Source organism: Pollutimonas nitritireducens (assembly GCF_002849615.1).
GTDB lineage: Bacteria > Pseudomonadota > Gammaproteobacteria > Burkholderiales > Burkholderiaceae_B > Pollutimonas > Pollutimonas nitritireducens.
This window is the reverse complement of sequence record NZ_PDNV01000003.1, coordinates 1-57,138: the sequence shown is the minus strand read 5'-3', so window position 1 is coordinate 57,138 and position 57,138 is coordinate 1. Positions and strand designations below refer to the sequence as shown.

At 57.2% G+C, this 57,138-nt stretch carries 57 protein-coding genes, 1 pseudogene and 2 riboswitches (1 of these 60 only partly in view); of the genes and pseudogenes, 27 read left to right on the top strand and 31 right to left on the bottom strand.

The genetic code is table 11. The annotated features are described in order from the left end of the window. The 4 genes in view from CR155_RS04745 to CR155_RS04730 are tightly spaced (at most 49 nt apart) and all read right to left on the bottom strand, a layout consistent with a single transcriptional unit that may run on beyond the window. Positions 1 to 606, bottom strand: the 5' portion of a protein-coding gene (locus CR155_RS04745) for a lysophospholipid acyltransferase family protein (RefSeq protein WP_102068858.1). It extends 144 nt beyond the left edge of the window; only the first 606 of its 750 coding nucleotides appear in the window; its start codon is at positions 604 to 606; its stop codon lies beyond the left edge, outside the window. Between the two features lie 28 nt (positions 607 to 634). Continuing rightward, positions 635 to 1,039, bottom strand: a complete 405-nt coding sequence (gene ruvX, locus CR155_RS04740) for a Holliday junction resolvase RuvX (RefSeq protein ID WP_102069141.1) — start codon at positions 1,037 to 1,039, stop codon at positions 635 to 637. Continuing rightward, positions 1,032 to 1,625, bottom strand: a complete 594-nt coding sequence (locus CR155_RS04735) for a YqgE/AlgH family protein (RefSeq protein ID WP_102068857.1) — start codon at positions 1,623 to 1,625, stop codon at positions 1,032 to 1,034. The genes ruvX and CR155_RS04735 overlap by 8 nt, the downstream gene beginning before the upstream one ends. A 49-nt stretch (positions 1,626 to 1,674) precedes the next feature. Further along, positions 1,675 to 1,845, bottom strand: coding sequence for a rubredoxin (locus tag CR155_RS04730; protein ID WP_199171692.1), 171 nt, complete (start codon positions 1,843 to 1,845; stop codon positions 1,675 to 1,677). A 121-nt stretch (positions 1,846 to 1,966) separates the two neighbouring features. Here CR155_RS04730 and thiD point away from each other — a divergent pair, with 121 nt between their 5' ends. The 3 genes from thiD to hemL all read left to right on the top strand — a co-directional run bounded on the left by thiD (position 1,967) and on the right by hemL (position 4,777). Then, positions 1,967 to 2,782, top strand: a complete 816-nt coding sequence (gene thiD, locus CR155_RS04725) for a bifunctional hydroxymethylpyrimidine kinase/phosphomethylpyrimidine kinase (RefSeq protein ID WP_233213910.1) — start codon at positions 1,967 to 1,969, stop codon at positions 2,780 to 2,782. Further along, the gene (thiE, locus tag CR155_RS04720) at positions 2,779 to 3,429 is read left to right on the top strand and encodes a thiamine phosphate synthase (RefSeq protein ID WP_102068855.1); all 651 of its coding nucleotides are present in this window, start codon (positions 2,779 to 2,781) and stop codon (positions 3,427 to 3,429) included. The genes thiD and thiE overlap by 4 nt, the downstream gene beginning before the upstream one ends. Before the next feature lie 70 nt (positions 3,430 to 3,499). Next, positions 3,500 to 4,777 carry a glutamate-1-semialdehyde 2,1-aminomutase gene (hemL, locus tag CR155_RS04715; RefSeq protein ID WP_102069139.1) on the top strand — a complete coding sequence of 426 codons (1,278 nt, stop codon included), beginning with the start codon at positions 3,500 to 3,502 and terminating at the stop codon, positions 4,775 to 4,777. 55 nt (positions 4,778 to 4,832) lie between these two features. Here hemL and CR155_RS04710 read toward each other — a convergent pair whose 3' ends face one another. From CR155_RS04710 to CR155_RS04685, 6 genes are all read right to left on the bottom strand, one after another. Further along, a complete protein-coding gene (locus CR155_RS04710; RefSeq protein WP_102068854.1) occupies positions 4,833 to 5,246 on the bottom strand; it encodes a RidA family protein in 414 nt (137 codons plus the stop codon). Beyond that, positions 5,243 to 6,907 (bottom strand): AMP-binding protein, encoded by a 1,665-nt coding sequence (locus CR155_RS04705; protein WP_102068853.1) that lies wholly within the window; start codon positions 6,905 to 6,907, stop codon positions 5,243 to 5,245. The genes CR155_RS04710 and CR155_RS04705 overlap by 4 nt, the downstream gene beginning before the upstream one ends. A gap of 2 nt (positions 6,908 to 6,909) precedes the next feature. Further along, positions 6,910 to 7,761 (bottom strand): enoyl-CoA hydratase family protein, encoded by an 852-nt coding sequence (locus tag CR155_RS04700; RefSeq protein WP_102068852.1) that lies wholly within the window; start codon positions 7,759 to 7,761, stop codon positions 6,910 to 6,912. 26 nt (positions 7,762 to 7,787) lie between these two features. After that, positions 7,788 to 8,576, bottom strand: a complete 789-nt coding sequence (locus tag CR155_RS04695; RefSeq protein WP_102068851.1) for an SDR family NAD(P)-dependent oxidoreductase — start codon at positions 8,574 to 8,576, stop codon at positions 7,788 to 7,790. Further along, the gene (locus CR155_RS04690) at positions 8,573 to 10,912 is read right to left on the bottom strand and encodes a bifunctional salicylyl-CoA 5-hydroxylase/oxidoreductase (protein ID WP_102068850.1); all 2,340 of its coding nucleotides are present in this window, start codon (positions 10,910 to 10,912) and stop codon (positions 8,573 to 8,575) included. The genes CR155_RS04695 and CR155_RS04690 overlap by 4 nt, the downstream gene beginning before the upstream one ends. Before the next feature lie 142 nt (positions 10,913 to 11,054). Beyond that, a complete protein-coding gene (locus tag CR155_RS04685) occupies positions 11,055 to 12,140 on the bottom strand; it encodes a M14 family metallopeptidase (RefSeq protein WP_102068849.1) in 1,086 nt (361 codons plus the stop codon). 191 nt (positions 12,141 to 12,331) lie between these two features. On the opposite strand from CR155_RS04685, the gene CR155_RS04680 reads away from it, so the two are divergent. The 7 genes from CR155_RS04680 (at position 12,332) to proB (ending at position 18,941) form a co-directional block, all read left to right on the top strand. Further along, positions 12,332 to 12,820, top strand: a complete 489-nt coding sequence (locus CR155_RS04680) for a MarR family winged helix-turn-helix transcriptional regulator (RefSeq protein ID WP_102069138.1) — start codon at positions 12,332 to 12,334, stop codon at positions 12,818 to 12,820. A gap of 63 nt (positions 12,821 to 12,883) precedes the next feature. Next, complete coding sequence (gene argJ / locus CR155_RS04675) at positions 12,884 to 14,110, top strand: bifunctional glutamate N-acetyltransferase/amino-acid acetyltransferase ArgJ (protein ID WP_102068848.1); 1,227 nt, start codon at positions 12,884 to 12,886, stop codon at positions 14,108 to 14,110. A 556-nt stretch (positions 14,111 to 14,666) separates the two neighbouring features. Next, positions 14,667 to 15,356, top strand: a complete 690-nt coding sequence (locus tag CR155_RS04665; protein WP_102068847.1) for a dihydrofolate reductase family protein — start codon at positions 14,667 to 14,669, stop codon at positions 15,354 to 15,356. Between the two features lie 509 nt (positions 15,357 to 15,865). Next, positions 15,866 to 16,177: a 50S ribosomal protein L21 gene (gene rplU / locus CR155_RS04660; protein WP_102068846.1), complete on the top strand. Its 312-nt coding sequence runs from the start codon at positions 15,866 to 15,868 to the stop codon at positions 16,175 to 16,177. Between the two features lie 37 nt (positions 16,178 to 16,214). Then, entirely contained in the window at positions 16,215 to 16,475 is a 261-nt protein-coding gene (gene rpmA, locus CR155_RS04655; RefSeq protein WP_102068845.1) for a 50S ribosomal protein L27, read from the top strand. Positions 16,476 to 16,608: 133 nt separating this feature from the next. Continuing rightward, on the top strand, positions 16,609 to 17,730 hold the full coding sequence (obgE, locus tag CR155_RS04650) for a GTPase ObgE (RefSeq protein ID WP_102068844.1): 1,122 nt from the start codon (positions 16,609 to 16,611) through the stop codon (positions 17,728 to 17,730). A 17-nt stretch (positions 17,731 to 17,747) separates the two neighbouring features. Continuing rightward, a complete protein-coding gene (gene proB / locus CR155_RS04645) occupies positions 17,748 to 18,941 on the top strand; it encodes a glutamate 5-kinase (protein ID WP_102068843.1) in 1,194 nt (397 codons plus the stop codon). Here proB and CR155_RS04640 read toward each other — a convergent pair. Then, entirely contained in the window at positions 18,922 to 19,410 is a 489-nt protein-coding gene (locus tag CR155_RS04640) for an Lrp/AsnC ligand binding domain-containing protein (RefSeq protein WP_102068842.1), read from the bottom strand. The genes proB and CR155_RS04640 overlap by 20 nt on opposite strands. A 194-nt stretch (positions 19,411 to 19,604) precedes the next feature. Here CR155_RS04640 and CR155_RS04635 point away from each other — a divergent pair, with 194 nt between their 5' ends. Then, positions 19,605 to 20,858 carry a D-amino acid dehydrogenase gene (locus CR155_RS04635; protein WP_102068841.1) on the top strand — a complete coding sequence of 418 codons (1,254 nt, stop codon included), beginning with the start codon at positions 19,605 to 19,607 and terminating at the stop codon, positions 20,856 to 20,858. Positions 20,859 to 20,867: 9 nt separating this feature from the next. On the opposite strand, the gene CR155_RS04630 is transcribed toward CR155_RS04635, so the two are convergent. Beyond that, the gene (locus tag CR155_RS04630; RefSeq protein ID WP_158238236.1) at positions 20,868 to 21,623 is read right to left on the bottom strand and encodes a winged helix-turn-helix domain-containing protein; all 756 of its coding nucleotides are present in this window, start codon (positions 21,621 to 21,623) and stop codon (positions 20,868 to 20,870) included. A gap of 13 nt (positions 21,624 to 21,636) precedes the next feature. On the opposite strand from CR155_RS04630, the gene CR155_RS04625 reads away from it, so the two are divergent. Both CR155_RS04625 and thiC read left to right on the top strand, forming a co-directional pair. Then, positions 21,637 to 22,146 carry a helix-turn-helix domain-containing protein gene (locus CR155_RS04625; protein WP_369406168.1) on the top strand — a complete coding sequence of 170 codons (510 nt, stop codon included), beginning with the start codon at positions 21,637 to 21,639 and terminating at the stop codon, positions 22,144 to 22,146. 23 nt (positions 22,147 to 22,169) lie between these two features. Further along, positions 22,170 to 22,267, top strand: a riboswitch (TPP riboswitch). A 56-nt stretch (positions 22,268 to 22,323) separates the two neighbouring features. Further along, complete coding sequence (gene thiC / locus CR155_RS04620; protein ID WP_102068838.1) at positions 22,324 to 24,237, top strand: phosphomethylpyrimidine synthase ThiC; 1,914 nt, start codon at positions 22,324 to 22,326, stop codon at positions 24,235 to 24,237. A gap of 46 nt (positions 24,238 to 24,283) precedes the next feature. On the opposite strand, the gene CR155_RS04615 is transcribed toward thiC, so the two are convergent. The 6 genes from CR155_RS04615 to CR155_RS04590 form a co-directional block, all read right to left on the bottom strand. Beyond that, positions 24,284 to 24,946, bottom strand: coding sequence for a YiaD family glycine zipper/OmpA-like lipoprotein (locus CR155_RS04615; protein WP_102068837.1), 663 nt, complete (start codon positions 24,944 to 24,946; stop codon positions 24,284 to 24,286). Between the two features lie 216 nt (positions 24,947 to 25,162). After that, the gene (locus CR155_RS04610) at positions 25,163 to 26,152 is read right to left on the bottom strand and encodes a Bug family tripartite tricarboxylate transporter substrate binding protein (protein ID WP_233213909.1); all 990 of its coding nucleotides are present in this window, start codon (positions 26,150 to 26,152) and stop codon (positions 25,163 to 25,165) included. A 110-nt stretch (positions 26,153 to 26,262) separates the two neighbouring features. After that, a complete protein-coding gene (locus CR155_RS04605) occupies positions 26,263 to 27,003 on the bottom strand; it encodes an amino acid ABC transporter ATP-binding protein (RefSeq protein ID WP_102068835.1) in 741 nt (246 codons plus the stop codon). A gap of 54 nt (positions 27,004 to 27,057) precedes the next feature. After that, positions 27,058 to 28,155 carry an amino acid ABC transporter permease gene (locus CR155_RS04600; RefSeq protein WP_102068834.1) on the bottom strand — a complete coding sequence of 366 codons (1,098 nt, stop codon included), beginning with the start codon at positions 28,153 to 28,155 and terminating at the stop codon, positions 27,058 to 27,060. After that, positions 28,156 to 29,340, bottom strand: a complete 1,185-nt coding sequence (locus tag CR155_RS04595) for an amino acid ABC transporter permease (RefSeq protein ID WP_102068833.1) — start codon at positions 29,338 to 29,340, stop codon at positions 28,156 to 28,158. Between the two features lie 89 nt (positions 29,341 to 29,429). Beyond that, positions 29,430 to 30,446 (bottom strand): amino acid ABC transporter substrate-binding protein, encoded by a 1,017-nt coding sequence (locus CR155_RS04590; RefSeq protein WP_102068832.1) that lies wholly within the window; start codon positions 30,444 to 30,446, stop codon positions 29,430 to 29,432. 137 nt (positions 30,447 to 30,583) lie between these two features. Between CR155_RS04590 and CR155_RS04585 the strand changes: the two genes are divergently transcribed. The 3 genes from CR155_RS04585 to mutY are packed head-to-tail and all read left to right on the top strand — an operon-like array spanning position 30,584 to position 33,278. Then, entirely contained in the window at positions 30,584 to 31,255 is a 672-nt protein-coding gene (locus CR155_RS04585; protein ID WP_102068831.1) for a cell division ATP-binding protein FtsE, read from the top strand. Beyond that, positions 31,252 to 32,160 carry a cell division protein FtsX gene (locus CR155_RS04580; protein ID WP_102068830.1) on the top strand — a complete coding sequence of 303 codons (909 nt, stop codon included), beginning with the start codon at positions 31,252 to 31,254 and terminating at the stop codon, positions 32,158 to 32,160. The genes CR155_RS04585 and CR155_RS04580 overlap by 4 nt, the downstream gene beginning before the upstream one ends. After that, positions 32,160 to 33,278, top strand: coding sequence for an A/G-specific adenine glycosylase (mutY, locus tag CR155_RS04575; RefSeq protein WP_102068829.1), 1,119 nt, complete (start codon positions 32,160 to 32,162; stop codon positions 33,276 to 33,278). The genes CR155_RS04580 and mutY overlap by 1 nt, the downstream gene beginning before the upstream one ends. Here mutY and rodA read toward each other — a convergent pair. From rodA to CR155_RS04550, 5 genes are all read right to left on the bottom strand, one after another. Beyond that, positions 33,250 to 34,386 carry a rod shape-determining protein RodA gene (rodA, locus tag CR155_RS04570; RefSeq protein ID WP_102068828.1) on the bottom strand — a complete coding sequence of 379 codons (1,137 nt, stop codon included), beginning with the start codon at positions 34,384 to 34,386 and terminating at the stop codon, positions 33,250 to 33,252. The genes mutY and rodA overlap by 29 nt on opposite strands. Then, the gene (gene mrdA / locus CR155_RS04565; protein ID WP_102068827.1) at positions 34,383 to 36,443 is read right to left on the bottom strand and encodes a penicillin-binding protein 2; all 2,061 of its coding nucleotides are present in this window, start codon (positions 36,441 to 36,443) and stop codon (positions 34,383 to 34,385) included. The genes rodA and mrdA overlap by 4 nt, the downstream gene beginning before the upstream one ends. 25 nt (positions 36,444 to 36,468) lie before the next feature. Further along, positions 36,469 to 37,047: a rod shape-determining protein MreD gene (gene mreD / locus CR155_RS04560; protein WP_102068826.1), complete on the bottom strand. Its 579-nt coding sequence runs from the start codon at positions 37,045 to 37,047 to the stop codon at positions 36,469 to 36,471. Further along, positions 37,025 to 37,915 carry a rod shape-determining protein MreC gene (mreC, locus tag CR155_RS04555; protein WP_102068825.1) on the bottom strand — a complete coding sequence of 297 codons (891 nt, stop codon included), beginning with the start codon at positions 37,913 to 37,915 and terminating at the stop codon, positions 37,025 to 37,027. The genes mreD and mreC overlap by 23 nt, the downstream gene beginning before the upstream one ends. Before the next feature lie 70 nt (positions 37,916 to 37,985). Further along, positions 37,986 to 39,029 (bottom strand): rod shape-determining protein, encoded by a 1,044-nt coding sequence (locus CR155_RS04550; protein ID WP_102068824.1) that lies wholly within the window; start codon positions 39,027 to 39,029, stop codon positions 37,986 to 37,988. A 225-nt stretch (positions 39,030 to 39,254) separates the two neighbouring features. On the opposite strand from CR155_RS04550, the gene gatC reads away from it, so the two are divergent. The 3 genes from gatC to gatB are packed head-to-tail and all read left to right on the top strand — an operon-like array spanning position 39,255 to position 42,553. Beyond that, a complete protein-coding gene (gatC, locus tag CR155_RS04545; protein WP_102068823.1) occupies positions 39,255 to 39,563 on the top strand; it encodes an Asp-tRNA(Asn)/Glu-tRNA(Gln) amidotransferase subunit GatC in 309 nt (102 codons plus the stop codon). 3 nt (positions 39,564 to 39,566) lie between these two features. Continuing rightward, complete coding sequence (gene gatA, locus CR155_RS04540; RefSeq protein WP_102068822.1) at positions 39,567 to 41,099, top strand: Asp-tRNA(Asn)/Glu-tRNA(Gln) amidotransferase subunit GatA; 1,533 nt, start codon at positions 39,567 to 39,569, stop codon at positions 41,097 to 41,099. Continuing rightward, positions 41,099 to 42,553, top strand: coding sequence for an Asp-tRNA(Asn)/Glu-tRNA(Gln) amidotransferase subunit GatB (gene gatB / locus CR155_RS04535; protein ID WP_102068821.1), 1,455 nt, complete (start codon positions 41,099 to 41,101; stop codon positions 42,551 to 42,553). The genes gatA and gatB overlap by 1 nt, the downstream gene beginning before the upstream one ends. Positions 42,554 to 42,602: 49 nt before the next feature. Here gatB and pyrE read toward each other — a convergent pair whose 3' ends face one another. Then, positions 42,603 to 43,274 carry an orotate phosphoribosyltransferase gene (gene pyrE / locus CR155_RS04530; protein WP_102068820.1) on the bottom strand — a complete coding sequence of 224 codons (672 nt, stop codon included), beginning with the start codon at positions 43,272 to 43,274 and terminating at the stop codon, positions 42,603 to 42,605. Positions 43,275 to 43,308: 34 nt separating this feature from the next. After that, on the bottom strand, positions 43,309 to 44,199 hold the full coding sequence (locus tag CR155_RS04525; protein ID WP_102068819.1) for a LysR family transcriptional regulator: 891 nt from the start codon (positions 44,197 to 44,199) through the stop codon (positions 43,309 to 43,311). A gap of 118 nt (positions 44,200 to 44,317) precedes the next feature. Here CR155_RS04525 and CR155_RS04520 point away from each other — a divergent pair, with 118 nt between their 5' ends. From CR155_RS04520 to CR155_RS04495, 6 genes are all read left to right on the top strand, one after another. Then, entirely contained in the window at positions 44,318 to 44,725 is a 408-nt protein-coding gene (locus CR155_RS04520; protein ID WP_102068818.1) for a DoxX family protein, read from the top strand. A gap of 53 nt (positions 44,726 to 44,778) precedes the next feature. Next, the gene (locus CR155_RS04515) at positions 44,779 to 45,585 is read left to right on the top strand and encodes a DODA-type extradiol aromatic ring-opening family dioxygenase (RefSeq protein WP_102068817.1); all 807 of its coding nucleotides are present in this window, start codon (positions 44,779 to 44,781) and stop codon (positions 45,583 to 45,585) included. Positions 45,586 to 45,675: 90 nt separating this feature from the next. Beyond that, positions 45,676 to 46,458, top strand: a complete 783-nt coding sequence (locus CR155_RS04510; RefSeq protein WP_102068816.1) for an exodeoxyribonuclease III — start codon at positions 45,676 to 45,678, stop codon at positions 46,456 to 46,458. A 79-nt stretch (positions 46,459 to 46,537) separates the two neighbouring features. Beyond that, a complete protein-coding gene (locus CR155_RS04505) occupies positions 46,538 to 48,313 on the top strand; it encodes a sensor domain-containing diguanylate cyclase (protein WP_233213908.1) in 1,776 nt (591 codons plus the stop codon). Between the two features lie 27 nt (positions 48,314 to 48,340). Then, a complete protein-coding gene (locus tag CR155_RS04500) occupies positions 48,341 to 48,937 on the top strand; it encodes a 2-hydroxychromene-2-carboxylate isomerase (RefSeq protein ID WP_102068815.1) in 597 nt (198 codons plus the stop codon). Between the two features lie 226 nt (positions 48,938 to 49,163). Then, positions 49,164 to 49,526 carry a DUF4148 domain-containing protein gene (locus tag CR155_RS04495; protein WP_102068814.1) on the top strand — a complete coding sequence of 121 codons (363 nt, stop codon included), beginning with the start codon at positions 49,164 to 49,166 and terminating at the stop codon, positions 49,524 to 49,526. Positions 49,527 to 49,591: 65 nt separating this feature from the next. Here the strand turns inward: CR155_RS04495 and CR155_RS04490 are convergent, their stop codons facing one another. Genes CR155_RS04490 through metX form a run of 4 tightly spaced genes read right to left on the bottom strand, consistent with a single transcriptional unit; the run spans position 49,592 to position 53,325 of the window. After that, positions 49,592 to 50,206 (bottom strand): trimeric intracellular cation channel family protein, encoded by a 615-nt coding sequence (locus CR155_RS04490; RefSeq protein WP_102068813.1) that lies wholly within the window; start codon positions 50,204 to 50,206, stop codon positions 49,592 to 49,594. Between the two features lies 1 nt (position 50,207). Beyond that, positions 50,208 to 51,449 carry a muropeptide transporter gene (locus CR155_RS04485; protein WP_102068812.1) on the bottom strand — a complete coding sequence of 414 codons (1,242 nt, stop codon included), beginning with the start codon at positions 51,447 to 51,449 and terminating at the stop codon, positions 50,208 to 50,210. A gap of 11 nt (positions 51,450 to 51,460) precedes the next feature. Further along, positions 51,461 to 52,072: a methionine biosynthesis protein MetW gene (gene metW / locus CR155_RS04480; RefSeq protein WP_102068811.1), complete on the bottom strand. Its 612-nt coding sequence runs from the start codon at positions 52,070 to 52,072 to the stop codon at positions 51,461 to 51,463. Continuing rightward, entirely contained in the window at positions 52,069 to 53,325 is a 1,257-nt protein-coding gene (gene metX, locus CR155_RS04475; RefSeq protein WP_102068810.1) for a homoserine O-succinyltransferase MetX, read from the bottom strand. Before metX ends, metW begins: the two co-directional genes overlap by 4 nt. 222 nt (positions 53,326 to 53,547) lie before the next feature. Between metX and CR155_RS20985 the strand changes: the two are divergent. Beyond that, a pseudogene (locus CR155_RS20985) lies at positions 53,548 to 53,661 on the top strand (helix-turn-helix domain-containing protein); the annotation flags it as partial. A 49-nt stretch (positions 53,662 to 53,710) separates the two neighbouring features. Here CR155_RS20985 and CR155_RS20980 read toward each other — a convergent pair. After that, the gene (locus tag CR155_RS20980) at positions 53,711 to 54,256 is read right to left on the bottom strand and encodes a hypothetical protein (protein ID WP_233213965.1); all 546 of its coding nucleotides are present in this window, start codon (positions 54,254 to 54,256) and stop codon (positions 53,711 to 53,713) included. 64 nt (positions 54,257 to 54,320) lie between these two features. Between CR155_RS20980 and gshA the strand changes: the two genes are divergently transcribed. Beyond that, positions 54,321 to 55,898: a glutamate--cysteine ligase gene (gene gshA, locus CR155_RS04465; protein WP_102068808.1), complete on the top strand. Its 1,578-nt coding sequence runs from the start codon at positions 54,321 to 54,323 to the stop codon at positions 55,896 to 55,898. Positions 55,899 to 55,910: 12 nt separating this feature from the next. Here gshA and mntP read toward each other — a convergent pair whose 3' ends face one another. Next, a complete protein-coding gene (mntP, locus tag CR155_RS04460) occupies positions 55,911 to 56,483 on the bottom strand; it encodes a manganese efflux pump MntP (RefSeq protein ID WP_102068807.1) in 573 nt (190 codons plus the stop codon). Positions 56,484 to 56,508: 25 nt separating this feature from the next. Beyond that, a riboswitch (yybP-ykoY riboswitch) is annotated at positions 56,509 to 56,668 on the bottom strand. Positions 56,669 to 57,138: the final 470 nt, after the last annotated feature.

Here is a 57,138-nt window from a genome sequence, read left to right as displayed (position 1 = left end):
ACGCCACATGTTCCGGAGCAAAGTTTGCTCGCCCACGAACGCCACATAGTCGCTGCGCTGACCACGATGAAAAAAGCGCAAGGCGAGAGGCTGGATATCGACATTGACGCGTATTGCCGGATCGAACAAACTGGAATGGAAGGGCGCTACGTCGTAGCCGGGGGAAGTCGTGCCCTCCGGGAACAACCCGACTATTTCCCCCCGTTCGAAACGAGCCTTCATTTGCTGGCCCACTTCGCGTACGGCATGGCGATGACCACGTTCGATGAACACCGTGCCCGAACCGCTCACCAGCCAGCCGATGACAGGCCAATGCCTTATCTCACTTTTGGCAATGAAGGAAGTGGGCCGAACACTGTTGATGACGAAAATGTCGATCCAGGATACGTGATTGGCGACCCATAATGCGGGACCGTGAGGAATGGGTTGTCCGGAGACCTCGACCCGGACACCGCAAAAAAAGAGCAACACCCGCGACCACCGACGCGTAATGGCCGACCGGGCTGCCGGCGTGCAATAAGGAAAAACAGCCGAGACCAGTAGTAGTCCCAGCAGTAGCCAGATAATAAGAAGCACCGCTCGCGGCAAAAATAACAAGACGGTCAAGTCATTCTCTTTGTGGTCTTTTTGCCGGTTAGTTTGGCGGTGTCAACGCATCGAGATAGCGCTGCAGTATAACTGCCGCGGCAACGGCGTCATCAGGGGCATTGGTACCCAGCAACTCTTGGGCTTCCACACTGGATCCGCGCTCGTCGACGAGCTCCACCAAGACCCCAAAGCGGCCGTGCAACTGATTGGCGAATCGACGGCAACGCAAGGTGGCGTATTGCGTTTCGCCATTAAGAGCAAGGGGCAAGCCGACCACCACCCTGTCGGGCTGCCATGTTTCAAGCAGCTGCGCTATGGCCGAGAAGCGTTGCTCGCGCGTGACCGACCTGAGAATCTCCAGAGGTCGGGCCACGCGCGTCAATGTATTGCCGATGGCAACGCCGATTTTCTTCGTTCCGTAATCGAAAGCAAGCAAGGTCTCTTCAGGCATGGCCTGCATCGCCCGCCAACATGAGCGGATCGATACCCAACTGGGCCAAGGCGGCCCCGTAGCGGCCTTCCGCCGGAGTATTGAACAGGATGTCGGGACTGGCCGCCACATTGAGCCATGCATTCTGCGACATTTCGCTTTCGAGCTGCCCCGCTCCCCAGCCCGCATAACCGAGGGTGACCAGGAGCATGGCGGGTCCGCGGCCATTGGCGACGTCCTGCAGAACGTCGCGCGATGTGGTGAGGGCGACATCGCCCAACTGGATACTGGAGCTGTAGCCGCCCGCTGGAGCGTGCAGCACAAAACCGCGGTCTGTCTGCACAGGTCCGCCGAAAAAAACCGGCGCGTCGGCAATCGGCCCTATTTCGAGGGCGAGATCCAGCTCGATGCGTTTTAACAGATCGCCCAGCGTGAGATCGGTCGGCCGATTGATGACGAGCCCCAATGCACCGTGTTCCGTATGCTCACAAACGTAGATGACTGTATTGGCCAGGTTGCCCGCCACCTTGCCTGGCATGGCTACCAAGAGTTGTTGGGACAAGTCGACGCTTGATTCGGCTTCGGGCCGATGGACTGTGGAAACCATGACTCGCCCTCCTGGGTCAATATTCAAATACTGTATTGATCAGACCGTATCAGACCTCGATCAGTTCAAAATCTTCTTTGCGTGCGCCGCATTCGGGGCAGACCCAATTCGGCGGGACGTCCTCCCAACGGGTTCCGGGTGCAATTCCCTCTTCAGGAAGGCCCGCTTCCTCATCATAGATCCAACCGCAAATTAAACACATCCATGTACGCATTTCTATTACTCGCTATAAATTTCATCCCAAACCCGCGGAGTCGGGAAGCTTCTATTAGAATGGGGTTAATGTTACTAAACCCAATAGCAACGTCCCGGGCATTTTCCTGGGATGTTGCAGGAATCTTGTGAATATCGACGCCGTGCAAGCATCAATCCCACCGTTAGTGCTTATTTTCGGCCCTTTCGATCCTAGCGGCTCGAGTAGCCTGCCCGCCGACGCGGTTACCTGTGCGGCCCTGGGCTGTCACGCCCTCAGCACCCTGACTGCACTGCTGGTCCAGGATACCGCCAGCACCGAAGAAATCCAGCCTGTGGCGCCGGAGCTGATCGACGACCAGGCTCGCTGCCTGCTCGAGGATATGACGGTCAATGCCATCAAGGTCGGGTCACTTTATACAACGGAATCAGTAAGTGCGCTCGCTCAAATAGCGGCAGATTATTCCCACGTACCACTGGTTCTGCACCTTACCTCGTTCCCTGACGAGACGCTGATCACAGATTTTGATGCCGAGGACGTCCAGCTCGCACTCTTCGAACTCCTGTTGCCGCAGACCGACATTGTCGTCGTGGATCACAATCTACTATCACGCTGGCAGTCCCAGGGCGTCCTCATGGGACCCGATGTCCACACGCCGGCCGAGGCCCTCCTGCAGTTCGGCGCGAAATGGGTATTGACCAGCGGCGCGCCTTTGCGTCCCGGCCACGGCAGCTACCTATTGCAAGGCCAGAACAACCAGACCTTCAACTGGCCGTGGCAGGCGCCTCCAACTCGCCTGAACGACGCCGACGGTCCCTTAACCTGCGCCATCACAGCACAATTGGCGCGCGGTCTCGATGTACCACAGGCCGTCGATGCCGCCCTGTCGATGCCAGCCTGTCTTGAGTCCCGTTCGTTCCAACCCGGCATGGGTAATCGCCTTATCAACCGATCAATAACATGAATGCATCACTACGTTTTCCCAAGGGACTCTATGGTGTCACGCCCGAATGGGACGACACGGACAGGCTCCTGGATGCCATCAGTGCGGCCGCCGATGGCGGAATGACGGCTTTGCAGTGGCGGCGCAAGACTATCGATGCCGATGCGGGCCTGGCGCAGGCGCGGCGAGTGGCGGAACGCTGCCAAAAAGAGGGCCTGCTGTTCATTGTGAACGACGACTGGCGCCTGGCATCCCTGATTGACGCCGACGGCGTTCATCTTGGCCGTGAAGATGGCGGCGTGGCAGAGGCCAGGCTGGCCCTGGGCCCAGGCAAGATTATCGGTTGTTCCTGCTATAACCAGCCCAAGCTGGCAGTCGAAGCCATCAAGGCCGATGTCGATTATGTCGCTTTCGGCGCCATGTTTGCCTCCAGCGTCAAACCGGATGCCGTGCGCGCAAGCCTCGACGATATCAGGCAGGGTCGAGCGATCGTGGAAACCGACAACGTCGGGCCACGCGCCGCGGTGGTGGCAATCGGCGGCATCACGGCCCACAATGCGGGCGACGTCATCGACGCCGGAGCGGATAGCATTGCAGTGATCAGCGGCCTGTTCGAAAGCCGCGACATACGCGATACTGCGGCCCGGTTCGCAGCCCTTTTTGCCTGAAGACGATGTTTTGCCCCTGTTATGCTATGCCTGCACCTCCTTCATTTTTTCAGCAGTGAGTCTCAACAACATGTCTCGCAATACAGAACTATTTGAACGCGCCTGTCGAACCATTCCTGGTGGCGTGAATTCTCCCGTTAGGGCATTTCGCTCGGTCGGTGGATCGCCACGATTCATTACGCGCGCCCAAGGGCCCTATATGTGGGACGCCGAAGATACTCGTTATATCGATTATGTCGGATCCTGGGGGCCTGCCATCCTGGGTCATGCGCACCCCGAAGTCATCCGGGCTGTTCAGGAAGCTGCCGTCAATGGACTGTCCTTCGGTGCACCGACCGAAGCCGAGATCGAAATTGCCGAAGCAATCGCAGCGCGCCTGCCATCCATCGAAAAAGTCAGGCTGGTCAGTTCAGGCACCGAAGCGACCATGTCCGCCATCCGCTTGGCGCGAGGGGTTACAGGACGCTCCAAAATCATCAAGTTCGAAGGCTGTTATCACGGCCATGCCGACAGCCTGCTCGTCAAAGCCGGCTCCGGCATGCTCACTTTCGGCAACCCCACTTCGGCCGGCGTGCCGCCGGAATTCATCAAGCATACCCTGGTACTGGATTACAACAAGCTGCAAGCCGTCGAAGCCGCATTCCAGGAATACGGTCCCGAGATCGCCTGCATCATCGTTGAGCCGATTGCCGGCAACATGAATCTCATCAAGCCCCTGCCAGGATTCCTGGAAGGTCTGCGGTCACTATGCACGCAGTACGGCGCGTTGCTGATCTTCGATGAAGTCATGACGGGTTTTCGTGCCGGACCGCAAGGCGTCCAAGGACTGACAGGCGTCACTCCGGACATCACCACGCTGGCCAAGGTCATCGGCGGTGGCATGCCGGTCGGGGCCTTTGGCGGCCGCGCCGACATCATGGAGCACATCGCGCCCATCGGCAACGTGTACCAGGCGGGCACGCTTTCGGGCAATCCCGTTGCGGTTGCCGCAGGACTGATCACGTTGAAGTTATTGGCGGAACCGGGATTCTATGAACACCTCGAGGCGCAATCTGCGAAGCTTGCGAACGGCCTTGCCGAACGCGCCAGGGCCGCCGGTATCACGATGTGCACCGACTACGTCGGCGGCATGTTCGGCATTTACTTCCGTTCCACCATTCCGACCACCTTCGAGGAAGTATCAACCTGCGACCTCGAGCTTTTCAAAAGATTCTTCCACGCCATGTTGATCAAAGGCGTGTACTTTGCACCGTCGGCCTACGAGGCGGGTTTCATTTCAGCGGCGCACGACGACGCTGTAATACGGCAGACGCTGGACATCGCCGAAGAAGTATTCGCCAAACTATAAGAATAGACACGCATCGGGCAGCACGCTTGCGTCCTGCCCGCCATGGCACTGCCTGTTATGGCGCTGCTGCCGGAACCACAGCGGTCACCTCGATCTCCACCCGTGCGCGATCCTCGATCAGATCGGCCACTTCAATCGCCGTCATGGCCGGAAAGTGGCGGCCGATGATTTCGCGATAATTCCGGCCGACCTCACGCAAGGCGGCCATGTATTCATTCTTGTCGCGTACATACCAGGTCATGCGCGTGATGTGCTCGGGGCCGGCGCCGGCCTCCCCGAGTATGGCCACAATATTCTGCAACGCCTGGCCCACTTGCTCGGCAAAGTCATCGGTTTCAAATTGCTGCTGACCATTCCAGCCTATCTGTCCTCCCACGAATACCAGGCGACTGCCTACATTCATTTCAGTCATGATGCCGTTCGCATAGCCGCGCGGCTCCAGCCACGTCGGCGGTTGCAAGGTGATCATTCCGTTTTCCCCTGGTTAATGGTTCTCTGGCGCAGCACGAAGCGCTGCAGTTTTCCCGTTTCAGTACGCGGCAGGCTGGCGACAAACTCGATCGCGCGTGGATACTTATAGGGTGCGACGACGGCCTTGACGTGATCCTGCAAGGCTTTGACCATCTCCGGTCCTTCTTGCATTCCCGGCTTGAGGACCACGAACGCCTTGACAATACTGCCGCGTTCGGGATCCGGCTGGCCAACCACTCCACATTCCGCAACGGCGTCGTGAAGCAATAATGCCCCCTCGACCTCCGGTCCGGCAATGTTGTAGCCGGCTGAGACGATCATGTCGTCGTTGCGTGCCTGGTAATAGAGATAGCCATCTTCGTCCATGGCAAAGGTGTCGCCGGGCAAATTCCAGCCATTCTGCACGAACACCATCTGGCGTTCATCGTCCAGATAGCGGCATCCGGTGGGGCCCTTTACCGCCAGCCTGCCCACCACGCCCGGATTTACCGGCTGAAAGTTCTCATCGATCACCTGCGCTACATAGCCGGGTACGACCTTGCCGACTGCGCCGCGGCGCACATCGCTTCCGGCACTGGAGGCGTAGACATGTATCATTTCCGTGCCGCCTATGCCGTCTATCATTTCGATGCCCGTCGCCTGCTTCCATAGCTGCCGCGTCGCATCCGGCAAGGCCTCACCCGCGGAAACGGAATTTTTCAGCGAAGACAGGTCGTGCTGGTCGACCAGGGCGGACATCTGTCGATAGAAGGTCGGCGCAGTGAAGCTCATGGTGGCCCGGAAATCCTGGATCGTGGCCAGCAATTCGCCGGGCGACAGCTTCTCGACCAGAACGGTCGACGCCCCGACCCGTAGCGGAAAGCACAGCAGGCCACCCAAACCGAATGTGAACGCCAGCGGCGGCGTGCCGCAAACGATATCATCCGGATCCATGCGCAGGATATGCCGGGAGAACGTGTCGCACATCGCCAGCACATCCCGATGAAAATGCATGCAGCCCTTGGGCTTCCCTGTGGTGCCACTGGTGAATGCAATGAGGCACACGTCGTCGACAGCAGTCTCGCATGCTTCGAATTCATCCGATTTCACCGCCGCCAACTGGTCGATACTGTCCGCACTGTCGTCATGGAAATAGCGTACGTGCGTCAGCTGTGGGCAGAAACTGGCGTGGTCCGGATCGAGGCAATGCTCAATCTCGGCCGAAAGTCGCTTATCGCACAAGACCGCCTGAATCTTTGCCTTGTCGATAATCTGGCGAAGTTCGAAGGCTCTCAGCAAAGGCATGGTGGGCACGGTTACCAGGCCCGCCTTGACCGCTGCAAGCCATGAGGCGGCCATCATCACGTTGTTCGGTCCGCGCAAAAGCACTCGGTTACCCGGCTGCAGCTGCATATCATCCACCAGCACCCGCGCTATACGATTGACCAATTGAAGCAACGCCCGATAGCTCATGGCTTGCATGCCGGACGCGTCGCGCCAGCGCAGAGCGACCCGTTCGCCCATTCCTTGCCGGACGCGCTCATCCACCAGGGCAACGGCACAGTTCAGGCGCGGGGGGTAGGCGAGATCCGGGTTGCCCTCCAGCAGCAATTCGGGCCACTGGTCCAGAGGCGGTAGATGGTCACGTGCAAAGGTATCACTATGAGCCGACTTCTCCATGTTCAGTCGCCTTCAAAAACGGGTTTTTGCCTGGCCACGAACGCGTCGTACGCGCGCCGGAAGTCCTTGGTCTGCATGCAGATCGCCTGAGCCTGAGCTTCCGCTTCGATGGCCTCATCCACGCCCATATTCCATTCCTGGTGCAGCAACTTCTTGGTCATTCCGTGTGCAAAAGAAGGGCCATCGGCGAGCTGTCGAGCCAGATCCTGTGCTGCGCCAAGGACCGATTCTGAAGACTGCAGACTATTGAAGAACCCCCAGGCCAGGCCTTCGTCAGCGGTCATCGCGCGTCCGGTGTACAACAATTCCGACGCCCTGCCTTGCCCTACCATGCGTGGCAGCAATGTGCAGGCGCCCATGTCAGCGCCCGCCAGCCCTACCCGGGTAAACAGAAAGGCAGTACGAGCCTGAGGCGTACCGATACGCATGTCGGATGCCAGAGCGATCATCGCACCGGCTCCGGCGCAGATTCCGTCAACAGCTGCCAAAATGGGTTGGGGACACGCGCGCATCGCCTTGACCAGGTCCCCCGTCATGCGGGTGAAGTCCAGGAGTTCCAGCATGGACATGCGAGTCAGCGGACCTATAATTTCATGCACGTCGCCGCCCGAGCAGAAGTTGTCTCCCGCTCCGACCACCACAACTGACTTGATATCGCTGGCATATACCAGGCCGCGAAACAAATCACGCAATTCCGCGTAGGAATCGAACGTGAGCGGATTCTTGCGTTCGGGTCGGTTGAGGGTAACGGTGGCGACTTTGCCATCGTCTGACACTGTCCACAGAAAATTACCGGCCTGGTAGCCTGCATAAGGTCGCTTGTGACCGTCCATGGTGTGTGGCGCTATGTTCATCTTTCTTCTCCTGAATAGGGTCGACCCTAGCCGGCCATTACTTCGCCGCCGTCCACCGGAATGGACTGTCCGTTGACGGCGGATGCGCCGGGGCTGCACAGCCAGGCTACTGCCTGCGCCACATCGTCGGGTTGAATCAAGCGGCCCTGCGGATTACGTTCGGCCAATTTCCCCCTGGCCTGATCCGCAGTCATCCCCGTCTTGCGCGAAATATTGGCGACCGCTGCCTGGACGATGTCTGTTTCCGTATACCCCGGACATACCGCATTAACGGTTACCCCTTTCGTGGCCGTTTCCATCGCCACAGACCGCGTCAGGCCTATGACACCGTGCTTGGCGGCACAATAGGCACTGACATAGGCATAACCCACCAAGCCCGCGGTGCTGGCCACATTGACGATGCGGCCCCATTGGCGCTCGAGCATGTCCGGCAATCCTGCCTGCATGCAATGGAAAGTGCCGGTCAAATTCACGGCAATCATCTGCTGCCAGGCGGCCTCATCGACCTTGTCAAAACGCTCGCTCAAGGCCTGGCCGGCGTTGTTCACCAGGATGTCAACCGGACCGAAGCCTTCCTTGGCCTTCAGAAAGATGACATCCACGTCGGCGCGCACCGATATATCCCCGCTGACGAAAGCAACTTCACCCAGATTGACGAGCTGGCGTACCGCCTCTTCCAACGACTTGGCACTGCGACCGGCAAGCGTGACCCGGGCTCCCATGGCGAGAAGCCGCTGCGCAATGGACAGACCTATCCCACGAGAACCGCCGGTCACCAGCGCGTGCCGACCGGTCAGAATACGCGACTCATTCATTTGCCTACCGGCTGCGCATACGCGGCCGCCCGTTCGAAATTGGTTTCCAGTTGCCGCTTGGCGGGGAAGTACTGCCTGGGCCAGGTCACGTCGCTTACCCCTATCTTTGCGGATTCGCGCAAGGTCCAGGAGGCGTCGGCAAGATGCGGGCGAGCCAGCGCGCACAGGTCCGCCCTTCCCGAGGCTATGATGCTGTTGACGTGGTCGGCTTCAAATATCGCGCCGACCGCAATCGTGGGTATCTGCGCCTCGTTTCGTACCCGATCAGAGAAAGGCGTCTGGTACATGCGTCCATATACAGGCTGTTCCGCCTTGCTTACCTGGCCCGAAGAGCAATCCACCATGTCCGTGCCGGCCGCCCGGAAGCGACGGGCGATCTCAACGGCGTCGTCCGCTGTTATTCCCCCCTCGACCCAATCGTGTGCCGAAATGCGGACCGACATCGGCAAATGTTCGGGCCAGACTGCACGCAGGGCCGCAAAAATTTCCAGCGGGTAACGCAGCCTGTTGTCCAACGATCCGCCGTACTCGTCGTGGCGCTGGTTGGTAAGCGGCGAAATAAAGCTGGACAGCAGATAACCGTGGGCGCAATGCAATTCCAGCCAGTCAAAGCCAGCCTCGGCGGCGCGAACGGCGGCAGCCACGAATTCATCTCTTACCGAGTCCATCTGGCCACGCGTCATGGCCTGCGGGACCTGCGATACACCGTCGATGTAGGGTATTGCGGATGCCGACAGCAGCGGCCAGTTACCCTCGGGCAGTGGCATATCCGTGCCTTCCCAACTGACGCGGGTGGATCCCTTGCGCCCCGCATGCCCTAGCTGAATGCCTATCCTGGCATCACTATTGCCATGGACGAAGTCGACGATCCGCTTGAATGCCACCTTCTGCTCACTATTCCACAACCCCGGGCAACCGGGGGTGATGCGTGCCTCGGGCGAGACGCAGGTCATCTCTACCATGACCAATGCCGCTCCGCCCATGGCCCGTGCGCCAAGATGCACAAGGTGGAAATCGCCCGGGATACCATTCACACTGGAATACATCGCCATGGGTGAAACCATAATGCGATTTTTCAAGCGTATGCCGCGTACCGTATAAGGCGTGAGCATCGGCGGGCAGGACCGTGCGCCAGCGACTGGGGCACCGGCCATGTCGGCCATCCAGCGCTCGTAGCCCTCCAGCCAGGCCGCATCGCGCAAACGCAGGTTCTCATGGGAAATGCGCTGCGACCGGGTCAATAAGGAATAGGCGAACTGTTCCGGCTCGAACCTGGCGTACCGGGCCACGTTTTCGAACCATTCGGTGGAGTTGCGCGCGGCATTCTGTATTTTCAGTACCTCGACACTGCGCACTTCCTGATAGCGGACAAGGGCAGCCGTAAGGTTATTGTTGCAAGCACGAATCGAACGATTCAACTCGATCGCGTCCTCGAGGGCAAGCTTGGTTCCCGAGCCGATCGAAAAATGCGCGGTATGCGCGGCGTCGCCCATCAACACGACTGGAACCGTCCGCCCGCTGGGCAATGTCTGTTGGCTCACCCATGCATCGCAGATAACGCGTGGGAAACGGATCCAGATTGCCGAGCCACGCAAGTGACCAGCATTGGAGATCAGCGAATTCCCGTCCAGCCACGGCGCAAAAAGCTTTTCGCAAAACGCGATACCTTCTTGCTGGCTCATCGTCTCAAGCCCCGCCGCTTTCCAGGTCTCGTCGAGCGTCTCGACAATGAACGTGGACATCCCTGGCTCGTATTGATAGGCATGTGCCTGGAACCAGCCATGTTCGGTCTGGACGAAGGCAAATGTGAACGCGTCAAAAGTCTGCCGCGTGCCCAGCCACACAAACCGACACTGGCGGGTATCGATGTCCGGCTTGTAGGTGTCGGCATAGCGTGTACGAATACGACTATTCAGACCATCGGAAGCGATGATCAGGTCGGCGTCGTACTTCTGCGCAATCGCCTGGTCATCGGCGACATCGGTCTCGAACACGAGGTCCACACCAATTTCTTCGCAGCGCGCCTGCAAGATATTCAGCAATTTCTTGCGTCCTATGCCGATGAAGCCGTGGCCGCTGCTGCGCATGCTGCGACCCTTGTAGTGGATGACGATGTCGTCCCAGTGGTTGAATGCGTCGCTGATCTGGGTTGCGGATACCGGATCGGCCTCTTTAAGATTCTCGAGCGTGGCATCCGAAAATACAACGCCCCACCCAAACGTATCGTAAGGGCGGTTGCGTTCGACGACCGTCACGTCATGCCCGGCGTCAGTCAGCTTCATGAGCAGACCAAAATACAGGCCGGCAGGCCCACCACCAATGCAAACGATTTTCATGCGTCGCTCCAATACTTTAAGCCTAAACTATATAGACAAGAAAAACCATTGGCAAGGCATTTACAGGCATCAATACCTGGGAGTTTCCCTCGGCTGCGGGTGCACGAGCACTACGCGGCTGTGCGCCCGCAGCCGGCCGCGCTCATCGATTGGACAGACCGTACAAGGCCTGCAGCAAACTGGTCCGCGATTGCCCTATGACAGCGCCGCGCCAGTCATCGTTGCCCGGATAAAACGCAGCCTTGTGGGCCTCTTTGATTGCGCTGCGCTGGGCATCACTGACCGAACCACGCCCCGCTTGCCAGCGATCGCTACGTAATGCAAGAAACACCTCGTCCATGGGCAGGGTGCCGAACTCCAGCGCCAGAAACGTGAGCTCGGGAACCTGCCGGCATTCTTCCAGCATGGCACGCATGCCCGTGCCGCCGATGTCGACTGTGCTGGATTCGGGATCGACCACCGACACCACATCGTTACCCCACCACATACGCGCCCGCTGGTAGTCTTCCAATGTTTTTTGTACAAAGATTTTCTCGGCATGTCCATAAGGACCTAATCCGGTGTGATAGTCGATCCATGCCATGCGCTCGCGATCCTGGCCGAAACGTCGCAGAATATCGCGCAACGTCCTGTTGCTCCAGGCAGGCTCCTGGCCGCCGTAGAATAGCCCATCGGGATGGCTGTACTGCCCCAGCATCATGCCTTCCCGGTAGGCTTGCTCTCCTTGTGCTTTGATGAAAGACTGGATCGCAGCGGCATTTTCGGGCCCGGGCGGCCAGGTTTCCGGGATCAGCAGGGAGTGTAGTGTCTGATAATGCCGATTATCGGGTAAGGGCTTGCTGAAGTCGCAGAAATTGCGATTCAGATCCACATTGTCTTCATTGCCGCGGTGTCCCCATGAAAAGCCAAAGGGATTAACGGCATGGATAAGCAAAATCCCTATTCCGTTGGCGTGCGCATGATCCAGTAGTTGCTGGTCATTCAGCAAGGCTACCTGGCAGCCGGAGCCGCAATACCCCTCCTCGCCGTGCATGGCCGAGGTCAAGACCAGCAGTGCTCGCGCATCGTCAGAGCCGAAATACGCCACATCGGTCGACAAGACTTCGCCGCTCACGCCTGATCCGGTGGGGTTCACATATGATTGCAAGGCGCATTGCTGCTGAGTGGCAGCGGTGATGAAACGAGTCCTGGCATCGGCATAACTCTGGCCGAAAAACGCTTGAAACATAAATATTGTCTCCAACTGCTATTTTTTTCATGTTCCCTGCATAACATCAAAGATGTTGAGAGGGCTGCTTATTACACTGGTGTTGATGATAGCTACAGAGCAATTTAACATCACGGGGTAATTGAAGATTAAACTATCCTGGTGGTTAATACGGGTCCTACAATATGAACGATATGGCTGACACAGCAATACTGCAACGCACCCCCGACCTTGAAAGTCGCACGGTACCTGAAGACCACCAAGACCTTCGTCTATGGTTGCGGCTACTCACTTGCTGCAACCTGATCGAAGGCGAAATCCGTAGCCGCCTGCGCACGGAGTTCGAAACCACGCTCCCGCGCTTCGACCTTATGGCGCAATTGCTGCGCGTTCCGGGCGGCATGAAGATGAGCGAGCTTTCCCAACACATGATGGTCACCAACGGCAACATCACCGGCATCACCGACCAGCTCGAAAAGGAAGGACTGGTCGAACGGGTCAAGGTAGCTTCCGATCGACGCAGCTCGCTTATCCGTCTCACGACCAAAGGCAAGCGCACCTTCAAAAAAATGGCCAAGCTGCACGAAGAATGGATACGCAGCATGTTTGGCGGGCTGTCCGAGCAAACCCGCAGCGCGCTGTTCGAAGCCCTGGGCGAACTTAAGGCGATGACCCGGCCCAAACTCTCTGGCCGCTCCTGATAAAATTGCCAATCGCGGCCGCGTACAGCGGTCCCTTTTCCTTTTTCATTGTTGAGTCCCGTCATGGCCGTCAATTTGTATATCCCGCCGGAATCACACATCTTTGCCGTGGCTGGTATCGAAATAGGCACCGCCGAAGCCGGCATACGCAAAGCGAATCGGCGTGACCTGACCGTATTTCGCCTGGCCGAGGGCAGCAGCGTGGCTGGCGTATTCACCCAGAATCGTTTCCGCGCCGCGCCCGTACAAATCTGCGAAGCACACCTGGCCACGAACCAGGGCATACGCGCCCTGATCATCAACACAGGCAACGCCAACGCCGGAACCGGCGACAGCGGCCTGCATGCATCCCGGGAAACTTGCAAGGCTCTGGCCGGCCTGCTGAACATCACCCCTTCACAGGTCCTGCCGTTTTCCACCGGCGTCATTCTGGAACCCCTGCCGGTGGACCGTCTGGTTGCCGGGCTGCCTGCCGCTGTCGGAAGCCTGAGCGACAACAACTGGTTCGCCGCGGCCCACAGCATCATGACCACCGACACGCAACCTAAAATCGTGTCGCAGCGTGTTGCACTGGGCAACAAGACAATCACCATTACCGGCATCAGCAAAGGCGCCGGCATGATACGTCCCAACATGGCCACCATGCTGGGCTATCTGGCGACCGACGCAGGCATTGCGCCTGCGCTGCTGAAAGAAATGGCGCCGGGCATTGCCAACCGCTCTTTCAACCGGATTACCGTCGACGGCGACACGTCCACCAACGATTCGTTCATTATCATGGCCACCGGTAAAAGCGGCGTGCAGATCGAATCAAAGTCTGATCCCTTCTATGCACAGGTTTATGCCGCGCTGGCAGATGCCGCAACCGAGCTGGCTCAGAAAATCGTGCGGGATGCCGAAGGCGCCACCAAGTTCATGACGATACAGGTGGAACAGGCAAAAAATACCGAGGAAGCGCTGAAGGTTGCCTATGCCGTCGCGCAATCCCCCTTGGTCAAAACCGCCTTCTTTGCCTCGGACCCCAACCTCGGACGTATCTTGTGCGCCATCGGCTATGCCGGCATCACCGATCTGGACGTTAGCGGCATCAAGCTCTGGCTGGGCGACGTGCTGGTCGCCAGCAAGGGCGAACGCCACTCCGATTACAAGGAGGCGGACGGCCAGCGGGTAATGAAGGAAGCGGAGATCGTGGTGCGCATCGAATTGGGGCGCGGAGATGTGTCGGACACGGTTTACACCTGCGATTTCTCGCACGAGTATGTAAGCATCAACGCGGATTACAGGTCGTAGGGGATGGGAAGTGGCGACTGCGTCGCCATCCGGTACTTCTGACTTGCCGTACTTCGCACTAAAGCGGCGACAGTGGCTGGTGCCGGACTGGCTCAACGCGTCTGCGGTCCCGTGCTTCGCCGGGACTCCCCGGGCTGAACCATTTATCCGGCGCACGCTTACTTCGCCTGCCCGGCACCAGCCACCGTCGCCTTGCCGCTTGGGCTTGCGGAAAAGGTTAAGAGGTGCGGCGTTGGGCGCAGGCGCGAGCCTAATATCCAGCCGTTCTTGCTTCGGTCGGACAAGGGTTTGGTGTTCACTTGCTTTAGCTATACCACGCTGATTCGCCGCTACGATCTGCGCCAGGAACTCATCGACCGCAACTTGATCTGACGTGCACTGGGAGACACGCTAGCAGCGAGCCAGCAATTTCCGCTTTCGGTCGGAAGCAGCTATCCCTCCTGATATATTCCAAGTTACGGCAGGCGGCTTGAAGACTTGCTTTCTCTTTCTAATAGGCATGTCCAAACGCCGGCGCCCGTTGATTACCTTTTAGGTGACTAAACGGAGGCAAACGATGACACGAGTTCGCGTTGAGGGTTTCACCATTTCGCTGGACGGATATGGGGCAGGTCCGAATCAAGACATCGACAACCCACTAGGCATTGGCGGAACGGAGCTACACCAGTGGCTAATTCCCACTCGCACGTTCCAGCGGGCCTTGTTCAATAAGGACGACGGCACTACCAGCGTTGACGATGATTTCGCCGCTCGTGGCTTTCACAATGTTGGGGCTTGGATTCTTGGACGAAACATGTTCAGCCCCATTCGCGGGGACTGGTCAGACACAGACTGGAAAGGCTGGTGGGGAGACAATCCACCGTATCATGTTCCAGTGTTCATCCTGACCCATCATGCTCGTCCTCCCATTGAGATGGACGGCGGCACGACGTTCCACTTCATAACAGGAGGCATTCGCGAAGCGCTCGGTCATGCGCGCGAGGCTGCTGCCGGAATGGACGTGCGGATAGGCGGTGGGCCGAGCACAATCCGGCAATATCTTCGTGAAAGCCTCATTGACGAACTGCACATTGCTATCGCGCCCATCCTGCTCGGTCGGGGAGAATCGCTGTTCGAAGGGCTAGACTTGCGGGCTCTGGGATATGAGTGCGTTGAATTTCTGGCATCGGAAAAGGCCACGCATGTCGTCCTGCGACGCCAAGGCAATACGGACGCCCAACCACTGACTGAAGGTCGACGTCCCTGACCGGCTGAGTCTTAGCTCGGTCGTAAGTGTCAGCGCCTCGTCCAATAACCCCCATCTGAGGTGCAGGGGGCTGGTGTGGGCCGGGCGGAACTTGAGCGCGCCGTGCGGGCGGCCTGGAGCGGGGAGGCAAGGCCGCGCTGTTCGAGCGGGACGGTTACGGACAGCCGGTGGCTGTCCGTTCCGCGAGTTCGCGGACGCCCCGTTTCAGGCCGACCGTGCGGGAAGTCCCGGAACGGGACCGCAGCGAGGTGGAGCCCGGTCCACACCAGCCCCCTGCGCCGGCAGAAATAAATAGGAACGACCAACACGAATAAAAAATAAGAAATAGAAAAGTAACCAGCAAGCCTCCAGCAGAACCAAACAAAGAAGCCGCAAAATCAACGCCAGCATCCCGGTAACTAATTGACTTCACATGCTATTTCAATAGCATCAAGTTGACTTACCCCACCCCTTCACGCTAGAATCCTACGCTTGGCATTCGGCCAAAGCTTTTAATTAGGAACTCCCACATGTACGCGGTCATAAAAACCGGCGGCAAACAGTATCGTGTTGCTGCAGGTCAAAAACTAAAGATAGAACAGATACCGGCAGACATTGGGCAAGAAATCTCGCTAGACCAGGTACTCTCGGTCGGCGAAGGCGAACAATTACAAATTGGTACGCCCTTCGTCACCGGTGCCATCGTCACGGCAACCGTTCTTGCACAAGGCCGCCACGACAAGGTAAAGATTTTCAAGATGCGCCGTCGCAAGCACTACCAAAAGCGTCAAGGCCATCGTCAAAATTACACCGAACTCCAAATCGTCGCCATCACGGCTTAACGATAGACTCAACGGTTTTGTATAGCAGGAGCTAAACATGGCACAGAAAAAAGGCGGCGGCTCAACGCGTAACGGTCGCGACTCAGAATCGAAACGACTAGGTGTAAAAACCTACGGCGGCCAGCTTATCTCGGCTGGTTCGATCATCATTCGTCAGCGCGGCACACAATTCCACCCCGGCACCAACGTCGGTATTGGCAAAGACCATACCTTGTTCTCGCTGGTCGACGGCACCGTTAAATTCGCCATCAAGGGCGCACTTAACAAACGTACCGTTTCGGTAATTGCAGCCGAGTAGTTTTCCGGCAAGCATACTCTGCAAGAGCCCTGCCATAAGGCGGGGCTTTTTGTTTTAGAATAACCTGGCGAGCCTTGCTTGCCAGTGTCCATCCGACACGCCCATTTATTGCTATTTTAGAGTTACCCCAAAAATGAAATTCGTAGACGAAGCAACCATCGAAGTCATCGCCGGCAAGGGCGGCAATGGCGCCGCGAGCTTTCGCCGCGAAAAATTCATACCCAGGGGCGGCCCCGATGGCGGCGATGGCGGGCGTGGCGGCAGCGTGTATGCCATCGCCGACAGAAACATCAACACCCTTATCGACTACCGCTACGCCCGGCTGCATCGCGGAAAGAACGGTGAAAACGGTCGGGGGTCCGACCAATACGGTGCCGCCGCTCCCGACATCATTCTGCGTATGCCGGTAGGTACGACGATCATCGATGCCGAAACCGGTGAACAGCTTTTCGACCTGGATCACCACAACGAACAGGTCACGCTTGCCGCAGGCGGCAATGGGGGCCTGGGCAACCTGCACTTCAAATCCAGCACCAATCGAGCACCCAAGCAATTCACTCCTGGCCAGGAAGGCCAGCAGCGAAAGCTGAAACTCGAGCTCAAGGTCCTGGCCGATGTCGGTCTGCTCGGCATGCCCAACGCCGGCAAATCAACACTGATCAGCAAGGTATCGAATGCGCGTCCCAAAATCGCCGACTACCCGTTCACGACGCTGCATCCGAACCTTGGCGTCGTACGCACTTCGCCGTCGCGCAGTTTTGTCATTGCCGATATCCCCGGCCTTATCGAAGGCGCTTCCGAAGGCGCCGGGCTGGGCCATTTGTTCCTGCGCCATCTGTCGCGCACCCGCGTGCTATTGCATCTGGTGGATGTCTCCTCGCCGGATCCTGACACCGACGGCATCGAGCAAGCGGCGAAAGATGCCCGCGCCATTGTCGAAGAACTCCGTCTCTACGACACTGCACTCTACGAGAAGCCACGCTGGCTGGTACTCAACAAGCTTGACATGATTGATAACCCCGAAGAGGCGCAACAGCGCATCTGCAAGGCGCTCGACTGGACCGGACCTGTCTTCAGCGTCTCCGCACTCACCGGCGACGGTACGCAACAACTGATATGGCGCTTGCAGGACTGGCTCGACGCAGACAAGCAAAAGACCTACCTTGAACAAGACAAAGCCGACGGAAGCTATGTGGCCGAAGATCCTCGCTTCGATGAAACTCGCAGCGACGCGATAAATCCCGATAACACCTGATCATTGCGTTTTCTTTCATGGCAGCTTCCTCCAACACGCCGTCCGCGATTGCGCAGGCCAAACGCCTGGTGGTCAAAGTAGGATCTTCGCTGGTCACCAACGAAGGCAAAGGCATTGACGCCCAGGCGGTTGCACATTGGGCTCGGCAAATAGCGGCTTTGCATGCGCAGGGCAAGCAAATCGTCCTGGTATCCAGCGGCGCCATTGCCGAGGGCATGGCGCGGTTGGGCTGGCCCCGACGCCCCAACGCCATGCACGAGCTGCAGGCGGCCGCGGCAGTGGGACAAATGGGCCTTATCCAGGCCTATGAAGTGGCTTTCGCCCAGCATGGCATACGCACGGCCCAGATCCTGCTTACCCATGAAGACCTGGCCGATCGCCGGCGTTATCTGAATGCCCGCAGCACACTCTATACATTGCTGGCGCTGGGTGTAGTGCCCATAGTCAATGAAAACGACACGGTGGTCACTGACGAGATTCGACTTGGGGACAACGACACACTGGGCGCCCTTGTCACTAACCTGATCGAAGCGGAGGCACTTATCATCCTGACTGATCAATCAGGGTTGTATAGTGCCGACCCACGCAAAGACCCCACTGCCCAATTCATCTCGATCGGCACAGCGGGCGACCCGGCTCTTGAAGCCATGGCCGGGGGTTCAGGCAGCAGTATTGGCACAGGGGGGATGCTGACCAAAGTGCTTGCCGCGAAACGCGCTGCCAACAGCGGTGGTCATACCGTTATCGCTTCCGGCCGCGAAACCGATGTCCTGCTTCGACTATCCGATGGCGAGCAGATAGGAACCGAATTGCGAGCACTGTTGCCGGTTCGCTCTGCCCGTCAACGCTGGCTGGCCAACCATTTACGACTGCGCGGCCGCATCACACTGGATAGCGGCGCCGTCCAGGCCGTGACTCGCGACCACAAAAGCCTCCTTGCCATTGGTGTGAGCGCCGTCGAGGGTGACTTCGAGCGCGGAGACGTCGTGGCGTGCGTGGACCAGCATGGTGTGGAATGCGGACGCGGCCTGATCAATTATTCGTCGGCGGACACTCGTCGCATTATGCGTCAACCCAGCGCCCGCATTGCGGATATTCTGGGCAGCATGTCCGACGCCGAACTTATGCACCGCGATAACATGGTCTTTGTACGCGGCGCCCTTCCGGGCAAAAGCCTGCTCACCGGCAAGACTACTTCTGAGCCGCAATAAACAGCGTCTCCTTGACCTCCTCCATGACCACCAGGCTTTTGGTCTGCGTAACGCCGGGCAGCCGCAAGAGAATATCCCCCAGCAAACTACGATATTGGCTGATTTCTCTGATTCGTGCCTTCACCAGATAGTCGAAATCGCCCGATACCAGATGGCATTCCTGGATTTGGGGAATACAAAGAATCTCGCGCCGGAAGTCGTCGAAACTGCGATCCGATTTGCTTGACATGGATATCTCCACGAATACCAGTAGACCGGCATCCAGCGCTGCAGGGGCGACCCGCGCGTAATAGCCGGTGATGACGCCATCCCGCTCCAACCGTCTGACACGCTCTATACAGGGCGTGACGGTAAGGCCCACTTGTTCGGCGAGTTCCGTCATCGACATGCGACCGTCGCGCTGTAGCAAGTCGAGGATATTCCGATCTAGTTTATCCAGTGTATAGACAGGATTTCGCTGTATGCGCACTCCGTTTCCTCCAGTGTTGCACGGCAAATAACATCCAAATCTCCAGCCATATGACTGGACCAGCAATTATTGCTGAAAATCCGCTTACGTGGCTGTCTGACAATATAAATCGCCAAAAACTTGGATTCTTCAAAAGAAAACACTGGGCAACCTCCCGTACCATCATAAAAAGTTAACTTGGATGGCATTTTGAAATGAAAGTTGTAGTATTGGGCGCGGGCGTAATAGGAGTCACTACGGCCTATTATCTTGCCAGGCAAGGCCACACGGTGCACGTGTACGATCGGCAAGCTGACTCGGCGCTTGAAACGAGTTTTGCCAATGCTGGTCAAATCTCATACGGCTATTCCTCGCCATGGGCCGCTCCGGGTATCCCGATAAAGGCCGTAAAGTGGATGTTCGCCCAGCATCCGCCGTTGTCCATCCGTCCCGACGGCACCCTCTTCCAGCTGCAGTGGATGTATCGCATGTGGCGCAATTGCACCGCCAGCCGTTACGGAGTCAATAAAGAACGGCTCGTCAGGCTGTCAAGCTATAGCGGAGCATGCCTCCAGGAATTGCGGGATGCCATCGGCATCCAATACGAAGGTCGCCAGCGGGGTACGTTGCAGGTTTTTCGCACACAGCAGCAACTCGATGCGGTGGCGCAGGATATTGCGGTATTGAAAGAGGCTGGCATGGACTACCAGCTGCTAGGCCGGGACGACTTGACTACCGCCGAGCCAGGATTGACACAGAGCAAGGGAAAACTTATGGGCGGCTTGCGCCTGCCGGGAGATGAAACTGGCGATTGCCATATCTTCACGACACGCTTGACCGAAGAAGCGAAGAAGCTTGGCGTCGAATTCCACTATGGCGTCACTGTGCAGCAATTGCACCTCACCGCAGGTCAGGTGTCCGGCATACAGTGCGATAACCGGCTGGTCAGCGCGGATGCCTATGTGGTCGCACTTGGGTCTTATTCAGGTGGACTGCTCAAAAAAATAGAACCGGTGCCCGTCTATCCCATGAAGGGATATTCGATCACCGTTCCTATTGCCGATGAACGCCGCGCGCCAGTATCGACCTTGCTCGACGAGACCTACAAGACAGCCATTACTCGCTTCGATAATCGCATAAGGGTTGGCGGCATGGCCGAGATTGCAGGTTTTGACCTGAGCCTGAATCCGGCCCGGCAGAAAACACTTGAAATGGTGGTTGACGACCTGTTTCCTGGCGCCCGGGCCCATGGTGAGGTATCGTTCTGGACCGGCCTGCGGCCCAAGACCCCGGACAGCACGCCTATCGTGGGCGGCACGCGCTATGCCAACCTGTTCCTGAACACCGGACACGGTACGCTGGGGTGGACAATGGCCTGCGGTAGCGGGCAATTGCTGGCCGATATCATGTCGGGCAAACCTACCGACATACGAAGCGACGACCTGTCGATACATCGATATGGCAAGTAATGCCCTGGCTCACGACCGATCATGCACGAGGCTCGTGAGCATATAGCCCCATCGGTGCACAGACTTGAAAGGCGCTTCGCAACCCTGCGCACGTAATTTACGTCGCAGGCGACTGACCAGCAAGGTCAGGCGTGCATGATGATAGGGGCGCCGACTGCCAGGATAGCTGCAGTTGATGGCGTTCAGAAGGCGCCCGTGACTGACCCGCAAGCCTGGCGCCGCAACAAGCGTGGACAGCAACGCGCGTTCGCCCGTCGTAAGGCGAATACGTTGTTGCTGCGGGCCGATAAGCACCCATCCCCGTTCGACCAATGCCCAGTATTCTGGGGCTTCCGGCATGCCTGACACCTGCGCAGCAGGGAAGACAGATAGCCCAGCGGCCGCCGCGCGCGCTAGCAGGGGATGCAGCGTCGCCATAAGCAGAGCCGCCGAAGCGCTGTAGCGACAGTAGTTGTCTGCACCACTACGCAACGCGTGCGTGAGCAAACCTTCCTTGCCTGACGTGACCAGCGCAAGTATGCCCACGGCCGGGAACAAGCCACGCAGGCGCCTTGCCGCACCACAATTATCGACAAACGAACTGGCCAGCATGATGGCCCATGGCGTATTGAACTGCCCCAGATATTGGGCGGCCGACTGGCAAAGCGCCTGCAGGTCGGTGCAGACGTTGACGGTATAGCCATGGCTTTGAAGTTGACTGACATGATGCTGCAGAACCTTGGCCGGCCGCGCATTCAGAACCAATACTGTGGGAGCTGGAATCATATGAGAGCCTGTAGTGTTGTGGCTGGACAGTCCAGCAAAGGCTGGTTCAAATTTAGCGCGCGGTATCACATTTGTAATCGGCATTATTACCAACGTGATTGGATTAAATCGTTCAATCACATTCGTGAACCTGTTTGCTGATCGTCTTCGATATATCCGTGCTGAACGTGGCATGAGCCAGGCGGCTCTGGCCCGCGCTTGCGGGCTTTCGCAAAGCGCAATCGCCAACTACGAGAACGGAAGCCGCAAAGCGGCGAAAGATATTTTCGGACTGGCGGAAGCGCTGGACGTAAGTCCCGTGTGGCTGGCCCTGGGGGATGGTCCGATCGAGGCCCTTCCCAAGGTCATGTCTCCGGTTTACCGCGTCACGGACGCGGCTCCCGGCCACATACTGGCTCCCTGGCCATTCCCTGACACCCCACCCGACGTTTACTGGTCGCTTTCGGACAGGGAACGCGCAGTCGTCCAGACCACGCTCAGCAGCCTTATCAGATCATTGAAAGAAAAACGGCCAAGACCGTAACGCTCCAAAAAACACTTATACTTGCTCCCACGCAGGGGTACTCGTTGTTTCCAACGGGTTGAGAAAAACCCTTCGTACCAGTACGGATAATGCCGATGCTGGGAGCGTGCTCGTCGATATTCACCTATCAACGGTCATCCCCTGTCGGCTCCACTATTTATACTTTTGGAGCAAGTCTTGAATACCCATCCCCACTTTTCTGTCAACGATGCCAGCGTCGACTCTGCCGCGATCGTTCCCCTCCCACAATCCCGCAAGGTGTACCAGTCCGGATCAAGGCCCGATATTCGTGTGCCCTTTCGTGAGATCACGCAAAGCGACACAGCCACCATGTTCGGTGGCGAATGCAACCCGCCCCTGACTGTCTACGATACCAGCGGCCCCTACACGGACCCGATGGTTCAGATCGATTTGCGCAAGGGCCTTGCCCCCGTGCGCAGCGCCTGGATTGCAGAGCGCGACGACACCGAACAGCTCGACGGTCCAAGCAGCCGGTTTGGCAGAGACCGCTTGCAGGACACCCGGCTTGCCGGCATGCGCTTTGAAACGCAGCGCCACCCACGACGCGCAAAATCCGGCCTGAATGTTTCCCAGATGCACTACGCCCGCCGCGGCATCATCACGCCGGAAATGGAGTTTGTCGCAATCCGCGAGAACCTGCAGCGTGAGGCCTATATTGATATGTTGCGTGCCAGCGGTCCCCAGGGGGAGCAACTTGTGCAGCGCATGCTGCGCCAGCATCCCGGCCAGTCTTTCGGCGCCTCCATTCCTGCCACCATGAGTCCGGAATTCGTGCGCAGCGAAATTGCAAGAGGCAGGGCGATCCTGCCTGCCAACATCAACCACCCCGAAAGCGAACCCATGGTGATCGGGCGCAACTTTCTTGTGAAAATAAATGCCAATATCGGCAACTCGGCATTGGGTTCGAACATCGGCGAAGAAGTTGAGAAAATGACGTGGGCGATAAGATGGGGCGGCGACACGGTCATGGACTTGTCGACAGGCAAGAATATCCACGAGACGCGTGAATGGATCCTACGCAACTCGCCGGTTCCGATAGGGACGGTACCCATTTATCAGGCTCTGGAAAAAGTGGATGGCAAGGCCGAAGAATTGACCTGGGAAATTTTCCGCGACACGCTGATCGAACAAGCTGAACAAGGCGTCGACTATTTCACTATTCACGCTGGTGTGCGCTTGCCATTCATACCGATGACCGCCGACCGCATGACTGGCATCGTATCGCGCGGAGGCTCCATCCTGGCAAAATGGTGTCTCGCGCATCATAAGGAAAGCTTTGTGTACGAGCACTTCGACGATATCTGCGACATCGTGAAATCGTACGACGTAAGCCTTTCGCTGGGAGACGGCCTGCGTCCGGGATCCGGCTACGATGCCAACGATGCGGCACAGTTCGCAGAGTTGAAAACGCTGGGCGAACTGACCCAGGCGGCCTGGAAACAGGATGTGCAAGTAATGGTGGAGGGTCCCGGCCATGTGCCCATGCATCTCATCAAGGAGAACATGGACCTTCAACTGGAGCACTGTCACGAAGCTCCCTTCTACACGCTCGGGCCGCTTACGACCGACATAGCGCCTGGCTATGATCACATTACTTCAGGCATAGGCGCCGCCCTTATCGGCTGGTACGGGACGGCGATGCTGTGCTATGTGACGCCCAAGGAACATCTGGGGCTGCCCGACAAAAAAGACGTGAAGGACGGGATAATCACATACAAGATTGCGGCGCATGCCGCTGACCTGGCAAAAGGCCATCCGGGCGCCGCCATACGCGATAACGCCCTATCCAAGGCCAGGTTCGAGTTCCGATGGGATGATCAATTCAGCCTGGGTCTGGATCCTGATACGGCCAAGAATTTCCATGATGCCACATTGCCGAAAGACTCCATGAAAGTTGCGCATTTCTGCTCGATGTGCGGTCCGCATTTCTGCAGCATGAAGATCACTCAGGATGTCCGCGACTATGCACGTGACAAAGGCCTGGATGACAAGTCTGCGCTGAGTGCAGGCATGCAAGAAAAAGCGAAGGAGTTCAAGGAAAAAGGCGCCAGCATCTACCAGAAGATCTGACGCACGGGGCACGCGTAGCGCAATGTTCGCGCGCCCCGGATTTTCGTTACTTTTGAATCGCGTACAGGAACAATTCGACACGGCGGTTCATGGCGCGCCCGTCAGCTGTGCTGTTATCAGCCACTGGGCTGCTGGATCCGCGCCCTTCCGCTGTGACGAAATTGGTCGGCACGCCCTGCTGCGTTAGGTAATTTGCGACGGCACGAGCACGGTTGACCGAAAGCGTCTGGTTAGTGGCATCCGAACCCGTGCTATCGGTGTAGCCTATGGACTTGGCCCGCAATTCAGGATGCTGCACCAGGGCACGCGACACACTGTCGAGTACCGGCAATAATGCGGGCTTCAGTGTGTACTTGCCAGTATCGAACGATACGTTGCTGGGAATGTTCACGCGCAAGGTGCCGTCAGGCATTTCCGTCACATCGACTCCCAGGCTGCTTGCGCCGGATTTCTCGACATCGTTCTTTACGCCGGCCCAGTTATACCCGGCAATACCGCCGGCCACTGCGCCAATGCCTGCCCCAATTGCGGCGGATTTGCTGCTATCGCCGATCAAGGCACCCAGGCCCGCCCCAACGGCCGCGCCCGCACCGGCTCCCATGGCAGTCTTGCCGCCCTTTCCCATCCCTTCCATGTTGGCACAACCGGCCATCAAGGCAACGACACCGATGCATGACGCAATTCGACTAGCACGTAAAGATACTTTCATGTAATTCTCCTTTTCCCCGATACGCAGCGTAAATCACTGCTGGCCCTAATCCTAGCAAGCGCCGCCAGGTATAAGTGTTACATTTTGATTCGGTGCGCTTGATTTTTAGTTTTATTGATACAACATTTCGTGCGCGCGCCGTGACCGGCAAAAGCAAGTAAAAGGCCAGACCTGTGAAACACGGACCTGGCCTGACGGAATGCGGGTTTTAAACGCTTAGAACAACTTGGCGCCCGACGCCTTGACGATGTCTTTGTATTTGGCCAGGTCGTTCCTGACCAGTTCGGCAAACGCTTCGGGTGTGGTCGGTTTGGCATCGGAACCCATGGTCAGCAGGTTCTGGCGTACCGTTGGGTCCTGCAGCGCCTTGACATATGCAGCGTTAAGCTTGTCCACGATGGGTTTGGGTGTGCCGCCGGTGGCGAAAACGCCAAACCAGGTTCCGAGGTCGAACTTGTCCACGCCGGACTGCTCCATGGTCGGCAAATCGGCAAACACCGAGGAACGTTCCACGGTTGTAACGGCCAGAGCCTTGACTTTGCCATCCTTGATGAGTGACGCGGCCGAAGCCAGGTTATCGAACATGAAATTCACCTGCCCACCCAGCAATGCCAGCTTGGCGGGCGCAGCGCCAGCATAGGGTACATGCACAGTCTTGATACCGGAGCGCACATTAAGCAACTCGCCTGCCAGGTGTCCGGCACTGCCGTTTCCACCCGACGCAAAGTTTAATTGGTCTGGGTTCTTTTTGGCATAGGCCACCAGGTCGGAGACCGAGTTGATGCTGTTGGCCTTGGCGAATTCGCCATTCAGAACCAGCACATTCGGCACCGAGGCGACCAGCGTCACAGCCTCAAAACTCTTGACGGGATCGAACGGCAACTTTTCGTACAGCCATGGATTGATGGCGTTGATGGCGACCGCGCCCATGACCAGGGTATGACCGTCTGGTTTTGCCTTGGCGGCAATACTCGCTCCGATATTACCGCCCGCACCCGGACGATTTTCAACAATCACGGTACCGAGCTCGGGCCTTACTTTTTCAGCCAGCAGACGTGCCATGCTATCGAGTGGACCGCCTGCGGCGTAAGGCACGATGAAGGTGATGGGTTTGGACGGAAATTCTTCGGCAACGGCCGTTGCTGGAACCGCCGAAATAGTAATGCAGGCGACAAGCGCCGCGGCTGTCGCCGGCCATTTTTTCATTGCAGAAAGCATAATTAGTAACACTCTGTTATAAACACTATTGAGACATAACCCTACACCATTATTGCCGACTCTGCGAATCGGGATCGCCGCTCCTGGGCGAAAGGCGGTCAATGCAGGATCTGACTAAGGAAAAGCTGCGTACGTTCGTTTTTCGGGCTATCGAAGAAAGCGTCCGGCGTGTTCTCTTCAATAATCTCGCCCTGATCCATGAAGATTACACGGTCGGCCACTTTGCGTGCGAAGCCCATTTCATGCGTAACGCAAAGCATGGTCATGCCACTTTCCTCGGCCAGTCCCACCATCACGTCCAACACTTCCTTGACCATTTCTGGATCTAAAGCCGACGTGGGTTCATCGAATAGCATGATTTTTGGACTCATGCACAACGAGCGGGCAATGGCCACGCGTTGCTGCTGGCCACCGGAAAGCTGGCCGGGGTATTTGGCGGCCTGGTCAGGAATGCGGACACGCTCAAGGTATTTCATGGCCGTCGCCTCGGCGTCAGCGCGCGACTGCTTCAACACCCATATCGGCCCCAGGGTGAGATTTTCGAGAACGGTGAGATGCGGGAATAGATTGAAGTGCTGGAATACCATGCCGACGTCGCGGCGGATCGCCTCGATCTGCTTCAAGTCATTGGTGAGCTCTACGCCGTCAACGAAAATGTGGCCTTGTTGGTGTTCTTCCAGCCGATTAATGCAACGTATCATGGTGGATTTGCCTGACCCCGAAGGCCCGCAAATGACAATCCGCTCACCCTGGGCAACACTCAGGTTAATGTTGCGCAAAACGTGAAACTGCCCAAACCACTTATTGACATCCTCCAGGCGGATAATGGCCTCAGACATGTCTGTACTCCCTTGTTTGAATCTGCGCCTGCATGTGTGCACACGGCATGTTGGTCAACGCTGATGTCCGGTTTGCAAGTGCTTTTCCAGCGACTGGCTATAACGGGAGATCGAAAAGCAGAACACAAAATAGATGAATGCGATGAATAGATAGGCTTCGGCGCTGAAACCGCGCCAGGCCGCATCGGCTACCGCTGTCTTGGCCGCCTGGGTCAGGTCGAAAATACCGATGATGACGACCAGAGAAGTATCCTTGAACAGCGAGATGAAGATGCCCACCAGGGGCGGTATCACCACTTTAAGCGCTTGCGGCAAGATGATCTTGCGCATTTGCTGCCAGTAGTTCAACCCGATGGAATCGGCGCCTTCGTACTGCCCTTTTGGTATGGCCTGCAGACCGCCGCGCACCGTCTCGGCAATGTAGGCGGCCGCGAATAGAATAATTGCAATCTGTGCCCTGAGCAGTTTGTCGATGCTGAAACCTTCAGGCAAAAACAAAGGCAGCATGACCGACGACATGAATAACAAGCTGATAAGGGGTACGCCCCGTATGAGTTCAATATAGATGACGCACAGCGCCTTGACTGCCGGCATGTTTGAACGCCGGCCCAGCGCAAGCAGCAAGCCCAGGGGAAAAGCGAACGCAATTCCGAAGGTGGCCAGTATGAGCGTGAGCGGCAGTCCGCCCCAACGATCGTTCTCGACGTGGGTCAGGCCAAAGACGCCGCCCCACATCAGGACTGCGACGGCACTTAGCGCAACCGTCCAGAAAAGTAGCAGCGAAGGTCTCCAGAACCACCGCAGGCAGCTGCAGACGATTACGCTGATCAGGATGATGGTGGCAAGCAGCGGACGCCATTGTTCATCGTAGGGATAAACGCCGAAAAGTATCAGGCGATGCTTTTCGACGATGAATGCCCAGCAAGCGCCACCCGATTCCCGGCATTCCTGCGCCGTCGTTGCGTTGAAATTGGCCCGGATGAACAGCCACTCGACCATCGCGGGAACGACCATAAGCAGCAGCCAGGCGACCAGGATAGTCAGCAGCGTGTTCAATGGCGAGGAAAACAGGCTGGCCCGCATCCATCCGATGACGCCCTGATGGCCGGCCGGCGGTGGCAGGCTGGGCGCCGTGGAGGTGTTCAGACTCATCTAACGCTCCACCAGCGCGATGCGCTTGTTGTACCAGTTCATGAAAATCGAGATCGATAGGCTCACGGTCAGGTAGGCCGCCATGATGATCAGGATTCCTTCAATGGCCTGGCCGGTCTGGTTCAGCGTGGTATTCACCACGGACACGATATCGGGATACCCGATAGCCACGGCGAGCGAACTATTCTTGGTGAGGTTCAGATACTGACTTGTCATGGGCGGTACGATGACCCGCAAGGCCTGAGGCAGGATGACCAGACGCAGCATCCGCGCCCGTGACAGCCCCAAAGCGCCGGCGGCTTCCCACTGCCCTTGATTCACCGACTGGATGCCGGAGCGCACGACTTCGGCCACAAAGGCAGACGTATACATCACGAGCCCGGCAAGCAATGCGCTGAATTCGGGAGACAGCGACATGCCTCCCGTGAAGTTGAAGCCTTTCAGTTCAGGCAGCTCAACCGTGAGGGCGCCGCCGCTTAACAACCAGCCGGCCGCTGGCAAAGCGAAAAGCAGCAACACTCCAACACGCACCAGGGGGAAGATTTTACCGGTTGCATCCTGGCGTTTCCTGCCCCAATGCGCAAGCAGCAAAATGCCAATGATCGCCATTCCCAAGCCAGCGGTAATCCAGTCCAGCGCATCGCCTTGCAGCGAAGGCAGCTTGAGTCCACGATTGGAAAGAAACACACCGGGCAATGGATTCAACGCCTCGCGCGGCCCCGGCGTGCTTTCAGTGATGATGGCGTACCAGAAAAAGAGCTGAAGCAACAAGGGAATATTGCGCATCACCTCGATATAGGCGCTCGCGACACGCGACAAGAGCCAGTTTCTGGACAGGCGTGCAATTCCGAGCAGCGTGCCAAACAACGTGGCGGCAATAATCCCGATCACCGAGATTCGCAAGGTGTTGAGCAAACCCACCCAGATTGCGCGACCGTAGGTGTCAGCCGGTGTATAAGCGACGACCGATTCACCAATGGCGAATCCCGCTTCCTGACGCAGGAACCCGAATCCGGTAGATATATTACGGGCGGCCAGATTATGCAGTGTATTGGAGACCAGGTACCAGACCGCGAAACCCACTAGACTCAATATCAGCGCCTGGTAGACGAGAGCCCGGGTCGCGGGATCATTCCATGAGAGGCGCCTTGCCGGCGCCCTGGGCGTGGATGTGTTTTTCGTCATAAAGATAAAATCGTTTGGGGACTCCTGACGCAGGAGTCCCCCTTTGAAGGACAGGCACTGGCGCTGACCCTTCTATGAAAACGGCAAGCCTAGCGCACCGGCCAGCCGTACATCAAACCGCCATCACGCCATTGCGCATTAAGGCCACGCTCGAGCTTCATTGCCGAGCTTTTGCCAAGGTTGCGTTCGAAAGATTCGCCATAGTTGCCTACTTGCTTGATGAGGTTATACGCCCATTTCTGGTCCAGGCCCAGGCCTTTGCCCATTTCCCCTGTCACACCCAGAATGCGCTGGATGTTCGGATTGGGGCTCTTGAGCATTTCGTCGACGTTCGATGACTTGATTCCGTACTCTTCGGCTTCGAGCATGGTATTAAGTGCCCAGCGCACCACCATGAACCAGGGATCGTCGCCCTGGCGAACCATGGGGCCCAGCGGTTCTTTGGAGAAATCTTCCGGCAGGATGACATGGTCGTCTGGTTTGGCGAGAGTTGTGCGCGTCGTGGCCAGGCCCGACTTGTCAGTGGTATAGGCATCGCAGCGGCCTGCTTCGTATGAGCGCATGGCTTCATCAGGATTGTTGATGACAACCGGCTTGAATTCCAGCTTGTTGGATCGGAACCAATCAGCAAGATTCAGCTCGGTTGTAGTGCCGGGCTGGACGCAGATGGCTGCACCGCCGAGCTCTTTGGCACTCTTGATGCCCAGGCTGGTCTTGACCATAATGCCCTGGCTGTCGTAATAGTTCACGCCGGGAGTCATCAGGCCCAGTGTCGTATCACGGGTCATTGTTGCCGTGGTATTGCGCGTCAGTACATCGATTTCACCGGACTGCAAGGCCGTGAAACGTTGTTGAGTGGTTTGTGCCACGGCCTTGTATTTCGTAGCGTCGCCAAACATCATCGCTGCAATGGCCTTGCAAAGATCGACGTCCAGGCCTGTCCATTCGCCCTTGCTGTTTGCGATCGAAAAACCAGGAAGGCCGGTATGCACGCCGCATTGCACAAAGCCTTTGGCTTTCACCGCATCCAGGGTTTCGCCCGCACTTGCTGTGGCGGCGGCAAGGAACAGCGATGCACCCAGCGCGGCGGCTTTAAATAGTTTCATGGATCGTCCTTTCGGTATCTTGAATTGGTCAACACGGCATACAATTGTGCATGTGCCGTTAGCGTGCGAATGGTAGCCGCTGGTATCCATTTAAAACATGGGGGATATCCCTTGCGACACCTCGAAGTTGTGCCAACATGATCGAATTCCAGCACGTATTCAAATCTTACGGACGTGGGCGAAATATTCTGGCGGACATCAATTTCCGCATCGAACCGGGCGAATTCGTCTTCGTGTCCGGACCGTCCGGTGCCGGCAAGTCCACATTGCTGAAGCTTATCGGCGGTCTCGAACCGCCCAGTCGTGGCACAGTGCATGTCAATGGCCATCGCATCGATAAAATGCCGGCCCGGGCACGACCCTATCTGCGTCGCGCCGTGGGTGTCATTCTTCAAGACACACATCTACTCTACGATCGGAACGCAATCAATAACGTGCTGCTCCCCCTGGCAGTAGCCGGACTGGAAACCCGCCTGGCGGGTACCCGAGCGCGCGCCGCCATGGAAAAGGTCGGTCTGTCGGGCAAGGAAGACCTCAATCCCGTGGAAATGTCGGGGGGTGAGCAACAGCGCCTGGCCATTGCACGCGCCATTGTCAATCGACCGGCCATCCTTATCGCCGATGAGCCCACCGCCAACCTGGACCAGGAAAGCGCGCGACGCATCATGGAAGTGTTCCGCGATTTCAATCGCGTGGGTGTGACCACATTGATCGCTTCGCATGACGGCGCCCTCATGGCGGCCTATGCATCGCGCACGCTACGCATCGACGCGGGACGATTCACCGATATACCGGGGGTAAAGTCATGAGCCGCTGGTTACGACAACATCGCTATGCCTGCATGGTGGCCTTGCGCCGCCTCTGGTCCCACCCCTTTTCATCCCTGTCGAACATCCTTGTCATTAGCCTGACACTGGCCATTCCCATTATTGCGGCATCGGTCCTGGTTTCCGCACAACCCGTCGTCAAACAACTGCCGGTTTCGCCTGAAGTTACCCTGTTCTTGCGACCCGGCGCCACACCAGACACAGCAACCCAGCTGGCGCGTCAGCTTCGCGAGGAACACCCGCAAGATATCCAGGCGGTCCGTGTGGTCGCACGCGAAGACGCGCTGAAAACGCTGAAGGCCAATCCGGCTTGGGCGGACGCGCTGTCGGTGCTGCCCAGCAACCCGTTGCCCCACGCCATCGTCGTGTCCCTTATCGAGAGCACAGACCTGGCTAAACAGGCCAATGCGCTTGCCCGTGAGTGGCGCCAGCTGGAGGCCGTCGATTCTGTGCAACTCGACAGCGAATGGGTCAGGCGCCTGGAAGCCATCCTTGGCTTTGTGCGCATAGGACTGGGCTTGCTGGCGCTGGGCGTGGCACTTGTGGTGCTCGCCACCGTTTTCAATACAGTACGCATGCAGGCTCTTACCCAGCGCGAGGAAATTGGTGTGGCGCGGCTGGTAGGGGCGACCGAATCGTTCGTGCGGCGCCCATTCCTTTACCTGGGGGCTTTGACGGGCGTGATTTCCAGCATTATGGCAATCCTGTTTTCCGCGCTGGCCCTGGTGCCGCTTAACGCGGCCCTGGCGCGGCTGGCTGACAGCTACGGCACGCAATTGATACTAAGCCTGCCCGACAGCATGAGCCTGGTGCTGGCGGTCGTGCTCATAGCCATATTGGCGGCCTTGTCGGCACGCTGGTCCGTAACACGCAATACGCGATTCTGATGAGTCTTAATAAAACGCCAGCGCTTTCGAGTCTGGCCTGTACGGTGGTGTATTGGCAGAAGCAGCACGGTCGGCACCATTTACCATGGCAGGGTACACAAGACCCATACCGGATATGGCTTTCGGAAATCATGTTGCAGCAAACCCAGGTCGCCACGGTAATAGGCTATTACGAGCGGTTCCTGTCCCGGTTTCCCGATATCGCGACACTGGCGCAAGCGCAGCAGGAAGACGTAATGCCTTATTGGGCGGGCCTGGGCTACTATGCCCGCGCCCGCAATCTGCATCGCTGCGCACAGGAACTGGCGACCAACTGGGATTGTCGTTTCCCTCCGACCCCCGAACAGATTGCCACGCTGCCTGGCATAGGGCGTTCGACGGCGGCAGCCATTGCCGCGTTCGCGTACGGCACGCGCAGCGCCATCATGGACGGAAACGTCAAGCGTGTCTTCACCCGTTACTTCGGCATCTACGGCGTGACCAGCCAACGTGAGACCGAGAAGCTCCTGTGGGATACGGCGCAAAGCGCCGTGGAGGCCGCGCCCGCCTCACTGGACATGGCGGCCTACACGCAAGGGCTGATGGACCTTGGCTCGCAATGCTGCATACGTGGGCGTCCTGACTGCGCGCGGTGTCCCTTGAAGGCAAATTGCTACGCCTATATACATGGGGTGCAGCAGCAACTCCCCACGCCCAAGCCACGAAAAGCGAGTCCCGAACGGGCGTGCAAGATGCTCGTTGTGCGATCGCATGACAGGATTCTGCTGGAGAAGCAAGTCTCGCCGGGCATCTGGGGAGGCCTGTGGAGTCTGCCCAGATACGACGATGCATCAGAAATCGACGCGGCCTGTCGCAACTTTGGCCAGGCCGGCGCAGCGCAGAAAATGGCTGGCTTGTTGCATGTATTCAGTCATTTCAAATTGCATATCGAACCATGGTATTTGCAATGCGACACCCTGCGGGTGACAGAAGCGGGCCAGGGCCAGGCCTGGATAGCCATCGAAGACCTGCCATCCACTGCACTCCCCGCGCCCATAAGGAAAATTCTGGATGGCCTGTTCAATCCACATGACAGGGCGCTGCCTGAATTTACTGACGCACCGGCCGATACCGGCTGATGCTCATCAGTATCCCGCAAGCCACTCCCAAGGTAAGGAGTGCGGTACCGCCATAGCTCATGAACGGCAGCGGAACACCCACGACCGGAAGAATGCCGGTGACCATACCGACGTTTACGAACACGTATACAAAGAACATCATGGACATGGCTCCGGCCAGCAGTCGCCCAAACTGTGTATGGGCGCGCATGGCTATGGCCAGACCGCGTACGATGAGCAAGCCATACAACACCAGCAGCATGATGCCGCCATACAGCCCGAACTCCTCCGCATATACGGCAAAGATGAAATCCGTGGTGCGTTCGGGAATGAAGTCCAGATGCGACTGCGTGCCCATCATGTAACCCTTTCCATACACACCGCCTGAACCGATGGCAATCATGGACTGTATCGTGTGGAAGCCTTTACCCAGGGGATCTGACCCGGGATCCAGCAAAGTGCAGACCCGGTATTTCTGATACTCATGCAACAACACCCAATCCACATCCGGCTGGCATATGACGTCTTCGTAGTACATCAAGCCGCCTATGCCCGTAACCATCAGCGCCGCAATGGGAACCAGCAATTTGAAGGACAAACCACCAAAGTAGATGACGCAAAAGCCGGATACGAATACCAATAACGCCGTGCCAAGGTCAGGCTGCATGACGATGAGTGAAAACGGAATGGCCAGCAGCACGCCCGCCACAAAAAAATCAATTATCTTCAAACTGCCCTGGTTGCGGTGAAAATACCAGGCCAGCATCAAAGGCACCGAAATTTTCAGCATCTCGGACGGCTGTATTCGCGCCACGCCAAGGTTCAGCCAACGGGTGGCACCCTTACTTGTCTCGCCAAAGAATTCCACACCCAGCAACAACACTACGCCCACGACGTAAAAGTAGGGGGCCAGACGCATCAGCATCGGGGGCGGAGTCAGCGCAGTGATCCAGAGAAATAGGAAGGCAATCAGGAAATTGCGCAACTGATCTGAGAATCGCCAGTCGGTTCCTCCAACAGCAGAATGCATTACCGTCATTCCGAGTACGGCCATCAGGATGACCAGGGCCAGCAAGGGCCAATCGAATGCGTTGAAGGCCTTGAATATCCACTGCGCTATTCGTTTCATCGAACATCCTGCAATCGAATCGGCGCCGCGGGGGTATCGGGCGGCGTGGTCACTTCGATATCAGCTGGATCGCTGTGCTGCGGTACGTCGGGCATATCTTCGGGACGCAGGATGGCATCCATCGACTCGCCGCTGGCGCCTTCTTCTTCGCTTCCCGGACTGTGTTCCAGCGGTGGCTCCACAGGAATACCTGGGTACCGTTCGCTGGCAAGACGCTCTGGCGACAACCAATAATCAAATACCTTGCGTGCCACCGGTGCCGCCACCGTAGCGCCCCAGCCGCCGTTCTCCACGATCAGCGCGACCGCAACCTGCGGATTCTCGACCGGCGCATAGGCCATGAATAAGGCGTGGTCCCGCAGGCGCTCTTGCACATCCGCGCTGTACTTGGCGCCTTTCAAGCTGTAAACCTGCGCCGTACCTGTTTTACCGGCCGCCTGATACGTTGCACCGGCAAATGCCCTGCGCCCTGTACCTTTGCGAATAACGTCCGCCATCGCATTGCGTATCACGGCAAGATTCTCTTGCTTGAGCGGTATTGTGTACGATGGCTGGGTCACTGTTCGTATCGTCTTCCCGCTTTGAGGGCTGGACACCAGGCTCACCAGATGAGGCTGCATGTAAGCGCCGTCATTGGCCAGTACTGCAGTTGCCTGCGCCAATTGCAGCAAGGTGAAGGAGTTATAGCCTTGGCCCACTGTCACAGACACCGTTTCGCCGGCATACCAGCGTTGCTGGGCCGGCTTTTTATACGCCTGGCGCTTCCATTCGGTGGAGGGCAGCACACCGCGACGCTCCCCCTCGAGGTCGATCCCGGTTATTTGGCCGAAGCCGAACTGCTTGCTGAAGTCGTGCAAGGCGTTCACGCCGATTTCAGGTCCCAGTGAAAAAAAGTAGGTATCCGACGACACGACGATCGCGCGATGCATGTCCGTGGGTCCGTATGCCGCGCCGCCTGCATTCCGGAAACGCTGACCGCCAAATTCGAAGTAGCCCGGATCCGGTATGCGCTGCGTGGCAGAACGTTTACCCAGTTCCAGTGCCGCCAGTCCTACAAACGGTTTATAGGTGGATCCGATCGGGTACGTGCCGTACAACGGCCTGTTTATGAGGGGGTGGTCGGGCGACTCGTTCAGTTTTCGCCAGTTCTCGACATCGATGCCGTCGATGAACAGATTAGGATCGAAAGAAGGTGCCGAGACGAAGGCCAATACGTCCCCGGTCGCCGGCTCGATAGCCACCAGCGCACCGCGGCGACCCTCGAATTGTTTCTCTGCCACCTTCTGAAGTTCGATGTCGATGGACAACACCAGGTTCGATCCCGGCACGGGGTCGACCCGGCTGAGCGTACGCACCGGTCGGCCGCTAGCGGTGACTTCCACTTCCTCGACTCCGGTGCGACCGTGCAGTGTCTCTTCCCAGGTCTTCTCTATGCCCTTTCTTCCTATTGTGTTGCTGCCACGATAATTCCCCAGCTTGCCGGCTTTCTCCAGCTCTTCGAGGTCTTTCTCGGAGATACGTCCCACATAGCCCAACACATGAGCAGCCGATTCACCTTGCGGGTACTCCCGTACCCACCGGGCACTGAGTTCCACGCCGGGAAACTTGTACGCATGCGCGGCGAACCACGATGCTTCAGTATCATTGAGGTTATTGCGCAGCAATATCGGCGTATACCGCCCTGTCTGATTCATCTGCTGCGTGAATCGACGCCTGTCGGTGGGGCTAAGATAGACCAGTTCCCCCAATGAATCGAGCATGGTCTTCATATCGGCTTCGACATTGGCGGGCACGACAGATAATGTGTAGTCGCGATAGTTCCTCGCCAGGATCACCCCATTGCGATCCGTAATTTCGCCACGTCGCGGAGGAATGGGAACGACAGCGATCCGATTCTGGTCGGCACGTGCCGCCAGGCCCTCGTAGCGTACGACCTGCAAATGCCATAGCCGGCCGGCCAGCACGCCGAAGCAAAGTATTGCCAACACGCCAGCTACGCAGACCCGGACAAACATCTTCCGCTTCTGGTTATGCGTGGTTTTCTTGAACTCGAACATAGGAAATGGTTACCGTCCCGCCAACTCAGGCCGAGCCTGACTCGGTCTCGTCCAGACGGCGCTGTGGCATGTGCAGCAACACATCCGCCAAGGGCCAAAGCATAGCGGTGAATAAGGCCGACCACAACCAGTCCCACCCCACCCATTCACCCGCAAGCCAGGAATGCGCCACCCGTGATACCGCTTCAGACAGCACAAAAACGGGAAGCATATGTATGGCCTGGACGATGGAGTTGAAGCGTTGCAACCTGCGGCTGAGCAGCAGTGAACCATAGGCCGCTACGCTGAAGGTGAGAGCCTGCTCTCCGAGCAGGGCGCCATCGTGCACGTCCATGAGCAGGCCTATGCAAAAGGCTGCAAGCATGTTCACCCGCCCGGGCTCATGAAGGCACCAGAATACGATCACCAACAACAGCAGATCCGGCGCGGGTTGCCACACTCGCCACGGTAACAGTGAAACCAGCCAGATCAGCAACAGCGTGAACCAGACGAAAAGAGGACTTGATGGTCGCTTGAACGGCGAGGCATCGATGGGCTCGAGCGAACTCAACGACGAGCGCCGCTGCCCGGCTACAGGGGCGCTACCGGTCGGCTTGCGAACCATTCTGAGGCCTCTCTTGAACAGGCTCGGACGGCGAAACATCGACGCGCAGAACCAGGAAATGACGATGCCTTTCCGGATGGGACAGTGGCGTGGCCACGGCCAAGGCAAAACCGGAAGCAGGGTCGCGATTGACGTGATCCACCTTTGCAACCGAGAGACCAGCGGGAAACAGGCCCCCAATGCCACTGGTGACCAGGACATCGCCTGGCTCGAGGTCGACGTCGGCAGTCAGATATCGAACTTCGAGCTTGCCGGTGATATTGCCACCAAATGCGATCAGCCGGAGTCCGCTGCGCAACACCTGTACCGGTATTGACACTTTCTCGTCAGTGAGCAACGCCGCTTCTGATGTGAAAGGCGTAACACGCACGATCTGTCCGACGATACCGCCTTCATCGATTACGGGCATGCCAGGCCGTATGCCGCTGGCCGAGCCTTTGTTGAAAACCAGATGGTGCGAGAAAGCGTTAGGGGGCTCGTAGAATACCTCGACCGCGACGGATGGCTGGGTGACCGTATCGGCGACATTGAGCAGGCGGCGCAATTGCTCATTTTCAGTCGCCAGTTGTGCAGCGTGGGTGGAGATCTGGGCCAGTTCGATGCGCTGGCGTTGCAAGGCTTCCCTCTCTGTTCGGGCCAATGCCGCCGCGTCGCTCCAGCTGCTTATATGCTCTATCGCATCGCGCGGCGCCATCATGATGCGTTGAAAGGGATACAGGACCACCGAAATGGCTTGCCGGGCCGGATCCAGGACCCGCCAGCGCACATCGACAATCAGCAGGCTCAGGGAAAGGACCACAAACACAAACAGGCGCAACTCCGCGGTAGGACCGCGTTTGAATAGCCTGATCGTGCTATTTTCTTGCATGGGATAATCGCAAAGCGCCTTGATCTGCCCAGCGCACACCAAGAGGCACAGGGATCTTTACTGTACGAGCTTAGTCGTAAATGAAAACCGTGCCCAGCCGCTCAAGGTGCTCGAGCGCCTCACCGCAGCCGCGCACGACGCAGGTGAGGGGGTCATCAGCCACTACCACCGGTAAGCCGGTCTCTTCCTGGAGCAGACGATCGAGGTCGCGCAATAGCGCCCCGCCCCCGGTCAGGGCAATACCCTTGTCGGTGATGTCGGCGCCCAGTTCCGGCGGCGTCTGTTCCAGGGCCGTCTTGACCGCGGAAACAATCTGATTGAGCGGGTCAGTGAGGGACTCGAGGATCTCGTTTGAAGAGACCGTGAAACTGCGTGGCACGCCTTCGGACAGATTGCGTCCCTTGACTTCGATTTCCCGGATTTCAGAACCAGGAAATGCAGATCCGATTTCCTTCTTGATGAGCTCGGCCGTGGGTTCGCCGATGAGCATGCCGTAGTTGCGACGAATGTAATTGATGATGGATTCGTCGAATTTGTCGCCGCCTACGCGGACCGAACCCTTATAGACCATGCCACCTAACGAGATAATGGCCACTTCCGTGGTGCCACCGCCAATATCAACCACCATGGAACCGCTGGCGTCGGACACACCCAGGCCTGCACCAATGGCCGCTGCCATGGGTTCTTCAATGAGGTACACCTGGCTGGCTCCGGCGCCCAGCGCCGACTCACGGATAGCCCGCCGCTCGACCTGCGTAGAGCCGCAGGGAACGCAAACGATGATACGCGGACTGGGCGCAAACATGCTGCGTGGGTGCACCATGCGTATGAACTGCTTGAGCATTTGCTCGGTCACAGTGAAATCGGCGATTACGCCGTCTTTCATCGGACGAATCGCCTCGATATTGCCCGGGACGCGGCCCAGCATCTGTTTGGCTTCACGACCCACTGCCTGGATGATTTTCTTACCGTTGGGTCCGCCTTCGTGGCGAATGGCGACGACCGAAGGCTCGTCAAGCACAATGCCCTTGCCGCGAACATAAATTAACGTATTGGCAGTACCGAGATCGATCGCCATATCGGTGGAAAAGTAACTACGCAGGAATCCGAACATGGGCGCTCAGTGAAATCAAGATTGAAAAAACAGATAATTCGCACGTTTGTTCCGCGGATGCGAAATGCCATAAGTTGGCCAACGAATTAAACCGACAATGATAACTTATAATTGACCCTCGTTAAGGTCGAATAACAGCATATTATGTTCTGTAACCAGTCGGTCTCCGTAGCTGTTGCAAGTTAATACAATCATTCCGGCGCCGGCTCTCTCATTAAGAAATTCATGTCAATTACTCAGCAAGATGTAGCGCGTATAGCGCGGCTGGCACGTATCCAGCTTTCACCAAACGACGTTGCACATGCCCAGGCCGATCTGGACGAAATGCTAGGCTTGATCGAACAATTGCAGGCGGTCGACACCACCGATGTCGTACCCATGGCGCACCCCCTATCCGCACACCAGGATATTATGTTGCGCCTGCGTCCCGACGTCGCAGCGCCAACCAATACGCTCGCCCAGCGTCAGGCACTGATGGTGAATTCGCCAGCGGAAGAAGACGGCCTGTTCCTGGTGCCTACGGTAATCGAGTAAAAAATGTCAAGTACACCTCTGCACTCCGAATTCGATAGTATTGCGTCCTTGCGCAGCGCCTTGCAGGCGCGCAAGCTGAGTGCTCGCGAACTGGCTATTAGCGCGCTCGATGCCGCTCAACGTCGTAGCGATCTGAATGCATTTCTACACCTGGATCGTGATCTGACCCTTGCGCAGGCCGATACGGCTGACAGGCTGCTTGCGACAGGAAAAAGCACCGCCCTTACCGGCATACCCATCGCCCACAAAGACGTATTCGTCACGCAACATTGGCGTACTACGGCTGCCAGCAAGATGCTGGCGACCTATGTCAGCCCGTTCGATGCAACCGTCGTAAGCAAGCTTCAGGCTGCCGGCGCAGTCTCGCTGGGCAAACTGAATTGCGATGAATTCGCCATGGGTTCCGGCAACGAAAACTCGGCATTCGGTGTCGTCAGGAATCCCTGGGACGCCACAGCCGTTCCAGGCGGCTCGTCAGGCGGTTCGGCAGCGGCGGTCGCCGCAAGCCTGGTCATGGCTGCCACCGGCACCGACACGGGCGGGTCGGTGCGTCAACCGGCGGCCTTGTGCGGTGTGAGCGGCATCAAGCCCACATACGGTACGATTTCCCGCTACGGCATGATTGCCTACGGATCCAGCCTGGACCAGGCCGGCCCTATCGCTCGCCATGCCAGAGACCTGCTCGATCTGCTTGACACCATGAGCGGGTTCGATCCGCGTGATTCGACCAGCCTCGAAATCTGTGACGGCGCGGCCAACGAGCCGGGACGCATCCGCGGCGACTTCGACGCGGTCGTGAACGACCAACAGGCCGCTGGCGACCAACCTCTGAAAGGCTTGCGCATAGGCGTGCCCACGGAGTTCTTGAATGGTGGCCTGGCAGCGGACGTGGCAGCCGCAGTGGAAGCGGCAGTCAAGACCTTTGAGTCCCTCGGGGCCCGCCGCGTCAGCATATCGCTGCCGCGCACGGCATTATCCATACCCACCTATTACGTCATCGCGCCTGCCGAGGCGTCAAGCAATCTGTCACGCTACGACGGGGTTCGCTATGGCCACCGTGCAGAGCAATACCGCGACCTGGCCGAGATGACCAGCCGCTCGCGCACTGAAGGCTTCGGGCCCGAAGTTCTGCGCCGGATCATGGTTGGCACCTATGTACTGTCCCATGGCTATTACGACGCCTATTATCTGCAGGCACAACGGGTGCGCCGCATGATCGCCAATGATTTCCAGCAGGCCTTCGCCGATCACTGCGACGTCATCATGGGGCCGGTGACTCCGAGCGTAGCTCGGCATATCGGCGACAACAAGGAAGATCCCACCGCAGACTGGCTGGCCGATGTCTACACTCTGGGCGTCAGCCTGGCCGGCCTGCCGGCCATGTCCATTCCCTGCGGCTTCGGCAGCCCACAACGCCCCCTGCCGATCGGGCTGCAAATTATCGGCAACTATTTCAGGGAAGGTCAGCTTCTGGCCATTGCCGACCGCTTCCAGCAAGTTACCGACTGGCACCAACGCAAACCAGGACAAGCATAATGGAATGGGAAATCGTCATCGGGCTGGAAACGCATACGCAGCTTTCCACCCAATCCAAGATTTTTTCTAACAGCACCACCGAATTCGGGGCGGCTCCCAACACTCAGGCCAATGAAGTCGATATGGCGCTGCCGGGCAGTCTGCCGGTCATGAACAAAGGCGCCGTCGAACGCGCGATCCAGTTCGGCCTTGCAGTCGGTGCAAACATCGAACCCCGCTCAATATTTGCCCGCAAGAATTATTTCTATCCCGATCTTCCTAAGAATTACCAAATCAGTCAGTTCGAGATTCCGGTGGTGCAAGGCGGGACGATCAGTTTCTTTGTCGGTGAAGAAGAGAAAACCGTCAATCTGACGCGCGCCCATCTTGAAGAAGATGCGGGAAAATCGCTGCACGAGAATTTCACGGGCCCCCATGGTGAGTCGTCCACCGGCATCGATCTGAACAGGGCCGGCACGCCGCTCCTCGAGATCGTCTCCGAACCCGAAATGCGCTCGGCCGCCGAGGCCGTGGCCTACGCTCGCGCGCTCCATGGCCTGGTGGTCTGGCTGGGCATTTGCGACGGCAACATGCAAGAAGGCTCGTTCCGCATTGACGCCAACGTATCGGTGCGTCCGAAAGGCCAGAACGAACTGGGAACGCGCAGCGAAGTCAAGAACGTCAACTCCTTCCGTTTCCTGGAACGGGCCATTCAGTATGAAGTCCGCCGCCAGATCGAACTTATCGAAGATGGCGGCAAGGTGGTGCAAGAGACCCGCCTGTACGACTCCGAGCGTGACGAAACACGCAGTATGCGAAGCAAGGAAGACGCTCACGACTACCGCTATTTCCCGGACCCCGATCTGCCACCATTGGTGATTGCACCCGATTGGATAGCCCGTGTCAGGGACGCCATGCCAGAGCTTCCTGCCCAGAAGCGTCTACGTTTTGAACAGGAGCTGGGTCTCAGTTCATACGACGCCGCCCAGCTCACCACAAGCCGGGCCAGCGCGACCTATTTCGAAGAGTTGGCAGGCAAGCTGCCAGACGGTCAAGCCAAGCTCGCCGCCAACTGGGTACTCGGAGAACTCTCCGCAGCCCTCAACCGCGATGAGATCGACATCGATCAAAGCCACATTAAGCCCGCCGCGATGGCGGCGCTGCTTGCGCGCATTGCAGATGGCACCATTTCAAACAAAATGGCGCGCGATGTCTTCGCCGCTATGTGGTCGGGCGAAAACGGCGGCGATCCAGACGCGATCATCGAAGCCCGGGGACTGAAGCAAATCAGCGACAGTGGCGCCATCGGGACGATGATCGATGACGTTCTGGCAGCGAATCCAGCCACCGTTGAAGAGTACCGGGCCGGCAAGCAAAAAGCCTTCAACTCCCTGGTCGGACAGGTCATGAAAGCAGCCAAGGGCAAAGCCAACCCGCAGCAGGTCAATGACATGCTCAAGGAAAAGCTGAGGTAAAAATGACGCCAGGTTTTGGGCCATCAGGCCGCCTGGCGCATCCTCTTGCTTAAACGCCGTACCGGGCCCTGTATGCTGTTACCGCGTCGCGGTGTTCGGCAAGGCGGCTATCGTTTTCCAATAGTGCCATGATATCGGTCAATGAGGCGATGCTGACCACCGGAATCCCATAGGTGCGCGCCACGTCCTGTACCGCCGAGTGTGCCGACAAGGCATCGTCAGGACCCGCGCGCTCCATGCGATCCAACGCAATCAGCACAGCGGCAGGCTGCGCGCCTGCCTTACGAATGATTTCCACCGATTCCCGCACGGACGTGCCGGCTGTGATGACATCGTCGATGATCACGACCTTGCCTTGCAAGGGTGCTCCTACCAGGATTCCGCCTTCGCCGTGATCCTTCACCTCTTTGCGATTGAACGCAAAGGGTACGTCGCGCCCGCCCATTCCGGGATGATTGGCCAGCGCCACGGCAGTTGCGGTCGCCAACGGTATCCCTTTATAAGCGGGGCCAAACAGCATGTCGAAACCGACATCCGACGCTACGAGGGCCTGCGCGTAGAACTGGGCAAGGCTGCCCACGGAAAGGCCTGTATTGAACAATCCGGCATTGAAGAAATAGGGGCTTATTCGTCCTGACTTGACTTTGAATTGGCCAAACTTCAAAACGCCTTGTTCCAGGGAAAAACGCACAAAATCAGTGCGATAAGAAGGTTGGATCATAATCTTGCGGATATCGGAAAACCGATATTATCGGTCATAACCGGGGATCGCCCAGTGCTTCGGTGACGAAATCGATGAAAGTCCGCACCTTAGGCGTAAGGTATTTGCGGCTGGTGTACGTGGCGTACAGTTCGCGGGGAGCCTGGTGATATTGCGGCAGCACCTGAATCAGGTGCCCCGCCGCCAAGTCATCGTCCACCAACCAGCCCGGCATATACCCGATGCCGACGCCCGCGCGAACAGCATGGTACGAATACGTGGAGTCGTCAGACCTCATCACCGGATTCAACCGAATCAACACTTTCCCCTTAGGGCCGTCAAACTCGAAGCCTTCCGAACCCAAATAACTGGGCAGGATACCTCCGTAGTTGGCAAGGGCGGAGATGGTCTCCGGCACGCCGAAGCTATCGAAATAGCCCGGCGTAGCCACCAGATAAAAATGGATTGCACAAATCTTGCGTACTATCAGATGCGGTGATGGATCCCGCGTGACACGCAATGCCAGGTCATACCCTTCGGCAGCCAAATCCACTTTACGATTGGAAAACCGCAAATCAAGTATGACGTCTGGATACCGTTTCTGATAGGCAGCAAGCACACCCACCACACGTGGATTCGCAAACCACACGGGCGCGGTGATTTTCAGATTGCCCCGCGGCGCCTCCACGCTGCTGCCTATCGTGGCCGCAGCAAGTTCCAGCATTTCCAATGCGCTGCGGCATTGCTCTAAGTACAGGGAGCCAGCCTCGGTCAGGCTGACGCGGCGGCTCGTACGATTGAGCAAGCGCACACCGAGCTCGCGTTCCAAATGAGCCAGATGCTTGCTGACCATAGGCGCGGAAAGCGAAAGCCGGTCAGCCGCGCCCACAAAGCTGCCGGCATCCGCTATTTCACAAAATACCCTAAGGCTCAGCAAGGTGTCCATTGTTTCCCATATGGAAATGAATCGTTAATAAATCCTGCGTATATTTCTTTTTGCTATTCTATTAAACTTTGTTGCGATAGATCATTGACGTACTCACCAACATACTTACTGGACCATTATGACGACCAATTCTTGCACAATCTGGACCCCTCGCGTACTTAGTATTCTGCGCATAGTCAGCGGTTATTGCCTGCTATGGCACGGCACTTCCAAGTTCTTTGGCTTTCCCGGGCCGGCCATTGACAACCTGCAGATATTCTCGATGATGGGTGTTGCAGGACTGATTGAGTTGATCGCAGGCGTACTGTTGATCATCGGACTGTTCACTCGCGGCGCTGCATTTATTGCATCCGGCTTTACGGCAGCCGCCTACTTCATTGGCCATGTCGCCACGAATGGCAATTTGTTTTTTCCCGCTATGAATGGCGGCGAGGCAGCTGTCTTGTTCAGTTTCATCTTCCTATACATCGCCGTTGCCGGTGCAGGTCCATGGAGCATAGACGCCATGCGCAGAAATTCGCATTAATCCGGCGCCTCCACCACTAATCCGGCCGCCAGGCCGGACTTATGGATATCACTATGAAATTGCCTGTCTACTTTATTTCGCACGGCGGGGGACCGTGGCCGTACATTCCGGCGATGCAGGCCAGCAATGCGGCTCTTGCTGCGTCATTGGTCGACATCCCCGCCCAACTGGGGCGCAAGCCCAAGGCCATCCTAATGGTGTCTGCACACTGGGAGACCCATGGAGTCTTCGGTATAACCGCTCATCCGCGGCCGCCGATGATTTATGACTACTACGGCTTTCCAGAGAACACCTACCAGGTTCAATACCCAGCGCCGGGGTCACCGGAGCTGGCCGGGCGCGTACAGCAATTATTGTCTTCCGCCGGTTTGCCGGTTGTCGCCGATACGCAACGTGGCTACGATCACGGCGCTTTTGTGCCAGCCTTCGTCATGTATCCGCAGGCAGACGTGCCGATGATACAACTGTCCATCGACGCCGGATACGATCCTGCCTTGCACCTTTCCTTGGGCCGCGCCCTCTCCCCTCTCCGCGACGAGGATGTACTGATCATCGGCAGCGGGCTGAGCTACCACAATCTGCGGCAAATCTACGGAGGTGGGGCGGCAGCATCGGCCCAGTTCGACGCATGGCTGCAACATGCCTTGCTCGCCTCGCCGACGCAGCAGCGTGCGGCACTGCTGCAAAACTGGGAAACCGCAGCATCAGCCCGACTTGCTCATCCGCGCGAAGACCACCTGATCCCTCTCATGGTGGCCGTCGGCGCCGCCGAACATGATAAGGCCAGCTGCATTTATCATGAGAGCCAGGCATTTGCTGGAATCACAGCCTCGAGCTTTCGGTTCGACGCCGCTGCCTGAAGCATCAGCGTTTCTTGATACAGGACTTCCGGCCACTTCAACGGGCAAAAAGGTTAAAGTCTCAACTTCATCAGATTCCAGAGTACTACAATGCTACGAGTGATATCCGCCAATCTCAATGGCATTCGTTCGGCCGCCAACAAGGGTTTCCTGGAATGGATCCCAGGCCAGAATGCAGACTTCATCTGCATGCAGGAACTCAAGGCGCAAGTCGACAACATGACGGTGGAGATGCTGAATCCACAAGATTATTACGGCTACTTCCACTATGCCGAAAAGAAGGGCTATAGCGGGGTGGGCGTGTACGCGCGCACGCAGCCGTTGCAAGTCATTGAGGGCCTGGGGGTGCCCGAGATCGATGCCGAGGGCCGCTACCTGGAACTGGTGTACGACAAACTGTCGGTCATCTCGCTGTATTTGCCATCGGGCTCCAGCGGCGACCATCGCCAGTCCGCCAAATATGCGTTCATGGAACATTTTATCGACCACCTTGCGACCCTGGCCAAATGTGGACGGCAGGTCATACTGTGCGGCGACTGGAATATTGCGCATAAAGAAATCGACCTCAAGAACTGGAAGGGCAATCTGAAAAACAGCGGCTTTCTGCCCGAGGAACGCGCATGGCTGACCAAAGTTCTGGATGAACTGGGTTGGGTCGATGTCTATCGCCATCTTTATCCGGATGCCACCGGCGACGCTTACACATGGTGGAGCAACCGTGGTCAGGCCTGGGCCAAGAACGTCGGTTGGCGCATCGACTACCAGATTGCCACTCCCGATATCGCAGCGACGGCGACACAGGCGTCAATTTATAAAGAGCACCGATTCAGCGACCATGCCCCGCTTATCATCGAATACAACTGGAACGCCTGAATGCCACGCTGGCCATCTGGCTAATGGCGAGGGTTTTCGTTACTATCGACGACGTGGTTACCGATGGTATCATTTTGCCATGCGTTCCAACACCATGGCAGATGAAAGCAACCAAGTCCGAACCCTACTTCCGTTCGACTCAGAGGCTGCCGACGAACGCTACGATGCCCTTACCCGAATCGCCCGTCGTCACATGGGGGTCACAACGGCCGCCATTACGTTGCTCGACGGTAACCGCCACATCCAGCGCTCCTGTAGCGGACCTACGTTCGGGACATCGTTGCAACGCGTTGCCCTCATCGCCGAACTTGCCGACAACGAAGCCACATTGGCAGTACCTGACACTTTGGCGGACAATCGTTATCGCCATCACCCTTTGGTCATTCAGAGCCCTTTCATCCGTTTTTTCGCCATCTGCGCCATGCGGGACACCGATGGAGCGCGCCTTGGCACTTTATGTTTGATCCATGACCGCCCACGGCAATTCGATAACGACGAATTTGAGGCATTGCAGGATATCGGCCGCCTCGCGACGCTGGTTGTCAGGCAATACCATTCTCCATCAACGCCGACCGAGAGCGCACACAGGATGGCACTGGCCATAGACGGCAGCGGAATAGGCATATGGGACCGAAATGTCCAGACGAACGAAATCCACTATTCGGTCGGCTGGAAGGCAATCCTGGGCTATAGCGATTCAGAGATCGGCAATCGGATCACCGACAGTTACAAACGCGTCCATCCCGATGACCTCTCCTATGTGCAAGCCACGATACAAGCACATTTCGACTTGAAGACGACCAGCTACGAAGTAGAGCATCGTCTTCGGTGCAAAGATGGAAGCTACAAATGGGTATCGAGCCGCGGCAAAGTAGTCAGCCGCGATATGGACGGGAAGCCATTGCGTATGATAGGCACTACAACTGACATCACCGCACTGCGCGCGTTGTCGAACACGCTACAAGAAACCGTCGACTTGATGACCAGCCTGACCGATGAAGTGCCGGGCCTGGTGTTCCAGTATCGCCGGTTCCCGGATAAAAAGACTTTCTTCTCCTATGCCAGCGCAGGCATCAAGGATATATACGAGATCGATGCGGCACAGGTAGCAAGCAGTGCGGACATTCTGGACACAATCATTCATCCCGAAGACCTGGCCGCCTATCACTCCTCACTGGAAGAGTCGGCAGCTCGCCTGGAACCCTGGCAATTCGACTACCGGGTGGTGTTACCCAAGCAAGGCCTGCGCTGGCGCCACGGTAGTGCACACCCGCAACGAATGATCGATGGCAGCACTACATTGCATGGTTTTATTACCGACGTGACGGATCGCAAACGTGCAGAGTCGGAACTGCAAATATTTGCATCTACCGATTTTCTGACGCAATTGCCCAACCGCCGTCATTTCATGGTTGAACTGGAAGCGGAACTGGCAAGAATGCGTCGCTACAAAGGCAAATCGGCCGCTATACTCATGTGCGACCTTGATCATTTCAAATCCATCAATGACAAGTGGGGACATAACGTTGGCGATCTGGCTCTTAGGCATTTTGCAAACCTTCTGCGCGCTGAATTGCGTAACACTGACGTGGCCGGTCGGTTAGGCGGCGAAGAATTTGCCGTCATGCTGCGTTGTACCGAATCGGATGAAGCAGGGTGTTTCGCGGAGCGGGTGCAGTTACGGCTTATGGAAACGCCTTTGATTACAGCGGACTACACGATCAGCCTCACTGTAAGCATAGGCATATCAGCCGCGAATGGAGATGATCATGACGCCAGTAGCCCCCTGTCTCGTAGCGACACCGCGCTTTATCGGGCCAAGACGGCGGGTCGCAACCGTATCGAACATTTCTGACAGACAACTACCGACGGACGGCCGACAATGAAAACTATCCATTATTATCTCTCACCCAAATCGCCTTGGACCTATCTGGGCCACGATAGACTGCTGGATCTGGCCCGGCGTCATGAAGCCGTCGTGCTGCCCAAGCCTATGGACCTGGGCAGCATCTTCCCGGTATCCGGCGGACTGCCCCTCGATAAACGACCGCCACAACGGCAGGCGTATCGCATCACGGAACTGAAGCGTTGGTCGGAATTCTTGGGCATGCCTCTTACTATTCATCCGAAATTCTTCCCTGTCGACGATGTTCCTGCCGCGAAAATGGTGACGGCGGCCATAAGGGCTGGCGACAATGATGGCGCATTAAAGCTGACTGGCGCCCTATTGCGTGCGGTGTGGGCCGAGGAGCGAAATATTGCAGACCCCAAGACGCTGGTTGAAATAGGAAATGAATGCGGCCTGGACGGCTCGGGCTTATATGCCGGACGCGAATCCGCGTCCGATTTATACCGGCAACATACTAAAGATGCCATGGAATTGCAGGTATTCGGCGCCCCCTGGTATGAGTACCGCGGCGTATCCTATTGGGGTCAAGATCGGCTGGAATTTCTGGGCCGGGCGCTGGAACAAGACTGAACAGCCACACCGCAAACGTGCCGGTCTCATTGTTTATTCCTAATAGCGCAATAGTGTTCGACTATCCCCCTGGGAGTTCTAGCGATTGTTGCTTAAATCAGAATTGACTATACGGAAATCTAGGGTTTATCCCTAGGCCTGGCTGATAGATACTGAGTTCACCGAAAAACGCCGTACATGTATACAGCGGCGTCGATTCGATCCTACCTTTTTATTGGAGCTCAGTATGAAAACCCTTGTTACAGCATTAATGATTTCCGCCGGTATGTTTGCCAGTGCCGCCCAGGCTGCCGATGATTCTTACCTATCACGGGCCGAGGTAATAGCCGATTTGCAGCAAGCCAGATCGGCTGGCTTGATCAGCACCGGTGAACTGGACTACCCACCCGCGCTCAATTCAACGAGCGCGAAAGACCGCTCGCAAGTTGAAGCCGAACTCGCCGCTGCGATCGAGGCAGGTCAAATACCTGTTGGGGAAGGCGCTTATCCGCCCGTAACAGCGGCGGAAAGCTCGAAGTCCCGCGCCCAGGTCAAGGCAGAATTGTTCGACTACGCTTCTTCCCATCCAGGCGATTACGTGGAAGCATAATCGGCGAAAGCCGCCGCCAGGAATTGGCGGGCTTGACATGACAGAGACGAATGGTCGATGCCCGCCTATCGCCATTCGTCGCGGTAAACAAACTTGGGCATCTGCCAATTGAAGCGCAGTGCCAGTAGCCGGAAGACAAGACCGACCAGCATGGCACCGACCATGGAGGCATTCAGGTTCGCACCAAAATGTTGGCTGCCAATGAACAGCCCACCCGTCACCACCGACACGCTCGCGTACAGCTCCTTGCGCAGCAGCAATGGAATGTCGTTGCAAAGCACGTCCCGCAGTACGCCCCCCGCACACCCAGTGATCATGCCGCTGACCAACACGACTGTTATGGGAAGTTGCATCCCCAACGCCACCTGGCAGCCTATCACGGTGAAGACGACCAGCCCCAAGGCATCCAGCAGAAGAAACAGCCGATGCAAATGGCGCATGACGGGCGCCGCAAGCGCAGTCAGCAATGCGGCAGCGGCCGTTATCCATAGATACTCGGGGTGCATCACCCACGTCAGCGGATAATGACCTAGCAGAACATCACGGACCGACCCGCCACCGAGCGCCGTCACGCAGGCGATGATGCACACGCCGATCCAATCCATGTCGCGCCGCCCTGCGGCCAGCGCTGCCGTCATGGCTTCAGCCGTAATGGCTATTAGGTACAAGGCAAGCAGCATGTCAGCGCACCGTTTCGAGCGCGTCGATTTCAACCCGGCGCATGCGAAGCAGGATCAGGCCCGGCAACCCAATAAACACAGTAATCACAAAGAACCCCGGCCATCCTATGGATTCCACCAACGGTGGCGTCAGCGGACCGGCAAGGTAGGTACGCCCGACCGCCGACAATGCGGACAGCAAGGCGAACTGGGTCGCTGAAAACTCCTGCTTGCACAGCGCCATGAGCAGCGCCACGAACGCCGCGGTTCCTAAACCGCCGCATAAATTCTCGACACCCACTACCAGCGCCATGGAATAAATATGGGGAGGTGTAACAGCCAGGACCCAATAACCAAAATTGGACAAGGCCTGCAAGAGGCCGAACAACATCAACGATCGGTACAAACCCAGGCGGGTCATCAGGCCCCCGCCAGCCAGCGCGCCGACTATCGTGGCAGCCAGTCCAAACGCTTTGTTGACCGCCCCAACCTCGGTGCCAGTAAACCCGGCGCCTCGCAAAAGAAAGGTCGTGGACAAGGCCCCCGCAAAGGCATCGCCCAATTTGTACAACACAATAAGCAGCAAAATGCTCAACGCACCGGGCCGTTTGAAAAATTCGAGCAGCGGCTCGACAACAGCAATGGCAAGCGTCCTGGGCGCGCGTGCAACGACTTCCGGCTCAGGGGCGAGCAAGGTGGCAATCGCACACAAGGCCATGAGAGCACCCATGACGAGATAGGTATTGCTCCAGCCCAGCCATTGATCCGCCAGTACCAGCGCCAGGCCGCCCGATACGATCATGGCAAGGCGGTAGCCCAGCACCTTTAACGCCGCGCCCGCAGCGCGCTCTTCTTTGCGCAGCACGTCCGTGCTGTAAGCATCAAATGCAATATCCTGCGTTGCCGATAAAAATGCGACCAATACGGCAAGCATCGCCAATACCATCAGATTATCGGACGGCGAATAAAAGCCCATGGCTCCAATGACTACCCCGAGAAGAATCTGCGTGACGAAGATCCAGCTGCGGCGGCGTCCCAACATAGTCGGTGCATAGCGATCAACCAGGGGTGCCCACAAAAACTTCAGTGTGTAGGCCGTTCCGATGAGTGTGAGGAAACCGATATTCTGCAGCGATACGCCCGAGAGCGTTGCCCAGGCCTGCAAGGTGCCACCAGTGAGCGCCAAAGGCAGGCCACTGGCAAATCCGAGCACCAATAGCGGGATGACACGAGGACTGCCATAAACGTTGATAAACGAAGCGATGGTAGTCCTCTTTAATCTGGTGTTTCGAAACGGTACACCGCCAGCGTGCTGCGCCAGCTGGGCAGAAACTTGACTTCCCTGTTACCGTTGAACGTTGCAAGGTGAGTGATGCGCAACCTGAGTGCCGAGGCAAGGTCTTCGAAATCCTTGAGTGTGCACAAGTGGATGTTGGGCGTATCGAACCACTGATACGGCATCTCGCCCGTGACAGGCATGCGTCCAGACAATATTGACCAACCATGCGGCCAATAGCCGAAATTCGGAAACGACACGATGCCAAAACGGGCCACGCGCGCCATTTCGCGAAGTATGTGCTCTGTATGATGCATCGATTGAAGCGTCTGTGACAACACTACGGTATCGAACTGTTGATCGTCGAATAGAGCCAGCCCTTCTTCCAGGTTCTGCTGGATTACCTGCACGCCACGCCGCACCGACGCAATCACCAGTTCATCACTGAGTTCCACGCCCACGCCGGTAACATTCTTGTTGTTCTGCAGGTAAGCCAAAAGCGTTCCGTCGCCGCAACCTAGATCCAGGACACGACTTTCCGGTTCGATCCAGCTGGCGATCCGTTTTAGGTCCGCCCTGACATGCTTGGGCGCCACGCTGACTTCGGTCACTTGAGCACCCCTGTGGTTTGAATGCGTTCTGCAAGTCCAAGCCTGGCCGCAATACGGTCATAGTACCCCTGTATCACAGCATGGTAGCGGGGATCGTCCAGCAGAAATGCGTCATGGCCGTGCGGTGCGTCGATTTCCGCATACGTCACGGGCCGCTTGTTCTTCAATAAGGCGCGCACTATTTCGCGGGAACGGGCGGGTGGAAAACGCCAATCGGTGCTGAAAGAGATGAGCAGAAAATCGGCCTGGACCTTCTCCATCGCACGCACCAGGTCGCCGCCATGGCTGCGCGCGGGGTCGAAGTAGTCCAGCGCCCGCGTGATCAGCAAATATGTGTTGGCATCAAAATACGTGGAAAACTTCTCGCCCTGATAACGCAGATAGGACTCCACCTCGAATTCGACATCGTAGCCGTAATGGAACTCGCCGTTGTCGGCCGGCGCTCGTTGGGTGCGCCCGAACTTCTGGGCCATGTCGTCGTCCGACAGGTAGGTAATGTGTCCGACCATGCGTGCCACCGAAAGACCATGACGAGGCACTGTGTGGTGCGCGTAGTAATTTCCGCCATGGAAATCCGGATCACTGATGATCGAGCGGCGCGCCACTTCGTTAAAACCGATATTCTGGGCCGACAGACGCGGAGTGCTGGCGATGACGATGCAGTGGCCAATACGTTCCGGACAGGTAATCGCCCAGCTCAAGGCTTGCATCCCGCCCAATGAACCGCCCATGACGGCTGCAAGCTTGTCGATGCCGAAGCGGTCTGCCAGACGTGCCTGCGCCTGTACCCAATCCTCGACAGTCAACATTGGAAAGGCCGCAGCCCAGGGCTGTCCTGTGTCCGGATTGATACTGGCCGGTCCGGTCGAGCCGAAACATGAACCAATGTTATTGACGCCAATGACAAAAAACCTGTCGGTGTCAACAGCTTTTCCTGGTCCGACCATGTTGTCCCACCAGCCTATGTCTTTCGGGTCATCTGCCGATATACCGGCGACATGATGCGAAGCATTCAAGGCATGGCATATCAACACGGCGTTGCTGCGCTCGGCATTCAGCGTGCCATACGTTTCCACCGCGAGCTCGTAGCGAGGCAGGACCTGACCGCTGCTTAAATGCAGCGGCTCGTCGAAGGCAATACGTTGAGGTGCCACGACGCCCACTGAGCCAGGTGGCACGACGACTTGATGCGCAGGATGATCGGTGGCGACGGGATGGATAGCAGAAACAACAGATGTGGATATAGCGGCCATATGGACCTCTTTAGCTGGATTTATGAGGCGCCCGCAAGCAGATCAAGCAAATCGGCGCTCTGTAGAAACATAATTTTATCACTGTTGAAGGACGTGTCCACCGCGCTGCGCTCCTAAATACCACTGCCCTTCGTCCGGTTATTTTCATGAAAAATGAAAATAATTGATACATTTGGCTGTAAATCCCATAGAAAAATCTCATACCAATAGGATTCACAGTGCATGAAACCACTAACTGAACGCGAACTTACTTGCCTACGGTGGGCGGCAGTCGGCAAGACCAGCTGGGAAATGGGAGTCATCCTGGGCTTGACCGAGCGCACGGTCAATTTTCATGTTCATAACGCCTGCCAGAAACTTGGCGTGCACGGCCGCCAGGCAGCCATTACGGTGGCGTTCCAGTCCGGCCTGATGACGGCGACGCTTGCCGAACCACTTCCAGGCTTTGCAGGAACTGGGCGGCCTGCTGTTGCGGAAACGTTGCCTGATCAGCCGTCACAATACCCTCGATCAATGCGTGCGCTGTCAGCCAAACAATAACTTGCATCCGTACGCGCCCCTGGGGCGATGCGCCTTCGATAACAAAGGGGACACCCTCTTTCGGCAGTTCGACGGGCTCTGCAACGCCCAGGTTGCGATGAAGTGAGCCGACCACCGACAACGCAAATCTTCGTGCCAGCTCCGGGTTTTGGCGCAATGATTCGGGTAGCGGCGCATAAGCCACGGCAAATACAGCCTTATCCACCGTGGCAGTTGCCAGGTTGAATGGAACCTCGTGGCCCGAGTACGTCAAAGGCCGTTGCTGGGCAAGGGGGCGGTCGGGGAAAAAAGCTTTCACGGCACCATCGGCGACGGTGACCTCGCGCCAGTTATAGTTGGGCGTACATCCCGCCAGCACGGCCACCAGCATCACTAACAATCCAAAACGCATTAACACCAGACCCCTCAGGTAAAATCGGCAACGACAACGACTTCTAAAATAAAGATACCTTGTAATGATCTCATCTAATCAACGCCTCGTCTTGCTGGGTCAAAACCGGCACGCCCTCAAATATATGTTGCGCGGTATCGAGAAAGAAGGACTGCGTGTCGATGGACAAGGAAAGCTCGCCACCACGCCTCACCCCAAGAGCCTGGGCTCGGCGCTTACCAATGAACGGATCACCACCGATTACTCCGAAGCATTGCTCGAACTCATCACCGGGACGCACGACACCGTCGAAGGCTTGCTGGCCGAGCTCGAAACGACACACCAGTTTGTTGCCCAGCAATTGCGGGACGAGCTGATCTGGAATCAATCCATGCCCGCAACGCTGCCGACTGAACGCGATATCCCAATCGCCTGGTATGGCACGTCGAACACAGGCATGCTCAAGCATGTCTACCGGCGTGGTCTGGCGGAACGTTACGGGAAAGCGATGCAGTGCATTGCAGGGGTTCATTACAATTTTTCCCTGCCTGATTCGATCTGGCAAATTATCGGCACGCCTGGGTCGTCCCCGGAAGACCAGCGGTCGCAAGGCTATCTTGGCCTAATTCGCAACTTTACCCGTTATTCGTGGCTGCTGATGTACTTGTTTGGCGCCTCCCCGGCCGTTTCGCGGAGTTTCATGCGGGGCATGGATCATTCTTTGCACACGCTGGACGCCGACACATTCTATTTGCCCCATGCCACCAGCCTGCGCATGAGCGACATCGGGTACCAGAACAAGGCGCAATCCGACCTACAGTTATGCTACAACGATCTCGATACCTTCCTGGAACGACTCTATACGGCTGTAACAACACCCTGGCCCGACTACGTCAAGATTGGAACTCACCGGAATGGCGAGTGGATCCAGTTGAACACCAACATCCTGCAAATCGAAAACGAGTTCTACTCCAACATCCGCCCCAAGCGCACTACAAGTCGGTGTGAGCGGCCCGCGACGGCCTTGGCCGAACGCGGCGTGCAATACATCGAAGTCCGCTGCCTGGACATTGACCCCACTACACCCATTGGCATTTCGGCAACGACCAGCCGCTTCATGGATGCCTTCCTGTTATTTTGCGCCATCGAAGAAAGCCCACTGTTTCCAAACAATGGCTACTGTCGGGACAGCCACGACAACTTCAGCCTGGTATCGAAGGAAGGTCGCAAACCTGGCGCCATGCTGGTCAAACAGAACAAGCCAATTTCGCTTGTGGCCTGGGGTGAAGAACTGCTCGAGCGCATTGCACCCTATGCAAAACTGCTGGATGAAACGCATGACGGAGTCCAATATGCCCAGGCCGTCGAGAGCCAAACTGAAAAGATACGCGACAGCCAGCAGACGCCATCGGCCTTGCTATTAGCCCAATTGCGCGAGCATGGTGCAAGCCTTCATGACTACTCGCTGGAACAAAGTCGGAGACATCATGAAACGCTGCGTGCCGAAGCCCTGAGCTCCAGCACGCTTCAGGAATACGAAACGATTGTTCGCAATTCCGTAATCGAACAACAACACCTGGAAAGGAGCGACACCGAAGACTTTTCCAGTTATGTGGCGCGCTACCACGCCGCTCTCAGGCGCCCGGTCAGGCAGCAATCGTAAGGTCAGCCAGAATTACGGCATTGCGCGTAAGTGTTCTATCAGGATTACAGTACCGATTCCAATCAGAATGATGCCGCCGATCACTTCGGCGCGACGGCCCACCACGGCGCCCAGGACCCGCCCCAGCATGACACCAAAAGTGACCATTACCAAGGTCGTGATGCCCACCGCGGCGGCGACCGGAATAATGCCTATGTCGAGAAAGGCCAGACCCACCCCGACGGCCATGGCATCGATGCTGGTAGCGAAGCCGGTCAGGGCCAGCAGCCAGAAGGAATGCTTGGCCGGTCTACCCTCGGGCACGGTGGTATCCGCCATACAGGCATTGCGTATCATGAGTACACCCAGGCCGGAAAGCAGAACGAAAGCTATCCAATGATCCCAGGCGGATACATAGGGCGCAGCGGCACGTCCCAGGCCCCATCCGACGATAGGAGTGGCAGCCTCGATAACGCCAAATATGACGCCAGTCTTGAGCGCTTCGGTAAAACGAGGTTTATGCAGGGCCGCGCCCTTGCCCACCGCCGCGGCGAACGCGTCTGTGGACATGGCGAAAGCCAGTAATACAACGGATGCTAGATTCACTGGAAAGCTTCCTGGCCGGGCGACGAATCCATGACATGCCCGCGCGCCCGACCGAATGCGCAGGTATGCCCATGGTCTCGCCAAGCCAGACATGGCTGCCAGCGCCACGGCACGTGAAGGTGCCGAGAATGTTGACGCGGGCGCTTCCGGGGCCGGAAGCAGACTACTCCCCAAATGACCAGAGGAGTGTAGCATGGGAGGCCAATTGGATATGGCCATACTGCACGGAGAGTTGAGTCACCCCATCCCACTATTCTCGCGTCGTCATCGTGCGCCTAGCCCAGGCCTGGGAGCGATATAAGGATACGGAGGTCCCAGTGGCTACGGTATGGCGACTACGTATCCAGACAGATGGGCGACACGAACCCCAGGATGTTTTTTAGGGTGTACGCAAGGTGGATCGATGGTGAGGCGAGTGTCAGAGAAAAGGCCAGAATGGACGCATTATGTGCGTCACCCACCAAAGCACTGGCCTCGATGTGATTCGGCCAACTTTTCCCAAAGATGTCCTAAAGAACACCTGAATCGGGCTCTTCATCATTAACGGGGGACGCCGACATTCATTAGACTTGTTTTTGCGACGAAACACGTTTAATGGAAGCAATGCCGATGTCCCCAGTAAATTCTATCTTAGGAATCAGAGATTTATTAATTG

Coding starts and splice junctions, on each gene's coding strand:
- argJ (WP_102068848.1), top strand. CDS start 12,884: ATGGCCGTCAATTTGTATATCCCGCCGGAATCACACATCTTTGCCGTG.
- rplU (WP_102068846.1), top strand. CDS start 15,866: ATGTACGCGGTCATAAAAACCGGCGGCAAACAGTATCGTGTTGCTGCA.
- CR155_RS04520 (WP_102068818.1), top strand. CDS start 44,318: ATGACGACCAATTCTTGCACAATCTGGACCCCTCGCGTACTTAGTATT.
- CR155_RS04505 (WP_233213908.1), top strand. CDS start 46,538: ATGCGTTCCAACACCATGGCAGATGAAAGCAACCAAGTCCGAACCCTA.
- CR155_RS04595 (WP_102068833.1), bottom strand. CDS start 29,340: ATGACGAAAAACACATCCACGCCCAGGGCGCCGGCAAGGCGCCTCTCA.
- CR155_RS04525 (WP_102068819.1), bottom strand. CDS start 44,199: ATGGACACCTTGCTGAGCCTTAGGGTATTTTGTGAAATAGCGGATGCC.
- CR155_RS04735 (WP_102068857.1), bottom strand. CDS start 1,625: ATGGTTTCCACAGTCCATCGGCCCGAAGCCGAATCAAGCGTCGACTTG.
- CR155_RS04615 (WP_102068837.1), bottom strand. CDS start 24,946: ATGAAAGTATCTTTACGTGCTAGTCGAATTGCGTCATGCATCGGTGTC.
- gshA (WP_102068808.1), top strand. CDS start 54,321: ATGATCTCATCTAATCAACGCCTCGTCTTGCTGGGTCAAAACCGGCAC.
- CR155_RS04490 (WP_102068813.1), bottom strand. CDS start 50,206: ATGCTGCTTGCCTTGTACCTAATAGCCATTACGGCTGAAGCCATGACG.
- rodA (WP_102068828.1), bottom strand. CDS start 34,386: ATGAAACGAATAGCGCAGTGGATATTCAAGGCCTTCAACGCATTCGAT.
- CR155_RS04600 (WP_102068834.1), bottom strand. CDS start 28,155: ATGAGTCTGAACACCTCCACGGCGCCCAGCCTGCCACCGCCGGCCGGC.
- CR155_RS04590 (WP_102068832.1), bottom strand. CDS start 30,446: ATGAAACTATTTAAAGCCGCCGCGCTGGGTGCATCGCTGTTCCTTGCC.
- CR155_RS04685 (WP_102068849.1), bottom strand. CDS start 12,140: ATGTTTCAAGCGTTTTTCGGCCAGAGTTATGCCGATGCCAGGACTCGT.
- metX (WP_102068810.1), bottom strand. CDS start 53,325: ATGGCCGCTATATCCACATCTGTTGTTTCTGCTATCCATCCCGTCGCC.
- gatA (WP_102068822.1), top strand. CDS start 39,567: ATGTCAAGTACACCTCTGCACTCCGAATTCGATAGTATTGCGTCCTTG.
- CR155_RS04495 (WP_102068814.1), top strand. CDS start 49,164: ATGAAAACCCTTGTTACAGCATTAATGATTTCCGCCGGTATGTTTGCC.
- proB (WP_102068843.1), top strand. CDS start 17,748: ATGGCAGCTTCCTCCAACACGCCGTCCGCGATTGCGCAGGCCAAACGC.
- CR155_RS04690 (WP_102068850.1), bottom strand. CDS start 10,912: ATGAAAATCGTTTGCATTGGTGGTGGGCCTGCCGGCCTGTATTTTGGT.
- mutY (WP_102068829.1), top strand. CDS start 32,160: ATGAGTCTTAATAAAACGCCAGCGCTTTCGAGTCTGGCCTGTACGGTG.
- CR155_RS20980 (WP_233213965.1), bottom strand. CDS start 54,256: ATGCGTTTTGGATTGTTAGTGATGCTGGTGGCCGTGCTGGCGGGATGT.
- rpmA (WP_102068845.1), top strand. CDS start 16,215: ATGGCACAGAAAAAAGGCGGCGGCTCAACGCGTAACGGTCGCGACTCA.
- CR155_RS04580 (WP_102068830.1), top strand. CDS start 31,252: ATGAGCCGCTGGTTACGACAACATCGCTATGCCTGCATGGTGGCCTTG.
- pyrE (WP_102068820.1), bottom strand. CDS start 43,274: ATGATCCAACCTTCTTATCGCACTGATTTTGTGCGTTTTTCCCTGGAA.
- CR155_RS04550 (WP_102068824.1), bottom strand. CDS start 39,029: ATGTTCGGATTCCTGCGTAGTTACTTTTCCACCGATATGGCGATCGAT.
- CR155_RS04700 (WP_102068852.1), bottom strand. CDS start 7,761: ATGAACATAGCGCCACACACCATGGACGGTCACAAGCGACCTTATGCA.
- CR155_RS04630 (WP_158238236.1), bottom strand. CDS start 21,623: ATGATTCCAGCTCCCACAGTATTGGTTCTGAATGCGCGGCCGGCCAAG.
- gatB (WP_102068821.1), top strand. CDS start 41,099: ATGGAATGGGAAATCGTCATCGGGCTGGAAACGCATACGCAGCTTTCC.
- CR155_RS04695 (WP_102068851.1), bottom strand. CDS start 8,576: ATGAATGAGTCGCGTATTCTGACCGGTCGGCACGCGCTGGTGACCGGC.
- gatC (WP_102068823.1), top strand. CDS start 39,255: ATGTCAATTACTCAGCAAGATGTAGCGCGTATAGCGCGGCTGGCACGT.
- CR155_RS04510 (WP_102068816.1), top strand. CDS start 45,676: ATGCTACGAGTGATATCCGCCAATCTCAATGGCATTCGTTCGGCCGCC.
- obgE (WP_102068844.1), top strand. CDS start 16,609: ATGAAATTCGTAGACGAAGCAACCATCGAAGTCATCGCCGGCAAGGGC.
- CR155_RS04705 (WP_102068853.1), bottom strand. CDS start 6,907: ATGGAGAAGTCGGCTCATAGTGATACCTTTGCACGTGACCATCTACCG.
- CR155_RS04710 (WP_102068854.1), bottom strand. CDS start 5,246: ATGATCACCTTGCAACCGCCGACGTGGCTGGAGCCGCGCGGCTATGCG.
- CR155_RS04515 (WP_102068817.1), top strand. CDS start 44,779: ATGAAATTGCCTGTCTACTTTATTTCGCACGGCGGGGGACCGTGGCCG.
- CR155_RS04610 (WP_233213909.1), bottom strand. CDS start 26,152: ATGAAAAAATGGCCGGCGACAGCCGCGGCGCTTGTCGCCTGCATTACT.
- CR155_RS04635 (WP_102068841.1), top strand. CDS start 19,605: ATGAAAGTTGTAGTATTGGGCGCGGGCGTAATAGGAGTCACTACGGCC.
- mrdA (WP_102068827.1), bottom strand. CDS start 36,443: ATGTTCGAGTTCAAGAAAACCACGCATAACCAGAAGCGGAAGATGTTT.
- CR155_RS04665 (WP_102068847.1), top strand. CDS start 14,667: ATGACACGAGTTCGCGTTGAGGGTTTCACCATTTCGCTGGACGGATAT.
- thiE (WP_102068855.1), top strand. CDS start 2,779: ATGAATGCATCACTACGTTTTCCCAAGGGACTCTATGGTGTCACGCCC.
- CR155_RS04605 (WP_102068835.1), bottom strand. CDS start 27,003: ATGTCTGAGGCCATTATCCGCCTGGAGGATGTCAATAAGTGGTTTGGG.
- ruvX (WP_102069141.1), bottom strand. CDS start 1,039: ATGCCTGAAGAGACCTTGCTTGCTTTCGATTACGGAACGAAGAAAATC.
- hemL (WP_102069139.1), top strand. CDS start 3,500: ATGTCTCGCAATACAGAACTATTTGAACGCGCCTGTCGAACCATTCCT.
- mreC (WP_102068825.1), bottom strand. CDS start 37,915: ATGCAAGAAAATAGCACGATCAGGCTATTCAAACGCGGTCCTACCGCG.
- CR155_RS04585 (WP_102068831.1), top strand. CDS start 30,584: ATGATCGAATTCCAGCACGTATTCAAATCTTACGGACGTGGGCGAAAT.
- CR155_RS04500 (WP_102068815.1), top strand. CDS start 48,341: ATGAAAACTATCCATTATTATCTCTCACCCAAATCGCCTTGGACCTAT.
- mreD (WP_102068826.1), bottom strand. CDS start 37,047: ATGGTTCGCAAGCCGACCGGTAGCGCCCCTGTAGCCGGGCAGCGGCGC.